This is a genomic window from Mangrovivirga cuniculi, from assembly GCF_005166025.1.
In the GTDB taxonomy this organism is placed as follows: Bacteria; Bacteroidota; Bacteroidia; order Cytophagales; family Cyclobacteriaceae; genus Mangrovivirga; species Mangrovivirga cuniculi.
In genome coordinates, this window is sequence record NZ_CP028923.1 from 57672 (window position 1) to 115342 (window position 57671).

At 37.1% G+C, this 57671-nt stretch carries 55 protein-coding genes, 1 tRNA gene and 1 pseudogene (1 of these 57 only partly in view); 16 read left to right on the plus strand and 41 right to left on the minus strand.

Annotation, left to right across the window (positions count from 1 at the left end; all coding sequences use genetic code 11):
• Window positions 1-180 precede the first annotated feature (180 nt).
• From DCC35_RS00235 to kduI, 9 genes are all read right to left on the minus strand, one after another.
• Window positions 181-2094, minus strand: coding sequence for a pectinesterase family protein (locus tag DCC35_RS00235; RefSeq protein WP_137088884.1), 1914 nt, complete (start codon window positions 2092-2094; stop codon window positions 181-183).
• On the minus strand, window positions 2091-2903 hold the full coding sequence (locus DCC35_RS00240; protein WP_137088885.1) for a rhamnogalacturonan acetylesterase: 813 nt from the start codon (window positions 2901-2903) through the stop codon (window positions 2091-2093). Before DCC35_RS00240 ends, DCC35_RS00235 begins: the two co-directional genes overlap by 4 nt.
• Before the next feature lies 1 nt (window position 2904).
• Window positions 2905-3492, minus strand: coding sequence for a rhamnogalacturonan acetylesterase (locus DCC35_RS00245; protein WP_246070110.1), 588 nt, complete (start codon window positions 3490-3492; stop codon window positions 2905-2907).
• A 159-nt stretch (window positions 3493-3651) separates the two neighbouring features.
• Window positions 3652-5376, minus strand: coding sequence for a glycoside hydrolase family 28 protein (locus DCC35_RS00250; protein WP_137088886.1), 1725 nt, complete (start codon window positions 5374-5376; stop codon window positions 3652-3654).
• 10 nt (window positions 5377-5386) lie between these two features.
• Complete coding sequence (locus tag DCC35_RS00255) at window positions 5387-7033, minus strand: glycoside hydrolase family 43 protein (protein WP_137088887.1); 1647 nt, start codon at window positions 7031-7033, stop codon at window positions 5387-5389.
• Window positions 7034-7037: 4 nt separating this feature from the next.
• Window positions 7038-7994, minus strand: coding sequence for a pectinesterase family protein (locus DCC35_RS20515; protein ID WP_246070268.1), 957 nt, complete (start codon window positions 7992-7994; stop codon window positions 7038-7040).
• A gap of 740 nt (window positions 7995-8734) precedes the next feature.
• Entirely contained in the window at window positions 8735-9274 is a 540-nt protein-coding gene (locus DCC35_RS20520; protein ID WP_175402666.1) for a hypothetical protein, read from the minus strand.
• Window positions 9274-10062: a gluconate 5-dehydrogenase gene (locus DCC35_RS00265; protein ID WP_137088888.1), complete on the minus strand. Its 789-nt coding sequence runs from the start codon at window positions 10060-10062 to the stop codon at window positions 9274-9276. Before DCC35_RS00265 ends, DCC35_RS20520 begins: the two co-directional genes overlap by 1 nt.
• Before the next feature lies 1 nt (window position 10063).
• Complete coding sequence (kduI, locus tag DCC35_RS00270) at window positions 10064-10906, minus strand: 5-dehydro-4-deoxy-D-glucuronate isomerase (RefSeq protein WP_137088889.1); 843 nt, start codon at window positions 10904-10906, stop codon at window positions 10064-10066.
• 303 nt (window positions 10907-11209) lie between these two features.
• Here kduI and DCC35_RS00275 point away from each other — a divergent pair, with 303 nt between their 5' ends.
• The 3 genes from DCC35_RS00275 (at window position 11210) to DCC35_RS00285 (ending at window position 15795) form a co-directional block, all read left to right on the plus strand.
• Window positions 11210-11752: a hypothetical protein gene (locus DCC35_RS00275; protein ID WP_137088890.1), complete on the plus strand. Its 543-nt coding sequence runs from the start codon at window positions 11210-11212 to the stop codon at window positions 11750-11752.
• 767 nt (window positions 11753-12519) lie between these two features.
• Window positions 12520-12933 (plus strand): hypothetical protein, encoded by a 414-nt coding sequence (locus DCC35_RS00280; RefSeq protein ID WP_137088891.1) that lies wholly within the window; start codon window positions 12520-12522, stop codon window positions 12931-12933.
• 3 nt (window positions 12934-12936) lie between these two features.
• A complete protein-coding gene (locus DCC35_RS00285; RefSeq protein WP_137088892.1) occupies window positions 12937-15795 on the plus strand; it encodes a T9SS type A sorting domain-containing protein in 2859 nt (952 codons plus the stop codon).
• Window positions 15796-16138: 343 nt separating this feature from the next.
• Here DCC35_RS00285 and DCC35_RS00290 read toward each other — a convergent pair whose 3' ends face one another.
• Entirely contained in the window at window positions 16139-16390 is a 252-nt protein-coding gene (locus DCC35_RS00290) for a GIY-YIG nuclease family protein (protein WP_137088893.1), read from the minus strand.
• Between the two features lie 387 nt (window positions 16391-16777).
• Window positions 16778-16850: transfer RNA gene (locus tag DCC35_RS00295), tRNA-Met, on the minus strand.
• A gap of 106 nt (window positions 16851-16956) precedes the next feature.
• Between DCC35_RS00295 and era the strand changes: the two genes are divergently transcribed.
• From era to DCC35_RS00315, 4 genes are all read left to right on the plus strand, one after another.
• The gene (era, locus tag DCC35_RS00300; protein ID WP_137088894.1) at window positions 16957-17850 is read left to right on the plus strand and encodes a GTPase Era; all 894 of its coding nucleotides are present in this window, start codon (window positions 16957-16959) and stop codon (window positions 17848-17850) included.
• 9 nt (window positions 17851-17859) lie between these two features.
• Entirely contained in the window at window positions 17860-19173 is a 1314-nt protein-coding gene (gene der / locus DCC35_RS00305) for a ribosome biogenesis GTPase Der (RefSeq protein WP_137088895.1), read from the plus strand.
• 62 nt (window positions 19174-19235) lie between these two features.
• Complete coding sequence (locus DCC35_RS00310) at window positions 19236-19514, plus strand: hypothetical protein (protein WP_137088896.1); 279 nt, start codon at window positions 19236-19238, stop codon at window positions 19512-19514.
• A 72-nt stretch (window positions 19515-19586) separates the two neighbouring features.
• Window positions 19587-20219, plus strand: a complete 633-nt coding sequence (locus DCC35_RS00315; RefSeq protein ID WP_137088897.1) for a SprT-like domain-containing protein — start codon at window positions 19587-19589, stop codon at window positions 20217-20219.
• On the opposite strand, the gene DCC35_RS00320 is transcribed toward DCC35_RS00315, so the two are convergent.
• The 9 genes from DCC35_RS00320 to DCC35_RS00360 form a co-directional block, all read right to left on the minus strand.
• Window positions 20216-20785: a hypothetical protein gene (locus DCC35_RS00320; RefSeq protein ID WP_137088898.1), complete on the minus strand. Its 570-nt coding sequence runs from the start codon at window positions 20783-20785 to the stop codon at window positions 20216-20218. The genes DCC35_RS00315 and DCC35_RS00320 overlap by 4 nt on opposite strands.
• Before the next feature lie 5 nt (window positions 20786-20790).
• Window positions 20791-21600 (minus strand): N-acetylmuramic acid 6-phosphate etherase, encoded by an 810-nt coding sequence (murQ, locus tag DCC35_RS00325; RefSeq protein WP_137088899.1) that lies wholly within the window; start codon window positions 21598-21600, stop codon window positions 20791-20793.
• Between the two features lie 190 nt (window positions 21601-21790).
• Window positions 21791-22012 (minus strand): hypothetical protein, encoded by a 222-nt coding sequence (locus DCC35_RS00330; protein ID WP_137088900.1) that lies wholly within the window; start codon window positions 22010-22012, stop codon window positions 21791-21793.
• A 65-nt stretch (window positions 22013-22077) separates the two neighbouring features.
• On the minus strand, window positions 22078-22455 hold the full coding sequence (locus DCC35_RS00335; RefSeq protein ID WP_137088901.1) for a hypothetical protein: 378 nt from the start codon (window positions 22453-22455) through the stop codon (window positions 22078-22080).
• Complete coding sequence (locus DCC35_RS00340) at window positions 22452-22682, minus strand: cytochrome b5 domain-containing protein (protein ID WP_137088902.1); 231 nt, start codon at window positions 22680-22682, stop codon at window positions 22452-22454. The genes DCC35_RS00335 and DCC35_RS00340 overlap by 4 nt, the downstream gene beginning before the upstream one ends.
• Window positions 22679-23914, minus strand: a complete 1236-nt coding sequence (locus DCC35_RS00345) for a 4-hydroxy-3-methylbut-2-enyl diphosphate reductase (RefSeq protein ID WP_137088903.1) — start codon at window positions 23912-23914, stop codon at window positions 22679-22681. Before DCC35_RS00345 ends, DCC35_RS00340 begins: the two co-directional genes overlap by 4 nt.
• 45 nt (window positions 23915-23959) lie before the next feature.
• Window positions 23960-25102, minus strand: coding sequence for a flavin-containing monooxygenase (locus tag DCC35_RS00350; protein WP_175402667.1), 1143 nt, complete (start codon window positions 25100-25102; stop codon window positions 23960-23962).
• Complete coding sequence (locus DCC35_RS00355; protein WP_137088905.1) at window positions 25099-26304, minus strand: J domain-containing protein; 1206 nt, start codon at window positions 26302-26304, stop codon at window positions 25099-25101. Before DCC35_RS00355 ends, DCC35_RS00350 begins: the two co-directional genes overlap by 4 nt.
• Window positions 26305-26406: 102 nt before the next feature.
• Window positions 26407-27768: an OmpA family protein gene (locus tag DCC35_RS00360; RefSeq protein WP_137088906.1), complete on the minus strand. Its 1362-nt coding sequence runs from the start codon at window positions 27766-27768 to the stop codon at window positions 26407-26409.
• A gap of 214 nt (window positions 27769-27982) precedes the next feature.
• Between DCC35_RS00360 and DCC35_RS00365 the strand changes: the two genes are divergently transcribed.
• Window positions 27983-28393: a tellurite resistance TerB family protein gene (locus DCC35_RS00365; RefSeq protein ID WP_137088907.1), complete on the plus strand. Its 411-nt coding sequence runs from the start codon at window positions 27983-27985 to the stop codon at window positions 28391-28393.
• Here DCC35_RS00365 and DCC35_RS00370 read toward each other — a convergent pair.
• The 4 genes from DCC35_RS00370 to DCC35_RS00385 all read right to left on the minus strand — a co-directional run bounded on the left by DCC35_RS00370 (window position 28390) and on the right by DCC35_RS00385 (window position 30934).
• Complete coding sequence (locus DCC35_RS00370) at window positions 28390-29307, minus strand: aldo/keto reductase (protein WP_137088908.1); 918 nt, start codon at window positions 29305-29307, stop codon at window positions 28390-28392. The genes DCC35_RS00365 and DCC35_RS00370 overlap by 4 nt on opposite strands.
• 3 nt (window positions 29308-29310) lie before the next feature.
• Complete coding sequence (locus tag DCC35_RS00375) at window positions 29311-29685, minus strand: co-chaperone GroES (protein WP_137088909.1); 375 nt, start codon at window positions 29683-29685, stop codon at window positions 29311-29313.
• 72 nt (window positions 29686-29757) lie between these two features.
• Window positions 29758-30327, minus strand: a complete 570-nt coding sequence (locus tag DCC35_RS00380; RefSeq protein ID WP_137088910.1) for a hypothetical protein — start codon at window positions 30325-30327, stop codon at window positions 29758-29760.
• Window positions 30328-30334: 7 nt separating this feature from the next.
• Complete coding sequence (locus DCC35_RS00385) at window positions 30335-30934, minus strand: DnaJ-like cysteine-rich domain-containing protein (RefSeq protein ID WP_137088911.1); 600 nt, start codon at window positions 30932-30934, stop codon at window positions 30335-30337.
• 109 nt (window positions 30935-31043) lie between these two features.
• Between DCC35_RS00385 and DCC35_RS00390 the strand changes: the two genes are divergently transcribed.
• The 4 genes from DCC35_RS00390 to DCC35_RS00405 all read left to right on the plus strand — a co-directional run bounded on the left by DCC35_RS00390 (window position 31044) and on the right by DCC35_RS00405 (window position 33268).
• Complete coding sequence (locus tag DCC35_RS00390; protein ID WP_137088912.1) at window positions 31044-31448, plus strand: hypothetical protein; 405 nt, start codon at window positions 31044-31046, stop codon at window positions 31446-31448.
• Complete coding sequence (locus tag DCC35_RS00395; protein ID WP_137088913.1) at window positions 31430-32260, plus strand: hypothetical protein; 831 nt, start codon at window positions 31430-31432, stop codon at window positions 32258-32260. The genes DCC35_RS00390 and DCC35_RS00395 overlap by 19 nt, the downstream gene beginning before the upstream one ends.
• Window positions 32261-32324: 64 nt before the next feature.
• Window positions 32325-32999, plus strand: coding sequence for a deoxyribose-phosphate aldolase (deoC, locus tag DCC35_RS00400; protein WP_137088914.1), 675 nt, complete (start codon window positions 32325-32327; stop codon window positions 32997-32999).
• Window positions 32996-33268, plus strand: coding sequence for an acylphosphatase (locus DCC35_RS00405; protein WP_137088915.1), 273 nt, complete (start codon window positions 32996-32998; stop codon window positions 33266-33268). Before deoC ends, DCC35_RS00405 begins: the two co-directional genes overlap by 4 nt.
• Window position 33269: 1 nt before the next feature.
• Here DCC35_RS00405 and DCC35_RS00410 read toward each other — a convergent pair whose 3' ends face one another.
• Both DCC35_RS00410 and DCC35_RS00415 read right to left on the minus strand, forming a co-directional pair.
• The gene (locus tag DCC35_RS00410; protein ID WP_137088916.1) at window positions 33270-33776 is read right to left on the minus strand and encodes a hypothetical protein; all 507 of its coding nucleotides are present in this window, start codon (window positions 33774-33776) and stop codon (window positions 33270-33272) included.
• Window positions 33777-33848: 72 nt separating this feature from the next.
• Complete coding sequence (locus DCC35_RS00415; protein WP_137088917.1) at window positions 33849-36389, minus strand: M14 family metallopeptidase; 2541 nt, start codon at window positions 36387-36389, stop codon at window positions 33849-33851.
• Between the two features lie 105 nt (window positions 36390-36494).
• Here DCC35_RS00415 and DCC35_RS00420 point away from each other — a divergent pair, with 105 nt between their 5' ends.
• Window positions 36495-37832 (plus strand): alkaline phosphatase D family protein, encoded by a 1338-nt coding sequence (locus DCC35_RS00420; RefSeq protein ID WP_137088918.1) that lies wholly within the window; start codon window positions 36495-36497, stop codon window positions 37830-37832.
• Between the two features lie 24 nt (window positions 37833-37856).
• Here DCC35_RS00420 and fabF read toward each other — a convergent pair whose 3' ends face one another.
• The 9 genes and pseudogenes from fabF to ruvB all read right to left on the minus strand — a co-directional run bounded on the left by fabF (window position 37857) and on the right by ruvB (window position 47602).
• The gene (gene fabF / locus DCC35_RS00425; protein ID WP_137088919.1) at window positions 37857-39107 is read right to left on the minus strand and encodes a beta-ketoacyl-ACP synthase II; all 1251 of its coding nucleotides are present in this window, start codon (window positions 39105-39107) and stop codon (window positions 37857-37859) included.
• 9 nt (window positions 39108-39116) lie between these two features.
• Window positions 39117-39689, minus strand: a complete 573-nt coding sequence (locus tag DCC35_RS00430; protein ID WP_137088920.1) for a TetR/AcrR family transcriptional regulator — start codon at window positions 39687-39689, stop codon at window positions 39117-39119.
• Between the two features lie 26 nt (window positions 39690-39715).
• Window positions 39716-40516, minus strand: coding sequence for a TerC family protein (locus tag DCC35_RS00435; RefSeq protein WP_137088921.1), 801 nt, complete (start codon window positions 40514-40516; stop codon window positions 39716-39718).
• A gap of 81 nt (window positions 40517-40597) precedes the next feature.
• On the minus strand, window positions 40598-41170 hold the full coding sequence (locus tag DCC35_RS00440; protein WP_137088922.1) for a NifU family protein: 573 nt from the start codon (window positions 41168-41170) through the stop codon (window positions 40598-40600).
• Between the two features lie 48 nt (window positions 41171-41218).
• Window positions 41219-42658: a dicarboxylate/amino acid:cation symporter gene (locus DCC35_RS00445; RefSeq protein WP_137088923.1), complete on the minus strand. Its 1440-nt coding sequence runs from the start codon at window positions 42656-42658 to the stop codon at window positions 41219-41221.
• A 25-nt stretch (window positions 42659-42683) separates the two neighbouring features.
• Window positions 42684-43762, minus strand: a pseudogene (gene aroC, locus DCC35_RS00450) (chorismate synthase).
• Between the two features lie 75 nt (window positions 43763-43837).
• On the minus strand, window positions 43838-45289 hold the full coding sequence (locus tag DCC35_RS00455) for a BatD family protein (RefSeq protein ID WP_137088924.1): 1452 nt from the start codon (window positions 45287-45289) through the stop codon (window positions 43838-43840).
• Window positions 45290-45630: 341 nt separating this feature from the next.
• The gene (gene queG / locus DCC35_RS00465) at window positions 45631-46572 is read right to left on the minus strand and encodes a tRNA epoxyqueuosine(34) reductase QueG (protein ID WP_137088925.1); all 942 of its coding nucleotides are present in this window, start codon (window positions 46570-46572) and stop codon (window positions 45631-45633) included.
• On the minus strand, window positions 46565-47602 hold the full coding sequence (gene ruvB, locus DCC35_RS00470; protein ID WP_137088926.1) for a Holliday junction branch migration DNA helicase RuvB: 1038 nt from the start codon (window positions 47600-47602) through the stop codon (window positions 46565-46567). The genes queG and ruvB overlap by 8 nt, the downstream gene beginning before the upstream one ends.
• 92 nt (window positions 47603-47694) lie before the next feature.
• Here ruvB and DCC35_RS00475 point away from each other — a divergent pair, with 92 nt between their 5' ends.
• The 3 genes from DCC35_RS00475 to DCC35_RS00485 are packed head-to-tail and all read left to right on the plus strand — an operon-like array spanning window position 47695 to window position 50236.
• The gene (locus DCC35_RS00475; protein ID WP_137088927.1) at window positions 47695-48735 is read left to right on the plus strand and encodes an FAD:protein FMN transferase; all 1041 of its coding nucleotides are present in this window, start codon (window positions 47695-47697) and stop codon (window positions 48733-48735) included.
• A 3-nt stretch (window positions 48736-48738) separates the two neighbouring features.
• Window positions 48739-49479 carry an SAM-dependent methyltransferase gene (locus tag DCC35_RS00480; RefSeq protein WP_137088928.1) on the plus strand — a complete coding sequence of 247 codons (741 nt, stop codon included), beginning with the start codon at window positions 48739-48741 and terminating at the stop codon, window positions 49477-49479.
• 4 nt (window positions 49480-49483) lie between these two features.
• Entirely contained in the window at window positions 49484-50236 is a 753-nt protein-coding gene (locus tag DCC35_RS00485) for a ZIP family metal transporter (RefSeq protein WP_137088929.1), read from the plus strand.
• A gap of 79 nt (window positions 50237-50315) precedes the next feature.
• Here the strand turns inward: DCC35_RS00485 and DCC35_RS00490 are convergent, their stop codons facing one another.
• The 6 genes from DCC35_RS00490 to DCC35_RS00515 all read right to left on the minus strand — a co-directional run.
• Entirely contained in the window at window positions 50316-52706 is a 2391-nt protein-coding gene (locus DCC35_RS00490; protein WP_137088930.1) for a ribonucleoside-diphosphate reductase subunit alpha, read from the minus strand.
• A gap of 81 nt (window positions 52707-52787) precedes the next feature.
• Window positions 52788-53783, minus strand: a complete 996-nt coding sequence (locus DCC35_RS00495) for a ribonucleoside-diphosphate reductase small subunit (protein WP_137088931.1) — start codon at window positions 53781-53783, stop codon at window positions 52788-52790.
• 1087 nt (window positions 53784-54870) lie between these two features.
• A complete protein-coding gene (locus DCC35_RS00500) occupies window positions 54871-55131 on the minus strand; it encodes a hypothetical protein (protein ID WP_137088932.1) in 261 nt (86 codons plus the stop codon).
• A 632-nt stretch (window positions 55132-55763) separates the two neighbouring features.
• The gene (locus DCC35_RS00505) at window positions 55764-56120 is read right to left on the minus strand and encodes a hypothetical protein (RefSeq protein WP_137088933.1); all 357 of its coding nucleotides are present in this window, start codon (window positions 56118-56120) and stop codon (window positions 55764-55766) included.
• 294 nt (window positions 56121-56414) lie between these two features.
• The gene (locus DCC35_RS00510; protein WP_137088934.1) at window positions 56415-56597 is read right to left on the minus strand and encodes a hypothetical protein; all 183 of its coding nucleotides are present in this window, start codon (window positions 56595-56597) and stop codon (window positions 56415-56417) included.
• Between the two features lie 686 nt (window positions 56598-57283).
• On the minus strand, window positions 57284-57671 hold the 3' portion of the coding sequence (locus DCC35_RS00515) for a hypothetical protein (protein WP_137088935.1). The gene runs 41 nt beyond the window's last position; only the last 388 of its 429 coding nucleotides appear in the window; its start codon lies off the right edge, out of view — the gene reads right to left on this strand; it ends in the stop codon at window positions 57284-57286.

The window sequence follows — 57671 nt, forward strand, 5'->3', positions numbered from 1 at the left end:
TACACTTATCATTTTTTTTAAATAGCTGATTTACAGCTTTTTAAATAGCCAATCGACTTGTTTTATTAGATATATCTGTTAAAAAAGTAACTGAATTATGAACTTAACAACCTATGTTAGTAAGGACCTGCTCCAAAACTTTTACTTTCTATTAAAATAGGGATTTTTGTGGACTAATTTTTAAAAAATTTCCCTAAGAAAATTGATTACTAGTTCAACAGTAGGAGTAAACCAGGGATTGACATGCCAGAATGAATGAGGTGAATTTTTAAAAGTGTGAACCTTATAATAAATCCCGGACTGATTTAAGATTTTGATCATATCATCACGCCCGGCATGAAACCTGGGCCTAGAACTATTGATAAAAAGTATCGGTGGAGAGTTTCTATCTACGTGGGTCAATGGTGATGCTAATTCCCAGTTGTCAATTGCATTTGATTGATCACCTCCTAACCATTCAGCAGCTACTTTTCCTTCTTTGGATTCAGGGTGAATAAATGCAACAATTCCATCGATATTAATTATAGCATTTACTTTTGTCGAAGGGTCTCCAGCGGTTAAGTTTTCATCCAATTCTGAATTATCTGCAATCACTCCTAATAAAGTAGCCAGCTGCGCCCCGGCGGAACACCCTAAAACAGCAATTTTATTTGTGTCTATTTTTAAATATTCAGCTTCCTTTTTAATCCAGCGAATTGCATTTTTCAAATCATAAACAGCAGCCGGAAACTTAGCTTCAGGACTGAGTCTGTAATCTGCAACTATTGATACAAAGCCTGCCTCAGCCAATTTTTGCGCCATGGGTTCGAGATTTTCTTTTTGCCCGGATTTCCATCCCCCTCCAAATATCATCAAAATTGCCGGTGCATAATTATCATTCAGATCAATTGGTGAATACAAGTCGAGAGATATTGGTCGTGGATCAGAAGTATAAATAAGATCTTTTTTAACAATGATTGTTTTCGGGTTTGATGCGGTAACTTTCGTAACCTCAGGATAGTCCTTTTTAATCTTTTTAAATGCTGAATTAATTGTATAAGAAGTATCTCTTTGAAAATTATATTGTTGCGAATGAATTGAAAAACATGATAGGTAAAGAAGAATTTGAAAGACAAATAGCTTAATTATTCTTTCCATACCATTTGGGACCCTGTCCTTCTTCAAGAAAAATGTTTTCGATAGTATATTTTTCAACTTCTTTTTTGTCAATTTATAAACCCAGCCCACTCTTTTTTCCATATTTGAACCCGGCCCGGTATTTCCATGTTCCGCATAAAATGTAGTTTGTCGAGCTTTTGATTTTGACCAATCATGCCATCCTTTAGGATTGATAAATGAACCAAGATCACAATTTATAAAAACTGTTTTTGCATAAGGACGCCAGGGTCTGCCAAGAAAAACATTTGATACTTCTTCAATTGCAGTTATATCACAATTTAAAAAAACGAATCCAAATTTCTGATCTTCAGGAGTAGAAGCAGCAGTAATATAAGAATTTGCAAGGCACCTTATTGTAGACCTTTCAAATACAGCGGTGGCCTCACCAAAAATAAAATCCGTCGTTCCTTCTATTGTACAATTATAAAAATATTGTCTAAAACCTTCACCCGCACAATAAAGTGTATCCTGATGTCCTTTGATTACACAATTTTTTATTACTACTCGATCAGCAGTTACAGCTAAAGCAATAGCTTGTCCAACCAGGCCGGCTTCATTAATTATTGTCAGATTTTCTAAACGACAATCATTTGCTTCAACTGATAATGTCGGGGTATGAAATGTACTGTTTCTTCCTTTATCGATTTTATCAAAATGATCTTCAAAAATGATAATTGTATTTTCTTTATCCTCACCCTTAATCGTTAAGTGTGTATTCCAGGAATAAACCTTGATTTTTTCATGGTAAACACCTTTCTTTAAAAAAATTGTGATTCGATCATCGGGAAATGCTTTGGTATGATCGATTGCAGATTGTAAACTCAGGTAATCACCTGTTCCATCTGCTGAAACTGTAATAAAATAATCAATCTGCGCTACGGATGTATTGCTCACCAGGCAAAAAATAAATATCACGAAGAACAAATTATTTTTCATTTTGGTGATATTGAATTGTTCAGTTTTTTTAATTCCCTGAATACTAATTGGGCAACTGCTCTAGCTCCCTCGGGTTGAAAATGCGTGTTATCTGATAATCCTTCAGGATATGCTTCATACTTCCCTTCGGGTATATTCATAAAATAATTTTCAGTAACATAGTCTCTTCCCTTTTTACTGAAATATTCCATCGAAACCTTATTTAGATCGATCAACGGAACATCAAATTCAGCGGCAACTTCTTTAGCTGCATCGGGATAATCATCATGTACGTTTTGGAGATGTCCGTTTTCCCATGGATAGTTCCTGCAAACAGGAGTCAAAACAATTGGAAGTGCTCCTTTTTGAAGCGTTTGAGAAATATAAAGTCTTAAAAACTCTTTGTAACCTTCGATATTTACATATCTCTCAGTCTTTTTTACTGCCGCATCATTATGACCAAATTGCATAATGACGATATCATCTTCTTTTAAATCTTCATAAACTTTCCTCCACCTTGCTTCCTGGAAAAAAGTCCGGGTGCTTCGACCACCCCTGGCTCGATTTTCTATTTCTACCCTATTTCCATTTATTAAATTTGATATCAACTCAATACTATCTTCAACCATAAACTCATCAAAAGCCTGACCCCAACCGGTCATCGGGTATCTCGATTCCTTATAAGTTTTACCGGAGTCATAATTATCGCTATAGTCAGTCATGGTAGAATCACCAATCAAAAAAATTGTTGTCACCTCTTCTTGTAGTGCAAAAGAAGCTAATATCAATCCCAGAAAAATCAGGCTAATCTGTTTCTTCAAAAATCCCATGTCAGTCTTTTAAATATTTAGTCAATTCAGGAACCTTTTTTCTTATTTCTGCAACCGCAAGATCTGCAACACGAAAGGCTCCATAAGGAGATAAATGTGTATTATCGATTTGGCCTTCCGGTATAGATTCATATTCACCCTTTTCTATATGCAAAAACAACCTTTTTGAATTTTCAGGACCGTAATCTTTCAACAGTTTTCTGGTTTCCACATTCAGGTCAAGCAGGGTTACTTTTAAATCTTTTGCTACCTCTCTCATAGCTTCAGGATATTCACCATGTGTTTCTATTAGTTTTCCATTTTCATCAAACTTTCTTCTAACTATTGAAGTAGCTAAAATGGGTATTCCTCCTTTTTCTCTGGTCTCGTTGACAAACTTTTTAAGGTTTGCTTTATAGGATGAATTGGGCTCCGTATATCTTGAAGGATCCTTTATTTTTTCATCATTGTGACCAAATTGGATAAACACATAATCTCCCTCCTCAAGCTTTCCCAAAACTGTATCCCACCTGCCCTGATCGATAAAGCTTTTAGTGCTTCTTCCATTAACAGCATGATTTTCTATACTTACCCGTTGATCAAAATACAACGGAAAAACCTGCCCCAGCCTTTTTCAGGATTTCCTGTACCAAAAGGCTTATCCGACATGGTCGAATCTCCAACCATATAGATCATAACATTATCTTCACCCTGTTTAAAAATGCTGCCATAAAAAAGAATAAAACCAACACTCCTTTCATGCCAATGATTAATTTAATTGAATCGCTTCTTCACTTACATTGCTGCCTTTTGCTAATTGATCAGCAGATAGCCCACTATCTTTTAAATTGATATTGGAAGAACCAGACCCTAAAATTCTAACTACTTTATTATCGTCAGGATTTCCTGAAAATTGATCTAAAGCCACATTCGAACTATTGAAAATTGTCAAAGCCTTTCCTTTTTCCTGAATCACTTTAACATTTTTAAGCTTGATATTATCGGCATCGATCATTGTCACACCGTTTTCAGCTTCAAGAATAGCATTTTCAAGAGATACATTCTCAAGCTTCATTTCCGGTAAGCCTTGAAAAAAAGCACCGGTCTCCGAGCTGGTCACCCAAATATTTTTCATATGAATATTTCTGAATGAAGGAGTTTCCTCAGTAACAGGTTCTAAATCTGAATCACTTTCTACAGGATCCTGATCTTCTTCAAGTATTGGCGACTGACCTTCATAGAACATATTAAATCGAATCGCTTCAGTAGGAATATCTATCATATGAATATCCGATATATAGATATTTTCAACTACTCCACCTCTACCACGTGTACTCTTAAATCTCAGTCCTACATCTGTTCCAATGAATGTGCAATTTGACACTTTAACATTTTTGACTCCTCCAGACATTTCACTTCCGACAACAAATCCACCGTGTCCGTGATACACCACGTTATTTGTTACAATTACGTTTTCTGTAGGCATTCCTCGTTTTCTTCCGTCCTCGTTTTTACCTGACTTAAAACAGATCGCGTCATCCCCTACATCAAATGAATTATTATGAATGACAACATTTTTACATGATTCCAGATCAAGGCCATCACCATTTTGAGAATACCAGGGGTTTCTAACAGTTAAATTCCTGATAGTAACATCCTCACACATCAGAGGATGAAGATTCCAGGCTGGTGAATTTTGAAAGGTGGGGCCATCCAGTAAAACTTTTTTACAGTTAACAAAACTTACCATTACCGGACGCAAAAAATCTTTTACCGCAAGAAATTCCTCTTTTGTCTCAAAAGGAGGTACATTAAAATTGTCAGTTAATTTATTAGCCTGCTCATATTCTTTAGAAGGATACCAGGTTCTACCATCTTCACTTAATACACCTCCACTTTTAACGAGCCTTTTCCATGCTGAAGAGGCCATTTTACTTTTCTTTACCGGTCTCCAGGCATCTCCTGATCCATCAATTATTCCTTTCCCTGTAATAGCAATGTTTTCAAGGTTCTTACCATATATTGGTGATAAACATCTATAAGTTTCTAATCCTTCAAAACTTGTTTCAATTAAAGGATATTTAGATTTATCCTCACTAAACCTGATCAATGCACCCTCATTAACATGCAAGTTCACATTACTCTGAAATCTAATCGGTCCGGTCATCCAGATACCTCTCGGAACAATTACTTTCCCTCCTCCTTTTTCGACAACTGCATCAATTGCTTTTTTAAAGGCTTCAGAATTATCAAAGATCCCATCACCTTTCGCACCAAAATCAACTACGCTAACAGAATTATCTGGAAATTCGGGCTCATTAACTTTTGGCATATCAAATTCAACACCAGAATAAATGTCAGAATTATTTTCTGTTTTATTAGCCATGTTTCCTTCTGCAACCTGCTCAGAGGATCTTCCTCCACAACCATAAAATACGAGACCTAAAATGGTCAGAATTAGAAAATAGTAATTTTTTACGTTTATCTTTTTCATGTTATTGGAATTAATATTCTTGTTCTTTATCTACCGGCTCAAACCTAAACCACTCAAAATCAGCATATCCCGAATCATTTATTCGTTGATTTCGGATTGCAAAAAGGCCAACTTTAGCCCCGATCCATCTTCCGGGTCTTGCTGTAAAAACTTCATCGATATCTATGAATTTTTTACCGTTTTTGCTATAGCTAAATTGACATTTACCACCATCTATCACCGTTACTCGTAAGTAAATTTCATCAGTATTTAACTTGGTGATGTTTTTAGTTATTTCTTCACCCCCGGTTCGAGCATTTTGTCTTTCACCATAAGAAAGATAAACACCATCTGACTTACTGGTTAAATTCAAATGAGCATAATCTTCACCCATAATTACCAAACCGATTTTTTCATTGGTTATCTCGTCATTAAAGGAGAATGATAATTTAGTCGTCACAGTAAATTCTTCGGCTGGAAACTTCTGGAGCAACAGGTTCGGTACATTCCATAGATTATCACTTTTGTCTGGTGACTGAACGGTATATAACCTTAACTTACCCGCTGCTGCATTTGTAAATGCCCACGAAGCTTTCGGGTTGGCATGCCATTGCCATTGATTGGCTAACGAAATACTGTTGAATTCATCTGAATCTTCGGGAGTAACTATTTTATGATCACCTTTGACATCTGGCTTTTTATGAATCATTACCGGCCATCCTTTGCCATCACCATCTTTATCAATACCTATTACCGGCCAGTCATTTTTCCATTTCATTGGTTGTAAGTGAACGATTCTTCCGTAAGCTTCCTTATCCTGAAAATGCACAAACCATGATTCACCTGATTCAAGTTCAACCCAACCTCCCTGGTGTGGGCCATTAATTTCAGTTTCTCCCTGTTCTAAAACTATTTTATCCTCATAGGGACCAAAGACATTTTTCGATCTCAAGATTGTTTGCCAGCCTGTTGGCACTCCGCCTGCAGGTGCAAAAATGTAGTAATACCCGTTTCGCTTATAAAATTTAGGGCCTTCTATAGTTGGATGATCGCCATGGCCGTCGAATACAATACTTCCTTCATCTAATAAATGTGTTCCATCCGGACTCATTCTTCTTACAACCAGCACACTTTTAATACCGGCACGACTCCCGGCAAAAGCATGTACTAAATATGCCTTACCATCTTTATCCCATAATGGACAAGGATCAATCAGTCCTTTACCTTTTTGAACTAATACCGGATCTTCCCACGAACCCGCAGGATCTTTTGTTTTTACCATGTAGATACCAAAATCCGGATCTCCATAATAAATATAAAACTCTCCATTATGATATCTTATAGACGGTGCCCACACGCCATTGCCATGTTGAGGTTTTGAAAAATGATCCTCAGGAGTTAATTCATCCAAAGCATATCCAATCAATTTCCAGTTTACCAGATCTTTGGAATGTAAAATCGGTAAACCCGGTACTGCATTAAAACTTGATGAGGTCATATAAAAATCATCGCCGACTTTACAGATATCAGGATCTGAATAATCTGCATGAAGAATGGGGTTTTTATATTTACCGTTTCCCAGGTCAGCAACCCAAACGTCGGATACATTTTGAGCTGACAAGGAATAACCCAGGCAAAAAACAGCAAGTAATAATATGTAGAAAGGAATCGATCTCATAAAATCATCTTGGTAATTTTTCTAATCTCTCATTTGGGCCCCACCCGTCAAATACTTCTGTTAATGAGTATTGAGATGCCTCTTTGCTACTTAATTGATGAGACCACTTAACTCGTTCTGATTTGTTAGCCCCGGGACCTGATGAATTGTATTCTGCATAAAAAGCTGTTTTTTCAGCTTCAGGCTTACTCCAGTTATGCCATCCTTCGGGTTTGATGTGCCTGCCCAATTCGCAGTTTATAAATACCGTCTGAGCATAATCTCTCCAGGGACGCCCCAGGTAAACCGAATTTTCCGGAGCATTACCGGTGAGTTTACAGTTTAAAAACACAAAGCCATAGTCCGTTTCTTCTTTAGTTGAAGCAGCGGTTATATAATGCCCTCCTTCCTTGGAGAAAATTTCACAATTTTCGAAAACAGCAGTACTCCAGCCAAATATAAAATCAGTAGTACCTTCGATATAACAGTTCTTATAATATTGCCTGCTTCGATCACCATGTGGATAAAGGGTATCCTGAAACCCCAGAAAACGGCAGTTCTCAAAAATAACTTTATCGCCATCGACTCTGACAGCGACTGCCTGACCTACAGGACCAGCAGTATTGGAAAAAGTAATGTTCTGAGCAGTAAAGCCATTTCCGAAAACATAAAACCCGGACGATCCGGAAGTTCCTATCTCTTCTCCAAATTCATTTTTCTTTGAAGCATAGTCATCAAATGTGATTATTGTCTTTTCAGGATTCTCTCCAATAAAAGTAACATTAGTTTTAGAAGCCGGGAGAACTAATTTCTCTTTGTAAACACCATTTTTAATCAAAATACGTGTCGTTTCTTTCCTCATATCCGGAACGGCATCAATTGCAGCCTGTACCGTATTAAAATCTCCTTTTCCATCTTTTGAGACGATATAATCAAACTCATCAGCGGAAGTTACCAGTAATGATTGCAGATACACTTCGATGTTATCATAATGCTCATGCAGGTCATTCCCATTGGCATCATATTGATTCGGATCGAGTTTATTATCTTTTTCCCACTGATCAGGCATACCATCCCCATCAGAATCTGTGGGATAAGGTGCAGCATGCAATTGAGGCCAGCCTCCTACTTCTTCCTGGGAGTCAATAATGCCATTACCAACTGTCGCAGTACCTTCTTTTATATTTTGAATGATTCGTTCATCAACCTGGTCTCGTTGCAAACTTGCTCCGCTTCTACTTAACACCGCTCGATAGGCTTCTTTTGCCGTGTGTTGAGAAGTTAGATTTATTGCTTCAAAAGGATCATTAACCTTTACTGCCTCAGGATCATCGCACTGAACTCCCCCTGCCCAATTATCTGAGGAAACCTTATCATTTCCAAAGACATAATTTTCAGAAACATAAAACTGACCGTAAGGCTTACTGGGATTTACAATTCTGTGTTTTGTAGATTTTTTTGTTGCAGGGCCCGGTTTAAAATAATTTGCCACCATGTTGTACCGCCCTTCTTCACCACCATAAATGCTATTACTTCCCCAGTTATAGATCACATTATTTCTAAAATCCGTTAGCTCATTTTCTTCATTTTTTGTTGAAGAAGAACCACTAAACCTGGGGCTTCTGCTATTATGATGCGCGATTAGATTATGGTGAAAAGTAGCTCCATTTCCACCCCAGATCGCGCCATAACCGTGTGGTCCTTTTTCATGCTTGGAATTATTCAGGCTTTCTGAAATAATACACCATTGCATGGTAAAATCTGAGTTAGAATAAAAGAAGCACATTCGTCAATCGACCAGCTCATAGAGCAATGATCTATAATGACATTGTTAAGAAAACGACCGTTGATCGCATCTTCCTGAACATCACCTTTATCACCTAGCCTGAATCGCATATAGCGAACAATTACATTGCTTGCACGAATCTGCAATGGATAATTTTTTATGCAAATACCATCACCGGGAGCTGAATGGCCGGCAATAGTCACATTGCCATTTTTAATGGTCAGATTTGATTTAAGATCGATGTTTCCCGATGTTGAAAACACAATAATCCGGGGTTCTTCCTGCTCAATCGCTTCTCGAAGACTACCCGGACCTGAGTCATTCAAATTTGAGACTACATATACTTTTCCTCCTCTACCTCCTGTAGTGAATTTCCCGAAACCCTCTGCATCCGGAAATGCTAATTGTTGAGCCTTTCCCGTGAAACAAAAAAGTAGCAGAAGAATAAAAGGCAAAATGTATCTATTCAGTTTCATTAGTTTTCATTCGCTGGTTTTCCTATGGTAGCCAATATTCCACCATCGACATAAATAATCTGTCCATTGACGAAATCACTTGCCTTAGATGACAGGAAGACAGCTGTACCCTCAAGATCTGCAGGGTCACCCCACTTACCAGCAGGAGTACGATTAACAATAAAATCATTGAATGGATGACCATCTTCCCTGATCGGGGCAGTCTGACTCGTAGCAAAATATCCCGGGCCGATACCATTGACCTGAATATTATGTTTTGCCCATTCAGTGGCCATATTTTTTGTAAGCATTTTTAATCCACCTTTCGCGGCTGCATAGGCACCAACCGTATTTCGACCTAATTCAGTCATCATGGAGCAGATATTAATGATCTTACCAGAACCCCTTGAGATCATGCCCTTAATAACTGCTTTGGATACAATAAACGGACTGACAAGGTCAACCTTGATCACATCTTCAAATTCGGAAACTTCCATTTCTGCAAGCGGCGTTCTTTTAATAATACCCGCATTATTTACCAGAATATCGATTGGACCTACTTCCTTTTCAATCTTCCCGATATATTCAATAACCTGATTTTCTTTGGTGACATCAAAAAGATAGCCTTTGGCATCTATGCCTTCCTTTTTATATTCTTCTATTGCCTTATCGATTTTCTCCTGTGAGGAATGGCCATTGATAACTACAGTGGCACCAGCTTTCCCGAGCCCCATTGCCATCGCCATACCTAAACCGTGAGTTGCCCCGGTAACCAGCGCTGTTTTTCCTTTGAGATCAAATAAATTCATATTATTTCATTTCATTTATTGGACAAACATCCATATCACCATAATCAAGGTTTTCACCGGCCATTCCCCAGATGAACGTATAATTTGAGGTTCCGGCACCCGCGTGAATTGACCAGGGTGGAGATATTACAGCCTGCTCATTGTGCATCCAGATATGACGCGTCTCATCAGTCTGTCCCATAAAATGACTCACTGCCTGATCTTCAGGAAGGTCAAAATAGAAGTAAACCTCCATACGACGATCGTGAACGTGAGAAGGGACAGTATTCCAGATACTTCCTGTCTTCAACTCAGTCATGCCCATTTGCAGCTGACACGTATCAACGATACCTGAAACCAGCATTTGATTTACCGTTCTGGCATTAGACGATTCCAGCGAACCAAGTTCAAGTTTGTTCGCATCATCTTTAGTTACTTTTTTATTTGGATATGATTGGTGAGCCGGAGCTGAGTTGATATAAAACTTAGCGGGTTTATTAGAATCCGCGCTAGAGAATTTTACATCTTTAGCCCCTTTACCTATATATAGTGCTTCTTTAAAACCTAATTCGAAATCTTCACCATCAACAGAGACAGTTCCACTACCCCCGACATTGATCACGCCCATTTCTCTTCTGTCGAGAAAATGTTCAGCTTTAAGTGGATCGATAGTTTCTAATGTTAAATCTTTTTTGACCGGAACAGCAGATCCTGCGATATATCTATCATAGTGAGTGTAAACCAGGCAAATCTTATCTGGCTGCATGATGGAGTCTACTAAAAACTCCTTTCTGATCTGTTCAGTATCATATTTTTTTACCGCCTCCGGACCGGAAGCATATCGTACTTCATATTCTGTAGCCATAACTTTTAAGTGTATTTTATTCCAAACTTCACTTAAATATATAAAATATTTTTTAAAACCGTTAACGTTAACGGAAATTTACCGGAAAAATAATTGATGTGTGAATTATTGGTGAAGGGAGAGGGGTAATTATGAGCTGGAGGGCTGATTGGGCAGGGTGGTCAGATGTATAATGATTAATATTTGAAATAATGGGATGAGATTATTTAGTGAAATATTTTTAACCCTTATTATAACCCAGGGTGACACCTGTCACAGCAAAAGGTTCAAGTACTTAGTAACTTAAATTACAATTCAAGAACAATGAAAGTCCTGGTATTTATAATAGGGTTTTTATTATCGTTTATAAGTTATTCTCAACTTAACCAGGATTCAATTAATCAATCAAAAACTCATTATAACAACATAATAGTACCAGACAGTATATTTCAGAAAGCTCCACGACATGCTATATATGGTGAATTTAATGTCCTCTATTTATATGGCGTGTATGAAAGGCTATACAGACTGAATAAAACTGTTCAATTTTCTGCTGGCGCCGGTATTGGCTTAGGCCTGGGTTATAGTGGCTATGGAGAATATCCGCTCATTATATTCCTGAAACCATCATTTCTTGTTGGTGGCCCTAAACACAACCTTGAGTTTGGAACATTTTTTACACCTCAAAGAAGATCCTGGGGTAAATTCAGTCCTCACCTGGGATACAGACTTGTTAAGCCAGGTGGTTTTATATTCAGAGCCGAAATAGTTTTAATTATGCAGTTTGAAAAAGATGAAATTTACCCTCACGATGAATGGGTAGATATATTTCCCTTACCAGGAATTGCAATCGGAAAAACCTTTTGATTACCTCTAATCTACTCAGTTTACATTGATGGCTTTTTATAAATCCCTTTAAACCAGATAATCACTTAATCAAAATCAACCATTTTTTCTGCTAATAAAAAAGCATGGACAGAACGTGTTTGCTAAAAAAGCAACGCGCACCAGAGGAGGACTGTATCGTCCTAAAATAAGTTGACAGTTTAAAAGGATAGTCCTATTATAAATTTACAATTTTACTTTAATCCTTCAACCCCGGGATAAATAATCAAAAAAATCAATTATTATTTAATATTCAATCCATTATTTTACTTAATATAAATTCATTAATTCTTGAAAAATTGCTAAATTTGCATAGATATAGTTTATCAAAAATAAAGAAATCGATACCCGAGATTTTCAACTATATCAATATTATAAGGGAACTGTCCTTTATAATTTCTTTCCTTGCTAAACGACAACTTTCCAATTATCAGGGATAAAAATTATAAGACAGATGAGCTACTTACAACAACCCATTCTGGGTTAAATCTTTCTGAGAGAACGATTAGGGGGGGAAACTACGAAAGTTTAATTCATCAAGATTTAATTTAGTTTAAGCACTTCTTTCATTTCAATATCTGGTAAATACAGTCAGATAATATCTTACCATGAATATCCGGATTGTAAAACTACAATTCTGTATTTATCAGTCATTGATCAACTTAAACTTCCTTTGTCCAGCCAATAATAATGAACAGGAAGTAAGATTATCGGGACACAGGATACAATTAACCATAAAAAATACTATCATGACAAATTTATGGAACCAAATTTACCTTATAATAATCCTATTATCTGGTATTTCGATACATCTGGAAGCCCAGGAAACTATCAACTGGCAAATTCTGGAAGATAATGATTCGATATCAGTTTACTTTGCTCCGCTTTCTTGCGGAGATGAAGTTATCTTGGGGGAAAACATCAATTCATCAGTAGCATTAAAACTAATAAGAAGATTACCGGAAATCACAATGGTAACAGTATTCATCGATGTCAGTGATGGTATTGAAAGTCACGAAGGAAATTTCAATTTTACATTTGAATCCGGTGATGAATCAGTCTATGATTGTACAAGAATGCCACATTACTCACCCATGGGACCACTACCCTATGTTCCCGGGACCACGGTTACATTAGTTGATAGTTATATCGAAAACCATTAAGCTATGAAAAATTTAATGATGATAATTATAATTTTTCTCCCTCTTTTTGGAGTTGCACAACAACCAACCATCAACTGGGAGAAAGTAGATGGAGCCAGTAGAAATGAAATTCCCTACCAGGTAATTCAATTAGCCGATTCATCCTATTTAATAGTTGGCTGGGTTAATAATTTCATTTTAAATGGAGGGAATAAAACAAGTAAAAAATATGATAAAACATATACTGATGGATGGGTTGTTAAACGTGATAAAAACGGCAATAAACTATGGGATAAAAGCTATGGCGGCAACAGGCAAGATCAATTAACAGATGCAATAGCAATTCCATCAGGAGGTGCACTATTGTTTGGATACAGTATATCAAAAAGCAATACCGGAAATAAAACAGCTCCAAATCAAGGCTCATATGATTATTGGCTAATTCGAATTGACAATGATGGAAATATTATCTGGCAAAAATCTTATGGTGGAAGAAAAGCTGATTTCGGAACATCAATAGTGGAATCTGCAGATGGCAACTATTTTCTTGCCGGTTATTCCCAATCAAGCATAGAGGGTGATAAATCTGAAAAACCAAAAGGAGGTTATGATTACTGGATTATTAAAATAGACCCTTATGGGAAAAAAATATGGGATCGGACAATAGGCGGAAATGATCACGATTATGTCTCTAAAATCATTGGAAATGCAACCGGAGGGTGTACGATTACTGGTAGTTCATTCTCCTCAGCTAGTAGCGATAAAAGTGAACCTGCCATTAATGGTTACGATGACTGGGTAGTCCGTTTAGATTTTAAAGGAAATGTTTTATGGGAAAACACTATTCAATCACTTAATAATTTCAATTATAATTCCTCTATTGCAGAATTAAATGGAGATATATACTTGCTTAGCGCTGGAATTGGTACAATTGGTTATGATAAGACCGTCGAAAATGCTCGAAAATGGGATCTTTGGATGATCCAACTTGATGGCTCGAATGGTAATTCCAAAATGCAAAAACTCTATGGTGGGATAACTGAAGAATTTGCTTCAGATATTATAGTTTCATCGGACAACAACTTATTAATTAAAGGATATTCAAGTTCTGGTATATCCGGCGACAAAACAGAGTCCTTAAGAGGTGGTATTGATTTATGGTTACTAAAAATTGATCAATCTGGAAATATCATTTGGGATAAAACCGTTGGAGGACCAAGCAAAGAAACCCCTACAAATTTTGATAAAGGAATTACTTCAGACCAATATGGTAATATCGTAGTTTCAACAAGGTCATTTGCTTTTAAAAATAGTGGAGGAGATAAATCATTTCAGGGATATAACCAAGATGACTATTGGACTATACAACTTAAAGAAAATATAGTTGATAATACCCCTCCTTTTGTCAAGACCAAGGACATTACGGTCGAGCTTGATGTGGAAGGCAATGCTTCAATAACAGCTCAAGATATTGATGATGGCACATCAGACCCAGGAGGTATTGCTGTACTTGAAATTGATATTAGCAATTTCGATTGTAGTAATATTGGACCAAATACGGTAATTCTAACAGCAACTGACAACAGTGGAAACACTGCCTCAGCTCCTGCTATTGTGACCGTAGTTGATAATATTCCTCCCACTGTAATCACTAAAAACATCACCCTTAATCTTGATGCAACAGGAAATGCTTATTTGGAAGCTATTCATCTAGATAATGGTACAACAGATGCTTGTGGCATTGCTTTATTTCAAAGCAAGGAGAATTTCACCTGTGCTGATATTGGAGAGAATATTATTAATCTCGCAGTGACAGATGTTAATGGAAATACAGCTAAAGGTCAGGCTATTGTTACAATAATTAATGATAATCCGGTAATAAATAGTTTATCACTTCCAATTAATCCCAACCCATTAGAAACCCAAATGAATGCATCAGCTACCTTTACTGATGACAACTTATCAGCTGCTGAATTTTCATGGGGTGATGGATCGAGTTCAATTGGTAGTATATTAGATAATAACATAACTGCCAGTCATATTTATTCTACTCCAGGCGTTTATGAAGTTTCTCTTACAATTACAGACGCCTGTGGATTGGAAGCTACAAAAATGTTCCAGTATGTAGTTATTTATGATGCCTATGGAGGTTTTGTAACCGGAGGAGGTTATATCTGGTCACATCCGGGTTATTACACACCTGACCCACTTGCTGAAGGAAAAGCTAATTTTGGTTTTGTGGCCAAATACCAAAAAGGAGCAACTACTCCAACCGGTAATACTCAATTCAGATTCACTGCAGGAAACATGAATTTCCACAGTGCTGAATATGATTGGTTAGTAATTGCAGGTCAAAAAGCGATGTATAAAGGTACGGGTACCATTAACGGAGCCGGAAGCTACAAATTCATGCTTTCAGCAATTGATGGAACCACTAAAGCAGATGGTGATCGTTTCCGAATGCAGATTTGGGATATGTCAGATAACTTAATCTACGACAACCAACTTGGTAAAGATGAAAATGCTGATGCCTCAACCTATCTCGGTGGCGGATCAATTACTATTCACGATGGAAAAACAAAAGGAGGAACTTCAACTGCTGAGGTCATTGCGGGGGATTTCATTACTGAATCCATCAAATTCTATCCAAATCCGGTAAAATCAACTTTGAATATCCAACTAACTGAAAGATTCAAGGAAGGTAACAATCCAATGAAAATAGAAATATTTGAGACAAACGGTAGATCAGTTGGGTTCCGTAAGTATAGCGAAGTTTCTTCAGGGAAAATCCAAGTTCAGTTAGAAAGTTTAAACAATGGTATTTATATCTTAACCTTGAAAAAAGGAAATTATCTGGAATATTTGAGATTTATAAAAGAATAATAATCATATGACTGTTTAAATGGGCGTACTGTATTTCAGTGCGCTTTTTTTATCTTTTCACTGCCCAGCTCAGGTTGATTGACTTTTCCTGGCTGATATTTTGTAGTGGAAATCATTAATTACCTTTAGGCTATAGGGTAAAATTCTATCTTCTAAATCACTAGTAAAACCGATATAAAGTTTATCATATTGCTCAGAATACAATACATAAACGGTGAACATAATGTATCTTGGTTTGGTTGAAACAAAAAAAGCCGAACTTTATGACCGGCTTTAGTAGTAGCGGGAGCGGGAGCAGGACTCGAACCTGCGTCCGTCAGCTGACGGATATGAGCCCGACGAGCTACCTGAGTAAATTATATGTCTTTCGGATGAAATTTCTTCCTCTACTTGATTTGAGCTGTTTTTCTCTTTTTAAGGCTAAACCTTTGTCATCAAATTCTTCAGTGTGAATTACTTTCCAGGGTCGATATCTAACAGTATAACCTTTGGTGGCCTTCTGGTTATGGGAAAGGATCCTATCTTCCAAATCACTGGTATAGCCAATGTATAGTTTATCATATTGCTCTGAATACAATACATAAACGGTGAACATAAATTATTCTGGTTTGGTTGAAACAAAAAAGCCGATCTTTATGACCGGCTTTAGTAGTAGCGGGAGCAGGACTCGAACCTGCGTCCGTCAGCTGACGGATATGAGCCCGACTAATACTTTCCGGTATTTTAAACAAAAAAGCCGATCTTTATGACCGGCTTTAGTAGTAGCGGGAGCAGGACTCGAACCTGCGTCCGTCAGCTGACGGATATGAGCCCGACTAATACTTTCCGGTATTTTAAACAAAAAAGCCGATCTTTATGACCGGCTTTAGTAGTAGCGGGAGCAGGACTCGAACCTGCGTCCGTCAGCTGACGGATATGAGCCCGACTAATACTTTCCGGTATTTTAAACAAAAAAGCCGATCTTTATGACCGGCTTTAGTAGTAGCGGGAGCAGGACTCGAACCTGCGACCTTCGGGTTATGAGCCCGACGAGCTACCAACTGCTCCATCCCGCGATGTATCTTTGTTGGAACTAAATTTGTTCCTTCGTTTCTCAATTGGAGTACAAAGGTAGGTATAATTCTGATAAAATCAAGTACCTTTGCAAAGAAATTTTTAATTATGTCAAAAACTAATCACAAAGCCGGCTTTGTAAATATAATTGGGAAACCCAACGTAGGTAAATCAACCCTTATGAATGCGTTGATCGGAGAAAAATTATCGATCATCACTTCTAAGGCTCAAACAACCCGACATCGAATCATGGGTCTTCTCAATGGAGATGACTTCCAGGTGGTCTTCTCAGATACACCAGGAATCCTAAAACCTCAATACGAATTACATAAAAGCATGATGGGCTTTGTGCATACTGCCCTGGAAGATGCTGATATTCTATTATTTGTTACTGACCCATTTGAAACCCTCGATGACGCAGACCAGATAATAGAAAAGATCAATAATAGTGATGTTCCTACTTTTGCAGTGGTTAATAAGACTGACCTGAAAAAGGATGACCAGGTAGCAAAACAAATCGAACATCTCCAAAAACATCTTAAGGCAGATAAGTTTTTCACTGTTTCTGCATTAAATAGCGAAAATGTCGCATTATTATTTGATGCTATTTTAGAACAGCTTCCCGAACACCCTGCATATTATCCTAAGGATGAAATGTCAGACAGGCCTGAGCGTTTTTTCGTAGAAGAAATAGTCAGGGAAAAAATCTTCTTAAATTATAAGAAGGAAGTTCCTTACAGTTCTGAAGTCGTATGTACTGATTTTGAAGAAGATGATGATATCATCAGAATTTATGTGGAAATATACGTTGAGCGAAAAACACAACGTGCTATTATAATTGGCCACAATGGTGAATCAATCAAAAAAGTAGGAATGCAGTCAAGAGAAGATCTTGAAAGATTTTTTGGAAAGAAAGTATATTTAGAATCTTATGTCCGTGTAGAGCCAGACTGGCGTAAGAAGCAAAATAAATTGAATAAATTCGGATATAACAATCAATAAAGAATACTTATGGCAAATATAGTTGCAATAGTAGGACGACCTAATGTAGGTAAGTCGACTCTGTTCAATCGACTTATCGAAAAAAAGCAGGCCATTATGGATGATCAACCGGGTGTTACGCGTGATCGTCATTACGGTTTTGGGCACTGGACAGATAAATATTTTACAGTTATAGATACAGGCGGATATGTTACCGGTTCTGCAGATCAGTTTGAAGGCGAGATCCGGAAACAGGTAAAAACTGCGATGGAAGAAGCTTCTGTTATTGTTTTCATGGTTGACAGCCATGTCGGCATGACTGATCTTGATAAAGAGTTTGCTAATGTAGTCAGGGAAACTAACAAACCAGTAGTTGTTGTTGCAAATAAAGCCGATAACCTGGAATACCAGATGATGGCCAATGAGTTTTATGCTCTTGGAATAACTGATGAGATCTTTCCGATTTCTGCTAATAGTGGTTCTGGTACTGGAGATCTTCTTGATCATATTATCAGCCATTTTGAAGAGCAGGGGGATGAAAATCCGCATGAAGGTATTCCACGAATAGCAATATTAGGACGTCCCAACGCTGGTAAATCTTCTTTTCTTAATACTATCACAGGAAATGTAAGGAGTATTGTTAATGAAGAAGCAGGCACCACTCGTGATGCTGTTGACACTCACTATAAAATGTATGGGCAGAATTTCATTCTTACAGATACTGCCGGAATTAGAAGAAAATCACGTGTCAAAGAGAATATCGAGTTCTATTCTGTTATGAGATCAATACAAGCATTACAAGACAGTGATGTTTGCGTTGTAATGGTAGATGCAACTCGTGGATTAGAATCTCAGGATGTTAACATTATTTCTTTAGCAGTGAAATATGGAAAAGGGGTAATGATCATGATAAACAAATGGGATCTGGTTCAGGATAAGTCAAGTAATACGGCAAAAGAATATGCCGATAGAATTTATGAACGAATCGGAGATTTGAGATATATCCCAATAATATTTACTTCGGTAACTGAAAAACAACGTATTTTTCAGGCAATGGAGCTTGCCGTCAAAATATTTGAGAACAAAAACAGGAAAATTCCTACATCAAAAATTAACGATATTTTACTAAAAGAAATAGAAAAAACACCACCGCCGGCTACTAAAGGAAAGTATATAAAAATCAAATATATCACACAATTACCGTCTAAAACGCCATCTTTCGCGTTTTTCTGTAACTTACCGCAATACATCAAAGCTCCTTATCAAAGGTTCTTAGAAAATAGAATTCGTGAAAAGTTTGAATTTACTGGTGTTCCTTTAAAAATCTTTTTTAGGAAAAAATAATTTTATCACTATCTTTGTTGCCATCAATATATTTTTGTTCAATTACCAAATTTATTTGCACGATGAAAAAATTATTTGCCTTATTATTAGTAGCAGGATTTATGACTGCAATGGTTTCATGTGGTGGAAATGCATCTTCAGAAGGTGAAGAAGCAGCTACTGAAGTTTCTGCAGAAGAGTCTGCAGTTGAAGAAAACGTAGAAGAAGCTACTGAAGACGTAGAAGAAGCAGCTGAAGAAGCTACTGAAGAAGTAGAAGAAGCTGGCGAAGAAGCTGGTGAAGAAGTTGAAGAAGCTACTGAAGAAGTAGAAGAAGAAGTGACTGAAGAGTCTGCTGAGTAATTTATACTCACTTCTATAAAAACTTTAGAGCCTTGATTTAATCAGGGCTCTTTTTTTTATCTTTGCTCCCGTATGATTGAAGCCCTGAAAAAGAAATATGCTTCCGGTAGAAAAACTTTTGAAAAATATTTACCGGAGCCCGCTGTAGAATATTGCTTTGAACTCTGGCTTACTTATTCCTTTCGATTTAAGATCACTAAAGACAGACAAAGCAAACTGGGTGATTACAGGTATGACCCCGGCACCAAAATCCATTCGGTTTCAGTAAATCATAACCTAAACAAATATCAATTTCTGATCACTTACATTCACGAAGTTGCCCATCTGGCTGTGCATAAGAAGCATGGTAACAGTGTTTCTCCTCATGGTCAAACATGGAAAAAGCAATTTAGAGAACTTTTTTTACCGGTCTTGAATGACACAGTTTTTCCGGATGATATTGTAAGATTATTGGCAAGACATATGAAGAACCCTAAGGCATCTACTCATGCTGATGCAAATTTATCAATGGCTCTTGCTGCCTATGATGATAATAATGAGGGAATAACTTTTCTTGATGCCGTACCGTTAGGGATGAATTTTATATTCAGAAGTAAAAAATACCGCAAATTAGAAACCCGCAGAACTCGTGTGGTCTGTCTGGAGGTATCGAGTGGAAAAAAATACCTGATCAACAAAGTCGCAAGGGTAACAACAGACTCCTAAAGGCCAAGTCTTTTTGAAAACTCTCTACTGATTCTTTCCATCAACATTGCCGGCTTAAAAGTCCTCCAGTTGATCAATTCAAGTGACCCACCAAAATCTATATAGGAATCAATCCCATAATTTTTCCATTCCTGGTAAACGTGTTCATGAAACCCCACAGCACAGATCCAGCCATCATCAATATCGTCAAACCACTCCTCGTAATAACTATCATCATCACCATGAAAATTAAATACATTTTCTCCTATAAGAAGAAACTTATTTATTCCTTCATCAATTAAAGGGTCAATAACATTTCGCTTTAAATGCATGGAGTCGTTTGTAATCGCATCATTCCATTCGCCAATAAATTCAATGATGCAGGTACTTCTTTCGTAATCTACATAAAGCAACTTGGCATACAGGGTGTCGCTACCTATGTAATCCCAGGCAGGATCGATATAATAGCCATAGATATTATCTGTATAAAGATCAAAATTATAAGTCTTTCCATAAAATGGAGACCGCTCATCATCTTCCGGCTTATAATATTTCAACCAGTTCTCATATGGAATGAGATCATGCATGAAAATTATTTCTTATAGTGCTCAATTACTTTTCTCACTGAACCATAACTTGAAAGGAGTTCCTGGGCCTCTACTCTGGAAATATTCAATGAATTCATTAACATCCTACACCCTCGCTCGACAAGCTTATCATTACTTAGTTGCATATCAACCATCTTGTTTCCTTTAACACGACCAAGGCTGATCATCACGCCTGTAGAGATCATATTAAGAATAAGCTTCTGGGCAGTACCTGCTTTCATGCGGGTACTTCCGGTGACAAATTCAGGCCCGACAACAGCTTCCACAGGTACCTCAACTGCCTGGGCAAGTGGACTGCCATCGTTACAGGTAATACAACCTGTGAACAAACCATTTTCCCTGGCGTCTTTCACTCCACCAATCACATAGGGTGTAGTTCCTGATGCTGCAATACCGATTACTGAATCATTCGGGCCGATATTATATTCACTTAAGTCCTTCCAGGCCTGTTCTGTATCATCTTCCGCAAATTCTACCGCTTTACGAATTGCGCTATCTCCACCTGCTATAAGTCCAATGACCATATCATGTGATACCCCGAAGGTTGGAGGGCACTCAGATGCATCAACAATTCCAAGCCTTCCACTGGTACCGGCTCCGATGTAAAACAATCGGCCTCCGGCCTTCATCCTCTTTGAAACCTCAAGAACAATTTTTTCAATCTGGGGAATACATCCTTCAACTACCTCAGGAACTTTCTTATCTTCCCTATTTATAGAATGCAGAAGTTCACCAATCGGCATATTCTCCAGGTTATCATATAATGAGTCTGATTCTGTCGTTCTGTCTTTCATTTTTAAGATGTACTTCTTTCAATTAAACTTTTGTGGTAAAGGGTTAATCCCGCGATCGGTGTTTCGGTAATATTTCTAACAGCGATGCCATTATCATTGGCAACCTGTCTTAGTAAGTTACTAAAATAGAATGCTATTCCTCCCGTAAAATGAACAGGAAGTGAATCAACTTGCTCAGGAAAATACTTTTTTAACTGCTTAAAAATAAATCAAACCTTGAATAGATCATTCGTGCCACCCATGGTTTCGCCATGTGCTGAATCATGAATTTTGAAAACCCTGCCAGATACCGTTGTTTATTTTCAGCGTTGTAAAGATCTGACAATACTTTATCTGGTTCACCAAAGCGCTTATCAAAAAATGATGCAAGGTCATCCGGCATATCACCTTCCTGCCTGCCTTTGATCAGCATTTTTCCAAGGTCTGCTCCGCTCCCTTCATCTCCTAAAATATATCCTACTGATGGTGATATCTTAACTATTTCCTCTCCATCGAAATATACTGCAGATGCACCGGTTCCCAGGATACAAGAAATACCTGGATAATTCCCACATGCACTTCTGGCCGCGGCAAGAACATCACCATGAACATAAATATCAGTATCTTTCCAAAAAACCTGATGTTACTTTCAACGAATGCAGCCGGTTCTTTTCTCTGGCAACCTGCACCATAAAAATAAATTTCAGACGGAACCTCCTGAGCGTGTTCTTTTACTTGGCTGAAGACCTTTTTAAAATCGTCTTCTGAAGATAGATTTGCTTGTAATCCTTCTGTGCGAAGTTGGCTGATCTCTCCTTTTTCAGAAATAAACCGCCAATCTGCTCCTGTCCCACCGGAGTCTACGATGTAGATCATTTTTTTACTTTACCAATTTTCTGAAATCGTTCAAATACCTTCTCAGTATGTGGTGCCTCGGGTAGCTCATCTGTAAGATCCTGCCCCGCCCAATGTTCATAGTGTTTGCCATTTTTCCACAACCTGGAACTGGAAACATCGTAAATATCTCCTTTATAAGCAACATACACTTCCTCTTTATCCTGTCCGTTGTAAAGAGCCAGCTGTGACTTTGTTAATTCTTTCAATTTGAATATTGGTTCGCCAGAGATTTGATCACTTCTTCTACAGACAACGTATCATCGTAATATCCAACTATCTTTCTGATAATATCATCGACCATCGCATCAGGACATGAAGCTCCACTGGTTATCAAAATTCTTGCAGGTTTGTCTTCTGGAAGGTATCCTTCAGTGACTTTTTCTTCTTTGCTCTTATGCAAATAATGAGATATTAATTTATCTGATAGAATTTTATCAGCGGACGAAATATGATAGGTAGGAAGCTTTTCTTTGCATAGATCCACCAAATGCGAAGTATTACTGCTATTGTAACCTCCAACTACAATCGCCAGATCCGCATCAGCTTCTAAAAGACCTTTTACAGCACGTTGATTATCGGAAGTTGCATAACATAATGTATCCCTGGTATTAGCGAAGTGGTCATTAATATTTTCAGTACCAACCCTGGATTCCATTATATCTTTCAGGTGATCGGTAATCTCCTGGGTATCCTCTGCTAGCATAGTAGTTTGATTTACCACTCCTATGCGGTCAAAATGAACCTCCGGGTCGAATCCTTCACTATAACGGTCGGCAAATTCCTCGTAAAACTCTTCTTTAGATTTTTGTTTTAATATATAAGGTTCTAGCTTCCTGGCCTCTTCCATGTTTTGTACTACAACTGCCGGCGCACTTTCCTTAGCATGAGAAAATGTTGCCCTGGTCTCTTCATGATATCTTTTACCATGGATAACCACTGTATAATCATCATTACCAAGGCTTCCTGCTCTTTTCCATACTTTCACCACAAAGGGGCAGGTAGTATCAAATCTTTTAACATCGATATTTTTCTCTTTCAGCAGCTCTTCAATTTCAATTGTCGTACCAAAAGCCGGTATAACCACTATATCATCATCTTTGATCTCATCCCATGGAACAAACTGATTGCCCTGTGTATCCATTATAAACCTGACTCCCATTTCATGAAGGTCCTGATTTACCTTTGGATTATGGATCATTTCACTTAACAGAAAGATCCTCCTGCCGGGATTTTCATTAACAGTCTTGTATATTATCTCAATAGCGTTTTCTACACCATAGCAAAAGCCAAAATGTCTGGCTACATTAATTTGCACAGGCCCAAAATCCAGGGTCGACGGAGTAAAATCTTTTTTGGTTCTATCACTTAGCTTACGCAGGTCCTTGATTTTAGAAATTATCGGACTCCTATAAAAGCTTGGTATATCAAATTTTTTCATACTTCTTTTTCTTAACGAGAATGAACCTTCAAAGTTAATAGCTCTTTAGAACTGTCTAAGATATTCTTTCAAATGATTTACAATTTTAGGACTTTCTTTTTGAATGCTATATAAAATCCCACTCTTATATGCATTAAAACCCAGAAAATACATTCCGGACCATTGGCCTCCGGGGATAGCAGAATAAGGGTTTCCATACGGATTGAGAAGTTCTTCACCTCCCTCTACAAATTCCTCCACTGCCGATTTAAAGCCGGTAGCAAATATAATGGCATCGATATCTATCATGCTTTCATCACAAAACCAGGCCCAGTGTTCTCTTACTTTAGTGAGCTCAGGCTTGACCTCGATTTTACCCTGACGGATATAATCCATAGTACCCTGATCTATCACCGGGGTTTTTCCTTCTTTTCTAAGCATTTTACCAGGAGACTTTTTATCAATATTCAACCCATACTTAGTCATATCATGATAATGACAATTTTTAATAATATTCCCTATCATATCGGTTATAAAAGAAGGGAGATACTTATTAAGGATTATATTGGTATGCTGTGTTGGTCGCCCTCTAAATTCAAGAGGAACTACATTTATCGGGTTGCGGACTGAGACAAAAGTTTTTGCCCCATGATCGGATAAATCCATTGCTATCTCTGCGCCCGTATTACCCATGCCTACAACCATCACATTTTGATCACTAAAAACATTTCCATTTTCATAATCAGAACTATGAATTTGTGGGCCCTTAAAAATATCATATCCATCAGGCTTAGGCATTACCGGCTTCCTGTTAAATCCTGTGCATATAATCACTGATTTTGAAACCCATAAGTTGCCATTATCTGTCTCAACGATAAATACGTTATTATTTTGCTCTTTGGCCACACGAATTACCTCCTCACCGAAAATCGGTTCAATTCCATATCTGGTTGCATATATATCCAGGTAATCAGCAAAATCTTGTTTAGGAACGAAATCGGGGTAGGACTCAGGAAAGGGAAGACCCGGCAAATGTGAATATTTCTTGGATGTATGTAGACGCAATCTGTCGTAATGGCCTTTCCAGCTACTACCTACAGAATCATTTTTTTCGATGATAACAAATGAAATGCCAGCCTGTCTCAATAATGCTCCAACTGCCAGACCGGCAGGACCTGCACCAATAATTACTACGTCAGTTTCAGTCACAAGCAAAAGTTTTTATATTCTTCATATGCCTCCTGATTTCCCAGGGTTGCAGCTTTTCGAAAATCTCTGCAGGCAGACTCCATATTATTCTGTTCGAGATGACAGTATCCCCGATAAAGAAATCCATATGGATTTAAGTTTCGAATATAAATAAGCCAACTAAACACTTTCCTGGCTCTTAAAAAATAGCCCTTCTGTAATAATAATAGACCATAATTCAAATACACTTCTGCATGTAAATCAGGTACATTTCTGGGAGGCATTATTACAAACCAGGCCTTTCCATATATTTGTTCGTAACTCCTTTCAATTCGTTTACGCGCGAGCCTGAAATATGAAAGAGCTTTAGTTGTATCATTTAAATCTTCTAAATAAATTCTGGCTGTCTTAAAAGCTACTGTCACTCCTGTAGAATCAGCCTTGGCAACTCTCTCAAGTGCCTTTATCAAATCTTTTTTATTACCTATTGCCTGCATGCACTGGATCATGTTTTTTCCAATTCTGATGAGGAATACTCCTCCCTGATCCAGATATAAATTATATAACTGATAAGCCCGTGAATAGTTTTGTTCTTCAAAATGGAAATCTGCTCGCTGATTTAAGTAATTTAATGCTTCAATCCTTCTCCATTCCCAGTTTATCGCAAGACGATCTTTTTCAGGTATGCTTGCAAAAGCTGAAAAAACTTCGTTAAAGGCTTCTGGAGTATCTTTTTTTCCTACATCATCCATTGCCTGAGTAATTGGCTCAAGCTTTTTTTCGAAAATGTATTCATTATACCAATCATAACTGGTCTTAGTAATAAATACTAAAACAAAAATCACCATCACAATACTAAATGCATAAATGGTCGCCCTTTTATTTTCTTCAGGAGATAAATGTTTGCCTCCTTTTGAAAAAGGATTAGGTGGTCTGAAAGTGTTTTTTGACCTTCTTCTATAGTTTCTGGTTACATTGGTTCGATAAGTCCTGACCTGCTCTTCATACCGCTGATATTTCAGCTTGTCATCATATATCTTTTTTGATTGCGGGTCGGATAATATTTGATAGGCATTCAGAATATCTTTAAATAGCGCTTCGGCACGAGGGTTATTTGGATTTACATCAGGGTGGTATTTTTTGGCCAGTCGTTTATAAGCAGACTTTATCTCATGCATGTCTGCGCTCTCAGAAATTGATAGTATGGAGTATAAAGTCTGCATTGTCAATAAAACGCTAAATCCCCCTGTCTCCTTATATAAAAATATAAAAACCCGGTCAAAGAGCCGGGTTTATTTTCGGTTAAATTAAAGAACCTTTAAAAATTACAAATCAATGATCTTAAACTCTACGCGGCGGTTTTCCTGCTTTCCTTCCTCTGTAAAGTTATCCGCAACAGGCTTTGATTCACCATATCCTACTGCCTCAATTCTATCTTCAGAGATACCTTTTCCAATCAAATATGTTCGTACAGAATTGGCTCTTCTATCACTCAGTTTCTTATTATAAGCATCTGATCCATCGCCATCGGTATGTCCTCCAAGCTCAACTCTCATCCCCGGATTTTCTTCAAATATTTCAATCAATCTATCCAGTTCAAATCTGGACTCGTCTCTTAAAGTCGCCTTATCGTAGTCAAAAAAGATATTATTCAGTCTCAAGATACTTCCCACCTGTATTGGAACAAGATATATATCCTGAACTATCTCTTCATTAGGTCGATACTCCTTTGTATCAATATTAAATGAAGCAGGTAAATATCCTTTAGCTTTTGCATAAAATGCATACTTACCGCCTATATCTACTTGCTTTTCATAATCACCCAGACCTTCTTCAGTTATCATCGAACCTATCGATCTTCCTGTTTTAAGATCCTCAAAAGTGACTTCAGCTGATATTGGTGTTAAAGTATTTTCATCTATCGTTTTACCGACAATCATCATCTTATTACAAAATGACTTTTCTTCTGCCCAAAGAGCATCAATTTCAGCAAAACTCAGACTACGCCTCCATATTTTTATTTCATCGATATATCCTTCGTAAGGCCTGTCCTGACCAACTATTTGCCTTCCTAATTTGAAAGTCACATCAGAAACTCCGTTGTATCCATCGCCATGTTGTCGATCGATCCGATCCATCTCCCCGTCGACAAAGACTCCCATTTTTCCTGATTTATTCCATACCAATATTACATGACGCCAGTCTTCAATACCATATCTCGTTCTTCCGTACACCCCTGTTTCGTAGTTAACTCCGTCAGCAACGGTAAAGGAAATTAGATTTTCAATATTAAAAAATGCAGCAAACTGATCACGGTGCTTATCAAAAGCCCATTTACCAAGAATAAGACCAAAGTCTTCACTATAAAGCCTTGTTGGCCTGAACCAAAAAGAAATTGTCATACCACTGCGGCTTCCATTCAATACCTGGTATTTATCATCATACTCAATGTAATCGTCAATACCGTCGAAAAAATATGCATTACTGCCACATCGGCATGATTCTTCTAATTTTGCTCCATTAACTGTACCGGTTATTTCATTTCCGGTTACATCATCGGGCCCTTCATTCAATGGAAAATGAGCAATCAGTCCCCTTTCAAGATTGATTTGCTGAGTTTCCTGGGCGAAAATTGATTGAGCAACACATAAAAAGCATAGTAAAAAAAAGAATACTGTCCTTGCCATAGCACTTCAAAAGCTAAATATTCTAAAAAAATGAAATCAAATATAGTACAAATTATTAGCCCGGAATATTTAAAATAACCCAAAACCATACTTGCATCGACATTTTCACCTCATTGATCGAATATTTTCATCAACTGGTAATAGTGGAGAAATCACCGGTATATTAAAAATCAATTTAATTCTATATATTAGTTGACATAAAAAAGGAGGAATAATGATATTTAGCAATGAAAAGCAACTTCGTATTTTAATCGAAATTGCAAAATCTGATGGGGAATTACACCCGGATGAATTATCCTTGATTCTAAGGATAGCTGAAGGAAATGGAATCGATCATGATACAGTGAAAAACTATATTGCTGAGCCTAAACCATCGGGAAAGCTTGAAGCCCTTACTTTTGATCAAAAGTTCGAATATCTATATAACATTATCCTGCTGATGAAAGCAGATAGACGGATTACCTTCAAGGAAATAAAACATTGTCAGAATATCGCTAAAAAGCTAGGGTTTAATCCAACTGTCGTTAGTGAATTATCAGCGCACGTATATAGTGATCCATCAATCTCTGCTGATATCAATATGCTCCATAATAAAGCGAAAAAATACCTGGTAAATAAGGCTTAAGGAATATCCTGACCAAGTGACGCTGAATAAACATCAAACCATTCCTCATTCGATAAATCGATTTGAAATGCTTTCAAGGCATTTCTAAGTCTTGAACCTTTACCTGTACCAAGTACCGGAAGAATACCTGAAGGATGCTTCAAATGCCAGGCTAAAATTATTACATCTATCCCCACTTTATACTTCTCAGCGATCTTTGTAATTCTATCTTTAACTCTGGCAGTCCTTGGATCTGATAAATCCTCACTGAACATACCACTACTACCTAGTGGCGACCAGGCCATAGGCTTAATCTTTTTTTCAATGCATTGATCAAGCGTACCATCTGTAAGGCAATCTAAATGAAGTGGAGAAATTTGAACCTGGTTTGTTACTAAGGGGAAAACTGAATTTAACATCGAAAATTGAGAAGGGGTGAAATTCGAAACACCAAAATTGATCACTTTTCCTTCGTGTTTCAATTTATTAAATGCGCCGGCAATTATATGTGGATCCATTAAAGGACTTGGTCTGTGCAAAAGCAATAGATCGAGATAATCAGTTTTCAAATTTTGCAAACTCCGCTCGACTGATTTTACAATATGACCTTCAGAATAATCATAACTTTTTATACTATGGTCTGGCCTGTTAGGCGAAACCATTTTAATTCCACATTTGGAAACCAACTCAATATCATCACGATTAAACCCCGTTAACTCAAACGCTTTACCAAAAAGCGCTTCATCGGTATAATCACCATAAATATCCGCATGATCAAAGGTTGTGATTCCTGCTTCAACAGAATCTTTAATAAGCTCTGAAACCTGTACCGGGCTGAAATTATGTCCCCATTCACCCCATTTCCACACTCCGGCTACAAGTCTTGAAAATTCAGGCCCGTTCTCTGATAATTCTATCCTTGGACACTTTTCCATATTCTAAAGGTCTTCTTCTCGTTCCAGCATTAAAATTGAAGCCTGTGGTACAATAAAATATTTTTCATTATCGTATTCCAACTCAACTGCTCCTTTTTGAAGAAAAATAGCAAGATCACCTTCCCGGGCCTGTAAAGGAATGTATTTAATTGATTCTTTCTCGCCCTTCCATAGCTCTTCTTCCTCGCCGGGCATAGGAATAGGATATCCGGGCCCGGTCTTCATTACATATCCTGTTTGAATTTTTTCTTTTTCCCTGACTCCGGGTGGTAGAAATAAACCACTGGCAGTCTTTTCTTCAGCTTTAACCGGCTTAATCAATACCCGGTCTCCAACGACGATGAGTCTTTTAAATTTATTATCTGGTGTTATATGCATTTCTTTATCAAATTATTGCACCTGGAGGCAAATTTATAATTCAATAAAATAACATTGTAGTTAAAGAAAAAACTATTTTATTTTCTCTGGCTCTACATCGTCGATTTTTTTAGAATTATTCCTGATAAACTCTTTGGCAGTTTGTTTAATGACCGGGCCGCTTAATGAGTTTAATAAATTATTCTCTTCAAGGGTGGCGACAATTTTTCTGATCTTATCTGTTGTAAAAACAGCATCATAATAAGGTTTAAACTTCTTCGTTTCCTCTTCACCAAGAGAAACATTCTCCATCCCTATATCCCAGGCCTCTTCAGTAGTATTAAATTCAGATTCACTAAGTGCCCTGACTGCCGCTTTCATCTCACTTACTTTAACCTTATCGATAAACTTAATCAGTTCATCTGAGGAAACTTTTTCAACTTCTTCAGGCATCGAATCTTTAACTTCCTCAAACTTATCAATGGTAACATTAAACTCTTTCTGGGCAACCCGAACATCCTTTTGAACTTTCTCAGGCAATAGTGAAATATCTGCCCCCTGGGTGTCATTAAGCTGATTAGCCAGCCACATAGGGATTACATATTGGTATACCACAACACCAAGGCACATCATAAAAACAGCCAGATAGATAAATTTTTTCACATTATATTTATTTAGTGATCAGGTTTCCATTCAACAATCGATTATAATCCTCACATTTCATATATCCTGTTTCATCACAGTAATTACAGGGGTTATATGTTTTATGCAATGGCCCCTGACGAATTATGACACCTTCTCCATTGCATACAGGACAGGTTATTGTCGCATTCGGATCTGCACAATCAATACTATTTACTCTTACAACTTCTATACTTTCAGGAGAAAGTATCGGTTCATCAGAATCCATTCCCTCTTTATAAGCCTTTTCTGCCTTTTCCAGAAATTGGGCAGCATCATAATAATCTTTTCCTGACGTACCTTTCAATTCAATATACTTACTCAGCCAGTTAATACTTTGCTTATACTTCCCAAGGTAATAACTGTTTTTACCAAACAAATAGGTTAGTTCAGCCGGAAGAACCGCCAGGCCTTTAATAACCTCCTTTAAATTTTTATCAGCCTCGATATAATGACCTTCACTCATCGCTACCTTAGCATCATCCATTTTTTGCAGTAAAATCAGTTCATTTCTAGACCTGACATCCTGGCTAAAAGCGGTTAAAAACGCAAAATTAAATAGTAAAATAAAAAATGTTATTCGCTGCACTTTTATCTTTTTAATCACTCTAAACTCCAATATAATTTAATTAAAGATATACGAAATGTATCGTTTCTAACGTACTACTAGAAGAATAATATGTTAAAAATTCAAAATCATGCAATTTAGAGCTCTTTTTTATACGATAATTATAACGCTAGTTTCAGTCCCTTTATTCTCACAAAATCAGGATAACTCGAGAGGCCCTTCAGTTGAAAAACTCACAGATGAAGAAGCAATAGAGATTTTTATGGCTGTAAGAAGTTCCAAGCTTCCTGTTTTTGCTACTGCGGCCGAAAAAGAAACTGTATCCGGATCAGAAACGATCAATGATTATTATGATAGATTGATTAACGAACACTATATTCGCATGCAAACTAATGCAGATAAGCTAAGAGAAAATCAAAAGCTTCGAAAATTACCTAAATACAGTGATCCTTCTTTTTTCGGCCATGATAAAAAGCCAAAAAAAAGAAAAAAGGGCAAGCGTAAATATTGTGAAGAATGCGGAATCGTTCATTAAAAAAGAAAAGAAAGCATAAAAATTCGAAAAACCATTTTTGGTCTTTATTTCACCTGATATTTTTTTTACTTCTCACTATTATCAGCCAGGTTGGTGGAGTATTATATCTTTTTTCAGTTTTAGTTTACCGACTAACATCTAGTTATAAAAAGAGTCTATTAGCTTTTATCACTATTTATGCGCTGGTTTCCGGTGTTTTACTACCCTGGTTTTCATCGTATGGCGGAAGAGTCCCCTTACCTGTAAATCATCCTTACCTGAAACCAGCAAATTGGTTTACTGTAATAACAAACAGGCACTATGTATCTCCTTTAGTAAAACAGGAATTAATTAGCGCTGCCCAGGATATTGCAATTGAGAATAAAGGTTATCAAATGATTTATCTGGACGCAAACTTTCCATTTATAAACGGATTCCCACTTATTCCACATTTAAGTCATGATGATGGCAAGAAAGTAGATATCGCATTTACTTATTCAAAAGACAATCAAATATCAACAAAGTTACCTTCTATTTGGGGCTATGGTAATTATGTAAACCCAGACTATACTCCGAAACAGGTATGCCCCAATGCCGGAACAGTCTATGGAATAACTGAAAAACTTCCTTTTACAAATTATTACAATGAGCTAAACATCAACGATAAATTAAATGCAGCAGTAGCCAGGAGATTATTGAAAGCACAAAGGCTTGAAAAAATCTTTGTCGAACCCTATTTAAGAAAGAAATGGTCACTCGACCATCCGCTGGTTAGATTTCAAGGTTGTCATTCTGTAAGACATGATGATCATTTCCATATACAATTCAGATAAATAGACATACAAAAACTCCACCTTCCAGTGATCTTTTCATAAATTAGATGAGAAACATTTGAAAATGGACGACATAAAAATTAATAGGTTTATAGAACATACCAAACTATCACCCACCTTTACCGATAACGATGTATACAGCCTCGTAGAGGAAGCTGCAGAAAATGAATTTTTAGGTATTTGCCTTCCTCCTTTTTGGGTTAAAAAAGCAAAAAGAGAAATCGGCGATCAGGACATTCAACTGGTAAGTGTTGTAGGGTTTCCGCTTGGTTACCAGATGACTGAAACTAAGATTGAAGAAATGAAAAAAATGATCGATGACGGTGTGGACGAAATTGATCTCGTTTTTAATATTTCTTCCTTTAAAGCAGGAATGATCTGGCCTAAGATCGAAATAGCTAAATGCGCTTCTCTCGCTCACGACAATTTTAAAATACTCAAAGTAATCATTGAAACAGCCTATCTTAATGAAGACGAAATAAGAACTGTCTCAAAAATCTGTGCTGATGCCGGGGTTGATTTTGTTAAGACGTCAACAGGGTTTGCACCAAGTGGAGCACAAACAAATGATATTATTACTATGCGTGACTGTCTGCCTTCAAATGTAGGCATCAAAGCTTCAGGGGGAATTTCCTCATACGAAGAGGCTATTAAAATGATTAAAGCAGGCGCAGATAGAATAGGTACAAGTAAGGGAATCAAAATAATGGAAGAATATAAAAAAGGGACCAAAGCATGAAAACTGTTTGCATTACAATAACCGGAAAAGTTCAGGGGGTATTTTTTAGAGCTTCCACAAGAGATAAAGCCAGAAGTCTTGGATTAAAAGGGTATGTCAAAAACCAAAAAGACGGATCTGTTTATATTGAAGTTTCAGGAGAAGAAATGAAAATTCAGCAATTAATTGAATGGTGCAAAACAGGACCTGAAGAAGCCAACGTAGAAAATGTGAGTGTAATTGAATTAAACCAGCCTGCTCACGAAATGTCTTTTGATATCGTGCATTAAATCAGGCTATTTTATAAGCCTGTGCACCTCTTTTCTTTCTGATCTGTACATCAAAATTTTCTTTGAGAAGATTATTTAGCCTGTAAGTCAGTAATTCATGATTTTTGTTTCCATCATTAAAAACTGTTAACTCAAGCATGATCTTTAAAAACACAGGTTGTTTCAGAGCAAGGTCATCAATCATGAAATCAAGCCCATCTGCCCATTCCTGCAAATAGATTTCATAATGAGAACGCCCATCAAAATTTAAAAAAAGCTGATTATCTGTAGCAAACTTATACCGGTAAACACCTGCTATGGCAAGATAAAATGATTTTAGATGTGAAAGGTCTTCAGGTTGATATGATTGTATCTTTTCAATCGTATTGTCGATCAATCCTAAAGGATTGTGCAGCCTGCAATAAGTTTCCTTCACTTTATTGACCATTCTTAAAAGAAGCTCATCAGTAGAATCTGACTGAGCTTCTTTTAAAATATAATTTTTATCAAGTGGAAAATATCTCAACATAATCGGTTCACTTTCGAAAACAAAAATATGATTTTTTCATTAAAAACCGGAAAATATTCCCTTTAATAACTGTTACCTGCCGATATTTTTTCCAAAAAATACAGCATTAAGAAACATTTTATTTGTACCATACCAGAAAGCCCTGAAATTCAGGTTGTCAGAAAAAACAATAACCTTCCCGCCACCATAACGTGAAACGTGAACCGCCGCTGTTTCTGAAAGTCTTTCCAGGTTTTCTGTTGAAATATAACCGCTCATCAACGGATCAGATGTATAGGTAACCGGATTTACATATGGATTCTTTTTTGACACCTCCATTACCGTTGTATTTCTACGGAACATGGGAAGTTCTGAATCAGAATAGCCATATGCCAGTGGATGAGTCAAATCCAGGTTTGCTTTAAAAATATTTCCCCCAATATATTGAGCCCCCCGGTACCTGTGTCTCAATGCATACGGAATTTGAACCTGGGTTGTGTCATCTTCTTCTTTTGTATATTCAGCATTATTTAAACCCAGCTTTTTTAAGTATCCTCCTGCATCTCTCATTGCTACAATCATTCCTCCACTTTGCACCCATTGCTTAAGAGATTTACCTCCTCCGTCTACAGTTCTGTAAGACCCGTCAGGCATCACGATCACAGAATACTTACTAAGATTTATATTATCCAATCGATCAGGAGCCACTATGGTAACAGGCATTTCCATTCTGACATCAAACAGATGCCAGATTTCACCGGCATCGTAAGAGTTTACACCATCTCCTGCAACCAGTAATACGTTTGGTTTACTCAAATTGTCCATGTTTGGACTTCCCAGGTTTATTCCTTGAGTATACCCTGTATTCACCCCATGAACCTTTATCTGATAATTCTTTTGATACTCATTTACCAGGGTAAAAATCTGATCAGAACTTAACTGCTGGTTTTCCACCGGTACTATTAATGTTCCTTCAGGCATAACTGACCCATCAGGTAAGGTAAACTTCTTGGCACTATATTTTATCCTGACACCCTTATTTAGCAACTGATATGCCATCGCTGGAGAGTAATAATCTCTCCAATCTATTATATAAGCATAATCTGAGGGTGAAATATCAGGTCTTGATTCCTCTTCTAATGTAAATTCATTTCCAATCAGGTTGCTATCGATATTTCGTTCAAAATAATTATGATCGAGATTAAAGGATAATAAATAACTCCATGCCGAAATATCATAAAATAAGCTGTCAGTAAATTCTGTCCGGGTTTCAGTCATTGCTTTGATCAACCTGTATTTAGGCTGGTCGAAGGGAACCACATAAGCCTCTCCTTTTTTATATTTTTTACCATTAGCAGAATAATCCTTAGCTGTTTCGTAGATTTTAACATTATGTCTTTTAAAAATCTCAGCCAGATTCCTTGCTCTGACCGGATCGTGTTCAGCACCAAATATCAATCCTGTTTTGGAATCATCAGAAGCATCTTCCAGACTATTATCATAAAATTCAGATTGATATCTTAAAAGCTCTTCTTTTAATTCTTTTGCTGCACGAAAAGTGCTCAAAGAGGTAGTAAATTGATTTCTTATACCGAAAGGAAATCTCAATATCCCATTAACAGTCTTTTGTGCATGCCCTCTTGCTGAAGCTTGTTCGAATAATATACCAATACTTCCCTGGATATCAGGATAGGTACTTCCTTTTCCATAATAAAAATCATCAAAGCTTTCCTTTGTATAATATAAGCTTCCGATTTTATCGAGTGCTTCCGCATGAAATTCACCAATGCGTTCAGTAAGATCCTGATTCATTCCCGGAGTTAGAGGGTGTGTTCTTTGCGGGATACCCGGCTGGAAGAAAAAGGTACTATTAGATCCCATCTCGTGGTGATCGGTTAAAACATTAGGCATCCATTGTTGGAAATATGCAATTCGGGCTTTTGAAGAAGGTAATTGAACTGGCAACCAGTCTCTGTTTAAGTCAAACCAGTAGTGGTTGGTTCTTCCTCGTGGATAACTTTCGTCAAACTCCCTGTGATTAGGGTCTGCAGTTTCTGTTAGATTTCTATTTGAATTCACCCAGGTGGAAAATCGCTGTATTCCATCAGGGTTTATGGCGGGATCAATCAATATTACGACATCTTTTAGGTCTTCCAGAACTTCTCCCTGACCTGCGGCAAAGTGATAAGCAGATAATAAGCCCGCATTTGCCCCACTAGCCTCATTACCATGAACAGAATATCCCATCCATACTACTAAAGGAATATCAGACAAGTTGGGATCATTAGAAGGGTCTCCATCTGTAATCAGAGCTCGCTTCTGTTTAATTTCATCAAGCCGAGCTATATTATCAGGGTGAGAAATAACCATCAATAAGGTTGGCCTTTTTTCGTATGTCTCCCCGGTTTTGAATAACTTAACACGTGGGCTGGATTCTGATAATTCATAAGCATAACTCACTATTTTGTCATGTGATGCATGCCATTCTCCCACCTCAAAACCAAGAACTTCTGAAGGCTTAACAACGGACTCATCGTAAGATTGCCCTTCAGGAAGATAATATGAAAGCTCAACCTGGCTAAACACATTTTGGCAACAGAGAAAAAATAAGACTAATATTGAAATACGATTCATTAATAAATGTTTTATGTTATTTAATTATTAAAATATCACTTATTCACATCTTCACGCTTAAATATAACCGACTAAATGTTAAATTTGGATCAAACGATCAACATAATGAAAAAAAGAAACAGCGCTTATTGTTTTCTGATATTACTATTTTCTTGTTTAAACATCAATGCACAAAAGGTCCAGTCCGGTCCAATGGTCGGATATTCTACAATGAAGGAGGTCCTTCTCTGGATTCAGACTGAAGAACAAGCAGAGGTGTATTTTAAATATAGTGAAAAAGGAAGTTCTAAAAACTTTCAGACTGCAACTGTAGAAACAAGTGAGGAAAACGCTTTTGTTGCTAAAATCATAGTCAAAAACCTGGAAGAGGGCAAAGAATACGAATACACTCCATATATAAATGGTAAAGCGTTCAAGCCGGGTTATGAAATGTCTTTTCAGACACAGACTCTCTGGCAATGGAGAAAAGATCCTCCTGAATTATCATTTGCTGCAGGTAGTTGCTTTTATGTAAATGAAAAGGAAGTTGACAGGCCGGGTAAACCCTATGGAAGTGATTTCGAAATTCTGACTTCAATTCATAAAGATGATCCGGATTTCATGGTCTGGATGGGAGACAATACTTATTTAAGGGAGGTAGACTGGAATAGCCGATCGGGAATTTACCACAGATATACTCATACAAGGTCTCTGCCTGAGTTACAGCCATTATTAGCTAACACCCATCATTATGCTATTTGGGATGACCACGATTATGGCCCTAATGATGCTGACAGAAGCTATTGGGGTAAACATATGACAGAAGAAGCTTTCAATCTTTTCTGGGGTAATTTGAATACCGGACTAATCGAGGGAGAGGGTGTTACTAATGTTTTTCCATGGCAGGATGTCGAATTTTTTATGCTTGACAACAGGTGGTTCAGGTCAGCAAATGATGACTGGGATTATGAAGACAGACAAATATTTGGAGAAAAACAACTACTATGGCTAAGGGAAGCCCTGGTAGGAAGCCATGCATCTTTCAAGTTCATCGTTATGGGTGGACAGGCCCTCCCTGAGAATCCAAGATTTGAAAGGTTTTCTACTTTTGAGGAAGAAAGACAGAAGTTCCTTAAGATGTTAAGAGAAATAAACGTCCCGGGCATCGTCATATTAAGCGGTGATATCCATCACACAGAAATGAATAAAATGGAAAGAGATGGGTATTATCCTCTATACGAAATAACGGTTAGCAGCCTTACTGCGGGAACTTATGCTTTAAAACCTCCATATAACAATAAATATCTACTCGAAGAAACGATAGTTAATGAACATAACTACGGAATTTTTACAGTTTCAGGACCTCGAACAGAAAGAGTTTTGAACATTAAGGTCAAAGGAGTTAATGGGGAATTGAAATGGGAAAAAGAAATTACTGCAGAAGAACTTTCCACTAAAAGATAAATTCAGATGCCTGAGCAATTAAGCTCAGGCATTCCATTTTTTCATTACGATACTGGCATTGTGTCCACCAAAACCAAATGTATTGCTTAGCGCATAGGTCATTCTATGACTTTGAGTTTCTTTTACAATTAACGCTCCTTCAGGTAGGTTTTCATCAATATTTTCAAGATTGATCGTTCCCGGAATTGTTTGTTCTTCTAAAGTTTTGACAAGGGCTACACCTTCAATTGCCCCGGCTGCACCTAATAAATGCCCCGTAATTGACTTAGTAGCCGTTACAGGAATTTCTTTAAACCGATTGCCAGTCAGTGATTTTACCGCTTTCAATTCAGAAATATCACCTACAGGGGTAGATGTAGCATGCGCATTAATATGATCAAGATCATCAACTGTAATGCCTGACTCATCAAGAGCTTGCTGCATACTCCACACAGCTCCTTCACCATCTGGATGAGTAGCTGTCATATGGTAGGCATCGGCACTCATACCGCCTCCGGTTATTTCAGCTAATATATTTGCACCTCTTGCTTGTGCATGATCTAATGACTCCAGTATTAAGGCTCCTGATCCTTCTGACATTACGAAACCATCACGATCGCGATCAAAAGGCCTGGAAGCTTTCGCAGGATCATCATTTCTTGTCGATAAAGCCTTTAAAGCACTAAAACCTCCAAGAGCTGCATGGGTGATGGGTGCCTCTGAACCACCAGCAACCATAACATCAGCTCTGCCTTCCTTGATATTTCTGAATGCTTCAATAATTGAAGCCGTAGATGAAGCACAAGCTGAAACAGGGCAATAATTAACACCCATCAAACCGAACTCCATAGCGATCAAACCTGATGCTGTATCAACAAGAATTTTTGGAATAAAGAAAGGACTATACCTCGGGGTTTCCGGGTTTTCGAAATATTCTTTCGTGCCTTGTTCGAAAGTAGTAATCCCACCATTCGCAGATGACCAAATCACACCGGCTCTCCTTGGGTCTTTTACATCATCTTTGGTGATCCCGGCATTATTCATTGCTTCTCTGGCTGCTACCAAAGCATAATGACAATAAGGATCATATTTTCTGGCTTCCTTTCTGTCAAAATGATCAGAAACAGAAAAGTTTTTCAGTTCACCCGCGAAATTAGTTTTGAAATATTGTGGGTCAAACTTGGTAATTTTTGCAGCCCCCGCCTTACCATTTATCAATGAATCCCAAAATTCTGATACTGACTCACCCACCGGGCTCAGGGCCCCCATTCCGGTAATTACTACTCGTTGGCTCATAAAATAATATTAGTTCATTAAACTTTGCTTGACACCATTGACAATTTTTGAAAACTGATCCTCGCCAAACATCCTTGCTAATAATAGTCCACCAGACATATTTGCTAAAATCATTAATGCCCTGGCATCTGGTTCACCATTAAACTGGAAAATACCTTTGTTTTTACCTAGTTCAAGCAGCTCGGTCAGCCAGCCAACTGCACTGGCAATAAACTGTTTGGCATTATCCTGCATAGTATCCGGCAGAGTGTGAAATTCAGCACCAACGGATCCGATCAGGCAAATGTGTTCTTCCTCTAAATATTTAGCATAAAATTCCAGAAAATCCGAAAGCTTCTGCCATTCGTTTTTTTCAGTCCCATCAACACTAATGATAAAAGACTTCAAACGCTCCTTTGCTTTGTTGATGATTTCATTCCCAAGGTCTTCTTTAGTCGGATAGTGATAATGCACCGCCGCCTTTTTTAATCCCAGTTCATCCGAAATATCTTTAAAACTAAAAGAGTTAAATCCTCTTGAACGAAGAAAGTCATCTCCAAGCTCAAGGATCTTTATTTTCGTATTATTCGCTTCCTCACTCATATAAATTACATTAACCGCTAATACCTTTAATTTGATTCCTCATAATGGCTGTCAACCAAGTGAACCGGCTTTCCTCTTTTCTTTTTCATTCTTAGATTCAAGACTTCTACAAAAAGAGAAAAGAAGATAGCAAAGTAAACATATCCTTTCGGAACATGCACATGAAAACTTTCAACAAATAACAAAAGACCGATCATTAACAAGAATGACAGGGCAAGCATCTTGACAGTAGGATGTTTCTCTATAAAGTCTGAAATAGACTTCGCGGCTGCCAGCATTACTATCATTGAAATAACAATTGCAGACACCATAATTATAAAATTAGCTTTTGAATTGGGATCGTCTACCAGGCCAATTGCAGTTAATATTGAGTCAAAAGAAAAAACTACATCCAGTAATATAATCTGTGTTATCGCTTTCCCCATCGACATTGCGACCGCAGTTTTAGCATCTTCTGCAATTCCTTCAAGTTTATGATGTATTTCGGTGGTACTCTTATAAATTAAAAATAAACCACCTAACAACAAGATCAAATCCCTGCCTGTAAACTCGAAGTGATCAATAATTTCTCCTCCAAAAAGTGAAAAATCATCTATTATAAACATTGGCTTCTGAAAACCAACTAAAACACTGATCCCAAATAAAAGAATGATCCTTACCAATAAAGCGGCACTGATTCCTATTATACGACCTTTTTTTTGATCCTCCGGCTTCATTTTACCGGTCAGGATCGAAATAAAAATAATGTTATCAATACCTAAAACGATCTCCATCAGTGCCAGGGACAAAAAACTGATAAGAGCACCGACTGTAAATAATTCTTCCATGTTAATAATAGTGTTTTATACTAAAAAAACCCTTAAGCTATCTCACTCAAGGGTTTATTATATTCTAATTGATATTTTCAATTACATATTTATGGCCTCAACTTCTTTTACCTCCGGCATCATACGCTGAAGTAAATTTTCGATTCCTGCTTTTAAAGTAACTGTGCTGGAAGGACATCCTGAACAAGCACCTTGTAAAATCACTTTAACTACTCCATCTTTAAAAGAATGGAATGTGATTGCACCCCCGTCTCCTTCAACTGCAGGCTTAATATATTCATCAAGAATCATCATGATCTTTTCATCATAAGGAGATTTCTCTACCTCTTCTTCATCTTGCAATGCTTCAGGTGTAAGAATAGGTTCTCCGCTTTCAAGATGACCTTTAATCAAGGATTTGATCTCATTCTGAATCTCTACCCAATCTTTATCTTCAGGTTTTGTTATAGTCACAAAATTTGACATATAAAAAACTCTGTCTACATAAGGTAATTCAAAAAGTTTTTTTGCCAACGGTGCATGCTTTGCTGACTCTGCATCAGGGAAATCCAAACTTTCACCTGCAGGTAATAGCATAATGTTAGCTACGAATTTCATGGAGTTGGGATTAGGATTAGCCTCCATGTATATATTGATCACTTCTTGAGTTTGCATATTTTAATACTTATCTATTAATTCCTTTTATTGCCACTAACGAAAATATCAATCATGGGTTTCCGAATTTTCCAATGGCCCTTCGCTACTGGCTACCAACGTAGCCACTGTTGCATCACCTGTCACGTTGACTACAGTTCTGAACATGTCCAGAATACGGTCAACCGGGAAAATAATTGCAACCCAGGCAGGATTTAACCCGACAGAATTTAATACAATGATCATCATAACTAATCCTGCACTAGGAACAGCTGCTGATCCGATAGAAGCTAAAGTGGCAGTCAGTACAATGGTTAACTGTTGCCCGAGGGACAAATCAACCATATGTAACTGAGCCAGAAAAACCACAGCTATTGCCTGGTACATACTCGTACCATCCATATTTACAGTTGCTCCAATTGGAAGCACAAAACTTGATATCTTTTTTGGGACCCCCACATTGTCTTCTACACATTCCATCGTTACCGGCAGGGTAGCTGCACTACTCGACGTTGAAAAAGCTAAGAACTGGGCAGGGCTTATTCTTCTTAAAAAGCTCTTAAAACTTAGTTTTTTAACCAAAGCAGAAACTACCAGAGGATAAAGGAAGATTAAAAACAGCAATCCGAATAACAATGTAAGTGAATAGGATCCGAGTCCCTTAAATATTTGAAATACTTCAGCCGGTGTATCTGCCATTTTAGATATAACTCCAGCTAAAAGTGCGAAAACGAAGAAAGGTGCAGCTTTCATGGTTAAATCAACCATTTTAAGTATTACCTCATTGGCTCCATTTACAAAATCAGTTACTCCTTTAACTTTTTCGTTGGGCAATAGCGCCAGGGTTATCCCAAAAAATAAGGCAAAAAAGATCACCTGTAACATACCACTATTGGTGCCAAATGCAGCAAAAATATTTTCAGGCACCATATCCACGAAAAATTGTAAGGGCCCCTGGTCAGCAGTTTGATCAGCAGACTGAGATAATTCCTGTACTCGTTCATCAGAACTTTCAGTTGCCTGTTGTAAGGAATCAATCTCTCCTTCACCCATGGCTTCCGAAACCAGGTTTGCATATTTTTGCTCTTCAAGGAAAGATCGGCCATCTTTTGGACGGGGAACATCAGGATTATCCTTCACCCACAATTCGTATTTTATTCTGTTTTTAACCCGCTGATCTTCATCGACAAAATCACCTGGCTTTACAAGGTTTACCAAAATCAACCCAAGACCTACAGCAACCACCGTGGTGGTTAAGTAAAAACCAATAGTTTTAGCCCCTAACCTTCCCAGATTAGAAATATCATTTAAGCTCGACACTCCACTGATAATGGATAACAACACCAATGGAACTGCAATAGCTTTTAATATTCTAATAAAAATTTTACCGAAGGGATCGATCCAGTCAATGGTAAATTGATTCCATCCAAAATGACTGGAAACAAATGCCCAGATAATACCTAGTACAAGGCCAATGATAATTTTAATATGTAAAGGGAGCTTCTTCATTTTAAAAAATTTAAGATCTTCTTAACTATATTTTTCGGGTTCTGTTTATCAATATATTATCTGCAATAACAAGAGCTGCCATTGCTTCTACGATTGGCACAGCACGTGGCAATACACATGGATCATGCCTTCCTTTTCCACTAACTGTCGTTTCATTTCCGGATTGATCAATACTCTTTTGATCTTTCATTATAGTAGCCACAGGCTTAAACGCAACATTGAAGTAAACATCTTCACCATTACTTATTCCCCCTGAATTCCACCTGAGTGATTAGTATGTGTTCGGATCTTTCCGTCTTCATCTTTATAGAATTCATCATTATGTTCTGATCCCAGCATTGACACCCCATCAAAACCACTACCATATTCAAATCCTTTCACTGCATTGATACTTAACATTGCATGTCCAAGATTAGCATGCAATCGGTCAAATACTGGTTCACCAAGGCCAACAGGCACATTTCGAATCACACCAGTCACAACACCACCGATGGTATCCCTGCTTTTTCTAACTTCATCTATCCTGTCAATCATTTTAACAGCCATATTCTCGTCAGGGCATCGAACGATGTTATCATCGATTTTAGAAAGATCCAGTTCTTTGTAGCTCTTGTCTAATTTTAAATCTCCAACGCAGGACACATAAGCTTTAATATCAATCCCATATTGTTTTAATAACAACTGGGCCACTGCCCCTGCCGCTACTCTTGCAGCGGTTTCACGTGCACTACTACGACCACCTCCGCGGTAATCGCGGACACCAAACTTTTCCTGGTAGGTGTAATCTGCATGGGAAGGCCTGAACTTTTCAGCTATGTGACTATAATCTTTACTACGCTGATTACTATTAGGAATGAAAAGAGCAATTGGCATTCCGGTTGTCACACCATCAAACACTCCACTTTTAACTTCGAAAAGATCTTCTTCACGACGTTGAGTAGTTATTTTGGATTGTCCGGGTTTTCTTCGTTGTAATTGCAATTGAATGAATTCCTCATCAAAAGTAACACCAGCAGGACAGCCGTCAATGACTACTCCTACTCCCGATCCATGTGACTCACCATAAGTTGTTATCTTAAACAACTTGCCAAAACTATTACCCATTTTGATTGATTATGATAAAATGAGTTGCAAAATAAAGACAAAAAGCTAAAAAATCGAAAAAGGAGGCCGTTAATGTCAGGATTTAAACATAAACCAGCCTGCAAAAGCCAATAGCAAGATAGCCAGTCCATTAAAAATATATGGAATCACGTCATCAAATCCATCTCGCGATTTCAGGTCGTTTTGAGATTGACCAATAAGATCATAAAATGAATCTAATGCTTTAGAAGAAATCTCCCTGTCTACCAGACTTTCACCTGTAACAATAATACTGATATCAGATTTTAGAGTGTCATATTTTTCTTTTACCGGATCGAAATAAACCCATGAAAAGTAATCACTCATATCGTACTCACCAGGAACTTGTGGAATACCAAAGTAACTGTAAGAAGCATTTCCAATTACAGAGTTACCTCTTCTTATAATATTTCTTGATTCTTCCGGATCAAAAAGATCCAGTTTTTTATCCATCTCAGGATTTAACTTTATACCGGCAATGTTACCTTCACCTTCAATAGTAATGTTATACTTAAAGCTTTCACCGGTCTCTAATGTCTTTTTATTAATGGATTCTTCCAGTCTGAAAACCCCAACACTTACTTCATTTTTTAAAGGATGGTCAGGTAACGGTTTAACTTTGATGGTTTTTGGCTTACTTTTATAGGTCTTTATCTCAGCTTTTCTGCTTGGGCCGAAACTAAAAAAGCTCCGGTTTTTGGCAATTTTAGATTTTTGCATGTCAAATTCGACCGCAGGTATCTCAATATTTTCCTCCGTCAAAGGATAAAAAGTTGCCTCAAAAAGATCATATCGATAATACGGCTTTCCATTTATAGAAACCCTGTCCTCCTGGATTTGCCTAATATCAAAGTTTTCTTCCCAGCTATTTTCTGGTTTGATCACTTTTTGGATTTCTGACAATTGCTGATCCATCTCATGCCAGCTTAACGGTGCTTTATTAGCCAGTGCTACATAAAATGAAAATCGCATATGAAACCCTTCCCCTACATAGACTTCGTCTTTATCTGTAGTCACAGCAACGAAAGCATCATCCTCCAACTCGATAAATTCAGGTTCCTGACGATTTGGAGACCTATCTCCAAAAATATCACTGAAGGGGTCATAATATTGCTGTTGCTTTTTCGGTCCAACTTTAACAGTCTTTCCCGAAACAGGGATATTTTCTCCGTTGGCTTTTATGGTAAAATCAGGAACCCTGAAAGTCCCTTCTTTTTGAGGAAGATAGTTTTGAGTTATGCTAAAAGTACGTGTAACCTGGGAGTTGACAATCGTTGTAGATGAGCTTCTTGATGTGCCTCGTTTGATAAATCCCGGAATTTCCGGAAATCCGCTTAAATTTCTTACCTGTCCATCCTGAACAGATACTGTTATTGTGAACATTTCATTTAATGCCACCTCACTCTTCCCTAGCTCCACTTTTATATCCTGAGCGACTATTTCAGGCCCAAAACACAAAAAAATAAGAACAAATAAATACTTTAATATTTTTCCCGACGTTCTTAGCATGTATAATGATCGATCAATTTATTACTTCTCAAAGTTATCCTAAAGTTTTAAAATGATTAAAAAAATCGTAAATTATACTGATTGACTTAACAAAAATTAACCCCTAAAACGATATTTGCCCATGAAAATGCTAGAGTACGTTAAAACGATCTTGTCAAAAGTAAGTTTTAACCGCGAACTATTTGAAAAGGAGTTAAAAAAAGCATTAAACATGTTATTGCCACGAGAAATACACCAGTTAAAAAAATGGTGTTACCGTAGATTTTACACTAAATACCCTTTAGTACTTCAAAAAGTTTTTGTTAAATAAAGATATAAAAGCTACCTCCGGGTAGCTTTTTTTATTGATCTTTCTTTATAAATTCAATATTTCTTTTCAACCCACTGTACTTAGTTCTCTTAACAGGCGATTTCCTAAAAACTTCATTAAATATTTCTTTGGTCATTTCCTGCCATTCCTGCCTGGTGGCATTTTGAATAAAATCATTTGGGAGAAAATCTTTTTCATTATGTGGAGTAGAAAACCTGTTCCATGGGCAAACTTCCTGACATATATCACAACCAAAGATCCAATCATTCATTTTATTGGAAAATTCGGCGGGGATATCATCTTTGAGCTCAATTGTCAGGTAGGAAATACATTTACTACCGTCTACAACTCCTGATTCGGGAATTGCATCAGTCGGGCAAGCATCCATACACGCAGTACAAGTACCACAATAATCTTTTGTAGGGGCATCAGGAATTAACTCAAGATCAATGATCAGCTCTGCAAGAAAAAAATAACTTCCCATCGAACGGTTTAGCAATAGACTGTTTTTTCCAACCCAGCCGATGCCACTTTTCTCAGCCCAGGAACGTTCCATCACAGGAGCAGAATCGACAAATACCCGACCGTCCACATCACCTACTTCTTTTTTAAGGTCGTGAACTAACTCCCGAAGCTTATCTTTAACTACATAATGATAATCTTTGCCATAGGCATAGCGAGCTATTTTATAAGAATCAGTTCGTTGGTGATTATCTTCAGGAGGAAAATAATTATAAATCAGACTTACCACACTCTTGGCTCCGGGAACTAATAAAGTCGGGTCAAGCCGTTTATCAAAGTGGTTTTCAAGATAAGACATTTTTCCCTGGTAGCCTCTTTTCAGCCATTCTTCAAGCCGGCCAGCTTCAGATTCCAGAAACTCAGCTTTTGATACACCACAAAATGAAAAGCCATGATCCGAAGCAAGCTTTTTAAGTATTTCAGTATTTTTTACTGTTTTATTGCTACTCATCTGAATCGAATAAACTTCCTAGTCTACCCGGCATAGTAATATTGAGGTGCTTGTATGCAAGTGGAGTTGCTTGCCTTCCTCTTGCTGTTCTTTTAATATATCCTTCCTGGATCAGGAATGGTTCGTATACTTCCTCTATGGTCTCTCCATCTTCACCGCAAGCTGTTGCGATTGTAGTAATACCAACCGGCCCGCCGTTAAATTTCTCTATGATGGTCAGTAGTATCCGGTTGTCCATCAGGTCAAGGCCATTTTTATCTACCTCCAGGGCATTAAGAGCCATTTCCGCAATTCCTTTGGTGATTGTTCCATCACCTTTCACCTGTGCAAAATCCCTCGTTCTTCTTAACAGGTTATTAGCAATTCTCGGTGTACCTCTGCTTCTTCCGGCAATTTCGACGGCTGCATTATCTTCTATCGGTGTAGAGAGAATACCTGCAGAACGCTGAACTATAGTTTTCAGCATTTCAGCATCGTAATATTCAAGCCTGGCATTAATACCAAACCTGGCTCTTAGTGGTGAGGTTAATAAACCCGACCTTGTAGTCGCCCCAATTAATGTAAATGGATTAAGAGTGATCTGTACTGTACGGGCGGATGGCCCACTATCCAGCATGATATCTATTTTGTAATCCTCCATAGCTGAGTACAGATACTCCTCTACAATTGGATTTAACCTATGGATCTCATCAATAAATAAAACGTCATTGGGCTCCAGGTTGGTTAATAATCCTGCAAGGTCACTGGGCTTATCTAACACAGGACCGGAACTGATCTTTATATTCGCCCCAAGTTCATTTGAAATAATATGTGAAAGAGTCGTCTTTCCCAGACCGGGAGGGCCATGTAGTAAAACATGATCCAGTGCTTCTTCTCTCTTCCTCGCAGCCTCAACAAAAATCTTAATGTTTTCAACTACTTTCCGTTGCCCGGTAAAATCCTCAAAAGACAATGGTCTCAATGCCTTTTCAATTTCCTTATCTCCGGGGCTTAAAAAATTCTTATCTGGCTGTAAATATTCCTCTCTCATTCCTAACAGGATTCTCTATTATACAAAAGTAAGCAACTAAGCAGGATTTTCATAAATTGACTTGTAAATTGCAACATAATTGCAAAAAGAAAATGATCAACAACCGAATTAAAAACGCGATATATACTGTTGTATTGCTTGTAGCTATCTTTGCTGTCTATCAATGCCGTAATCAGGAAAAGACTGACACCAAAACAAATTTAGTAGCTGTTACAGGCAAAACCATGGGTACGTATTATAATATAAAGTACCTTGATAGTCTTGAGAGAAACTTCAAACCCATAATTGACTCCACCCTGGAGGTATTTAATGAAAGTTTATCAACGTATATCCAGGATTCAGAGATCAGCGTATTTAACAGGCAGGATTCACTGAATTTTGATCTTCCTTATTTTTATCCTGTTTTAAAAAGATCCGAAATAATTCACCGGAAAACAAATGGAGCTTTTGATCCTACGGTCATGCCTTTAGTAAGCCTCTGGGGTTTTGGACCTGATGAAATGGCAAATGTTGATAGTGCCGATATCGAAAAAGCACTCGATAGGGTGGGTTTCGATATGATCAGATATACTGAAAATTATGTTGTCAAAGAAAAAGAAGGAGTCGAATTAGACTTTAGTGCTATTGCCAAAGGTTATGGAGTGGATGTGATCAGTGAATTACTTATTAATGAAGGAATAAATAATTTCTTAGTTGAAATTGGAGGTGAAGTTCGGTGTAAAGGAATAAACCACGAAGGTGAACCCTGGGCTGTTGGTATTGACAGACCCATGGAAAATGTGGAGCAAGGAAAAAACATGAGTGCAATTGTCAAATTAAAAGATAAGGCCCTTGCAACTTCTGGTAATTACCGAAACTTTTATGTTAAAGATGGAATTAAATATGCCCATACAATCAGTCCGATTACCGGCTACCCTGTCTTTCATCAATTATTAAGTGCTTCAGTTATCGCAGATGAATGTATGACTGCAGATGCTTATGCAACGGCCTTTATGGTTTCAGGACTTGAGAAAAGTAAAGAAATAGCGGAAAGAGAAAATTTACAGGTAATCCTGATTTATAATGATCAGGAAGGAAAATATAAAACTTACGTTAGTCCTTCATTAGAAAAAAACATCAAACTAATAGATTAATTAATGGGAAATAATAAAGAATGGTTTGATGAGTGGTTTGACTCTCCTTATTACCATATTCTATATAAACACAGAGATCACGATGAAGCCCGGTTTTTTATTGATAACCTGGCCAGGGTCCTGAATTTTAGCAATGGCGAAAAGATCTGTGATCTGGCCTGTGGCAAAGGAAGACATTCTATTTACCTCAATAACCTGGGCCTGGATGTGACCGGACTTGATCTATCTGCTGAAAACATTGCTGAGGCGAATACATTTGCTAATGAAAGTCTAAGATTCAAAGAGCATGATATGCGTGAGACCTTTGCTGAAGAGGAATTTGATTATGTAGTCAATATGTTCACCAGCTTTGGTTACTTTAAAACGGATGACGAGGATCAGGCGGTGATCGATGCAGTGTATAAAGCTTTGAAACCAGGAGGTAAATTCGTTTTAGACTTCCTGAATCCATATACCATAATCAACAGCCTTACACCGCAAGAACATAAAAAACTTGAGGGTGTTGATTTTCATATCACAAAGGAGTTTGATGAACAAAGTTGTACTATCATAAAGGAAATCAGAATCGAAGATGATGGTGAGATACATGAATATGAAGAAAGAGTAAAAGCAATAAGAAGAATTGAATTTCTGGATCACTTCAGAAAAGCAAATTTCAAAGTGAAAGAAATATGGGGAGATCATGATCTTTCACCTTATGAAGCAACATCCAGCAATAGAATGATCTTTTTATTAGAGAAATAAGACAATGATTTTAAACTCTGTCATTTTAATACTTTTCACGGTAGGAGCAGGATTAACTGCCTTCTATTTTGGCAAAAAGAAGCTTACTTTTTATAAACCGGCACTTACTTTTGGCGGCGCTTACCTGTTTTCTATTACCATTACTCATATTCTCCCACAGGTCTATTACATAAATAACAGGGCCTCATTAACCTTGGGAATATTTATTTTAGGTGGGTTCTTCCTTCAACTTTTGCTGGAAAATTTATCCCAGGGAATTGAACATGGTCACAGGCATGCATTTGATATTGAAAGTAAACCTTTCCATCCAACTGCAATTTCCCTTATGATTGGACTGTGTATCCATTCCATATTAGAAGGAACATTGATAGGAAACCCATATACTATCGGCCATCATCATGATCATGGAGATGGCAGTGTACTTATTGGAATCTTACTTCACAAAATGCCGGCAGCTTTTGCTTTGACACTGGTATTATGGGAAAGTGTCAAAAGCAGAAAAACAGCGATTATTTACCTGATCATATTTTCGATAATGTCACCGATCGGTATGGTCTCAGAATATTGGCTCTCCCAAAATAATCTGGTTACTGCTGAAAACATGAGTTACGTATATGCTCTGGTAAGTGGAAGTTTTTTACAGATATCGACCACTATTTTCTATGAGACCTCTCCTGAACACAAAATTAATCCTACGAGATTTATTGTTGCTTTAGCCGGTGCGGCTTTAGCGATTTTTACGGAGTTTATATTTTAATAAAAATTACTTATTATATAATAAAAAAAGCCATTTCGATTGAAATGGCTTTTCTATTTAAAGATGTTAATCTGCTAAATTAACCGCTGCAAGACTCGCAATTTTCAGGATCGTCCAGAGAACAAGCCATATCATTGCGTTTTTGTAGTGCTTCAGCTTCTCTTTCTTCCAATGATTTAGCTGTTGGTCCCTCTTCCTGAGCCTTCGATTTCTCAACAGTAAACTGGATTGCTGAAGTTGCAGCTTTAGATCTTAAGTAGTACATACCTGTTTTCAGACCTTTTTTCCATGCATGGAAATGCATTGAAGTCATCTTACCAAAGTTTGGATTATCCATGTGGATGTTCAAACTCTGACTCTGACAGATGTATGGTCCACGATCCGCAGCCATTTCAAGGATCTGCTTCTGAGAGATCTCCCAGACAGTTTTATAAAGATCTTTGATACGCTGAGGAATTTCAGGCATATTCTGAATAGAACCATTTGCTTCTATCAGTCTGTTTTTCATTTTATCATTCCAAATACCCAATTCGATAAGGTCTCTCATCAGGTGTTTATTCACAACGATGAATTCTCCTGAAAGAGTACGACGAGTATAGATATTTGAAGTATAAGGTTCGAAACACTCATTGTTACCAAGTATCTGTGAAGTACTTGCTGTTGGCATTGGAGCCATCAGTAATGAATTACGAACTCCGTTTTTCTTAACTCTTCTCTTAAGATCTGTCCAATCCCATCTGCCTGACTTAGGGTTAACTCCCCACATATCAAACTGGAAAATACCTTTTGAAACCGGAGAACCTTCATAGGTCTTATATGTACCTTCCTCGATAGCCATCTCCATAGAAGATTCCATAGCGGCATAGTACATGGTTTCAAATATATCTTCGTTGAGGTTTTTAGCTTCTTCAGAATCAAACGGATAACGTAATAACATGAACGTATCTGCAAGACCCTGAACACCCAGACCGATTGGTCTGTGTCTCATATTTGAGTTCTTAGCCTCTTCGACTGGGTAGTAGTTTCTATCAATAACCTTGTTAAGGTTTTTAGTAACTACTTTAGTTATTTCATAAAGTTTTTGGTGATCAAACTTACCATCGACCACGAACTTAGGAAGCGACAATGAAGCCAGGTTACAAACCGCTACTTCATCAGGTGCTGTATACTCTATAATCTCAGTACACAGGTTACTTGATTTGATTGTACCTAAGTTTTTCTGGTTCGATTTATTGTTTGCAGCATCCTTGTAAAGCATGTAAGGAGTACCTGTTTCGATTTGAGACTCAAGGATCTCAAACCAAAGTTCCTGTGCTTTTACAGTCTTTCTGCCTTTACCTTCTTTTTCATATTTGGCATAGAGTTTAGCAAACTCATCACCATATGCCTCGTGCAGTCCCGGAGCTTCATCAGGACTGAAAAGTGTCCAGTCTCCATTCTCTTCTACGCGTTGCATGAATAAATCGGGAATCCATAGCGCATAGAAAAGATCTCGGGCTCTGAGTTCTTCTTTACCATGATTTTTCTTCAGATCAAGGAAAGAGAAGATATCAGCATGCCAGGGCTCCAGATAGATGGCAAAACTACCTTTACGTTTCCCGCCACCCTGGTCTACATATCTTGCAGTCATATCGAAGTTTCTCAGCATCGGAACGATACCGTTTGACACTCCGTTAGTTCCTTTAATATAAGCGCCGGTTGCACGAACATTATGGATGCTTAAACCGATACCACCAGCAGACTGTGAAATTTTAGCACACTGCTTAAGGGTATCATAAATACCGTCAATACTGTCATCTTTCATAGTTAACAGGAAGCAGCTCGACATTTGTGGCTTCGGTGTAGCCGCATTAAATAATGTCGGAGTTGCATGTGTGAACCACTTTTCTGATAACAGATTATATGTTTCAATTACTGAATCCAGATCGTCCATGTGAATACCAACTGCAACACGCATTAACATGTGCTGTGGGCGCTCAACAATTTGACCATCAAGTTTCAGTAAATATGATTTTTCCAGAGTCTTGAACCCAAAGTAATCATAGTTGAAGTCCCTGTCATAAATGATCGCTGAATCTAACAGAGCTGCATTTTTTCTGATTACTTCATACGCTTCTTTAGAAATCAAAGGAGCGTGGTCTCCTGTATTTTTATCTTCATATGTATACAAGCGTTTCATTGTATTTGAGAATGATTTGCTCGTAACCTTATGAAGGTTTGAAATCGCTATTCTGGCAGCCAGAATCGCAAAATCAGGATGCTTAACAGTTAAACTTGCAGCTGTTTCAGCAGCCAGGTTGTCCAATTGGACAGTGGTAACACCATCATAGATACCAGAAATTACTTTTTTAGCAATGTCAACCGGCTCTATGTAGTTACGGTCCAATCCGTAACATAAACGTTCGATACGCGCAGTAACTTTGTCAAATTTTACTGATTCACGCCTTCCGTCTCTTTTAACTACATACATTTGGGCTCAGATTTTAATTTTTTAGCAGATAAATTAATCTTTAACAAGATATTAACTTAAAATAAATTTTATAAGATTTTTTTAAAAATCTTCATCAAGACTGAAGCGAGGTTTGTCTCCTCCTGATTTGTCTTGCATTACACCAGCTTTTTGGTAATCGCCAACTCTTTTTTCAAAGAAGTTTGTTTTACCCTGAAGAGATATCATCTCCATGAAATCGAATGGATTCGTTGCATTGTAAACTTTGTCGCATTCCAGCTCACTCAATAACCTGTCAGCTACAAACTCGATGTATTGACACATTAGATCAGCATTCATACCGATTAGTTTAACTGGTAATGCATCAGTAACGAATTCTTTCTCGATCTCTACTGCATCAGTAATGATCTCTCTTATTTTATCTTTGGATAATTTGTTCTTAACGTGATTGTTATAAATGAGACAAGCAAAATCACAGTGTAGACCTTCGTCTCTTGAAATTAATTCGTTTGAGAAACTTAGTCCCGGCATTAATCCTCTTTTCTTCAACCAGAAAATAGAACAGAAGCTACCACTGAAGAAGATTCCTTCCACTGCAGCAAATGCAATTAGTCTTTCCTGGAAACTACCATTATCAATCCACCTCAATGCCCAGTCTGCTTTCTTCTTAACGCAATCCATAGTCTCAATTGCGTTGAACAAGTAATCCTTTTCTTTACCGTCTTTTACATACGTATCGATCAGTAATGAATAGGTTTCTGAGTGAATATTTTCAATTGCAATCTGGAAACCATAGAAGAATTTCGCCTCAGTATACTGTACTTCAGCAACAAAATGTTCAGCAAGGTTTTCATTTACAATTCCATCGCTGGCAGCAAAGAATGCCAATACATGTTTAATAAAATGTCTTTCCCCGTCATTCAGGTTTTCCCAGTCTTTCAGGTCCTGGCTCAGATCGATCTCCTCTGCAGTCCAAAAACTTGCTTCCGCTTTCTTATAAAATTCCCAAATATCATTGTGCTGAATTGGAAACAACACAAATCGGTCCGGATTGTCTTGTAAGATTGGCTCGTCAACGTTCTTATTTACTTCACTCATAATAATTAGTCAGGTTTTTTAGATACAAACAGTCTTAACACGCAACTGTTGTGCGATTATCATACTTATCTAAATAAAATCAATATCGTAGTGATTTTGATGGCTGTCGATTAATCTCTCAGGGTCCAAACCTCCCTCGCGTTTTTCCCTGTAGCCACCATCTGATACTGTTACAAAATTGTAAAATGAATGCATAAAATCAAAGTAAGATTTCAACAAAAAAATATTCGATTAATGGTCTTGATTTTATAATTTATTTTTAATATCATCTATAACTAAAACATTGATTTTCAACAACTTAATTTAATTTTTTGTTTTTGCTCATCATGACGAGTATCTATCATTTTGAGGCTGTTTTTCGGGTTTGTTTTATTAAGAATTCTTAAATAAAAAAGTCTTTATTGGTGTTTTCAAAACAGAAGAATTTTCACTCAATTTTTTTTAATTTTTTCCTTAAAAAAAATTTTTTTGATCAATTTTTAGAAAAAATCCCGGTCTTTTTCGGAGTATTTTTATTCTTTTTACTCCAAATTCTGTCTCTGATTTTTCCAAAGAGAGAAAATCAACCCTTCTTAAACGTTTAACAAACAACGACCCTCTTAAATTAGTATTTATATTAAGAAAACCCAATAAATGAAACGATAAAAAATTAAGTATGTTGTCAAAATAGGTTAGGATATAGTTTTTCTCAATTGTAGAAAAGTGTCAGGGTTTTATACCTTAATATATATACAGAAACTTTCCACCCCCGCTGTTTGAAGTGTTCCACAGGACAACTTCAAACTTTTATATAAATGCAGAGCCTGCGACTCGGACATGCTAAAACTAGATAACATTATTTAAACCGTGTTCAAGATTATAAAGAAACAAACTTTTTTAATTGACCGGGATGCAATCCCTGCTTTTCATTTTTAAAATCTGAAGTTATGCTGTCGCTAAACTTCAGACAGCAGCGGGTGGTAAAATGAGGAAAATCACTAACCAGAAAAAAAACAAACTTTTATGAATATCATTGATAAAGTAAAGAATAATTAATCTAGCAGCCGCATAAACTAAACTATAATATTCCTATTCTTACTTTGTATTATTAGAAAAAATTAATCAATAAAACTATTAATAATGATGTCCCTCCTAAAGCTCCCCAAAGCTTGAGGCTTTTATTTACATTTTTCCCTTCTTTTTTAGAGATATTTAATGCAGTATGTAAAATGACAGAAATAATGCATACTGCTGCTGGAAACATAAACAATATCCCATTACCCGGCATATATAATATATATCGCATATATATGAATGCAATAAATCCCAGTATTAATGAAATGTAAAACATCCCTTTTAATACATTCATAGTTAGTTGATTTTATGCTTTATCATGAATACTAATGTCTGGTTAGGATTGATAATAATTCCTAAAAATTGAAAGCATCCCCGCGGTTTGGAGTGTTCCGCAGGACAACTTCAAACCTTTGTATGAAATGCAGAGTCTGTGACTCGGACATGCTAAAACTAAATAACATTTTTTAAACCGTGTTCAAGATTATAGACAAATACACTTTTTTAATTGACCGGGATGCAATCCCTGCTTTTCATTTTTAAGTCTGAAGTTTCGCTATTGCTAAACTGCAGACAGCTTGGGTAAAATGTATATCCTCCAGAACCATTCGGTTTTAAACCAAACAACAGGTTTCCACTTACAGGAAGAGTCCATTTTTTTCAATCCACGGAATCACAAAAATATCTTCATAGCTATTATTACGCCCGTAAGAATAAATAAAAATGACCATCCATATATTCTGTATAACTTTTTCTCAACATTATTTTTATTATGTTTAAGCAAGGCAAGCCATATTAAACTCATACATATCCATCCAGTTATAATGTAAATATGAGCCATGTAAATGTAGCCTCTAATTATATAATATAAATTGAAGCCAAAAGTCAGCCAAATGATTGTAATTGCTAAAGTCAAAAATACTCTCATTAGATACATGGTATTATGTTAGTGATTTCTTCCAAACTTTTTGTCCCGTTGAGAAAATCTTCTATATCATCAAAATTCGGTCTTCTGTTAAAGTCCACTCCAATACTTGATTGCCCTTCCTGCTCTTGTATATATTGATGGATTTTTGCTTGTAAAGCTCGCCAAGGCTTACTGCCTTGGTCTAATAAATCAATATCTATAGCCCATTCTAAGATGTCTCTAGCCCCACCCGATAATTCATCTGCCGTACGATCTGTACCCCGGATATAAAATATATACCCTCCAGAACCATTCGGCTCTAAATCAAACTGACGATTCCCACTTCCAGGATGAGACAGATTGTAGGGATCACTCAAGGAGGCAAAATCTCAGGAAGTTTCATGATTCAAAAAGCGTTAGGGTTAAGATTTAACTGGAATAATAAGGCAATAGAACTATTGATAACAATGAAATTAATAAAACTCCGAGGCATATTTTCGATAGAATCTTATTGCGAATTTTTTTTTCTTTACGCAAGAGAGCCAACCAAATTATCATAGTTGATACCCAAAAAAACAAATGAAAGATACCAATTTCAAAACCTGGATCATTGATTAGTAAATAAGTACTTATGGATATAATTATACTTGTCGCTACGTAGAATAAATTGATTAATCGCATGGTACGGTTATTTCTTTTAGTGATAAATCTCCATTAAAACATGATTCTATATCTTCGAATTCTGGCTTTTTATGATTAATAGATCCCACTGTGGCAGCCCCTCCGCTGTTTGGAGTGTTCCACAGGAAAACTCCGAACTTTTTTATGAAATGCAGAGTCTGTGACTCGGACATGCTAATACTAAATAATATTATTTAAACTATGTTCAAGATTATAAAGAAACAAACTTTTTTGATTGACCAGGATGCAATCTCTGCTTTTCATTTTTAAAGTCTGAAGTTATGCTGTCGCCAAACTCCGTACAGCTTGGTGAATTATAAATAATGCAGGATAATAGCATTTGCAATTCTCCTGCCATATTAATCATTAAATATTATTTGATTTAAACTGCTGAGCTTCGTTTTTATTTAAAACCATGTACCACCGTGATAATAAATATCCAATAGGAACAGAATAAATCAGAGTGAATGGAGAAATTCTTAACCAATCAATGGGCTCTTCATAAATATCCCATTTGAATTGAATTAAATAAACGACTACCATAAAAATGATTATGAAGATTGAGTAGATACTGGATTTTTTTAAGTATTTGGCATAGAGCCAACAAACTGAAACCACAATCAAATAGGCAATCCAGTGTACAAATAATACTCTTAGAAAAAAACAAAAAAAGAAACCAAAAGTCACCAAAACCTTTCGACAGAGTATGTACATATCCTAAATTACTTATTCCGGATAACCCTATTAATTCCTTAATTATCAACTCTAAAAAAATAATTAAGGGAATTATCCATAAATAAATTATATACTTCATGTTAAGTATTCATCAATTCGAATGGCTCTACTGTATAGTTGAAACTCAATGTTCATTCTGACTTTTATCCTGGTATGGGAACTTCCTGGTTAACATGTCCAATGCCACTCCTACCACAAGAATTGACACTATTACCTGAACTTCTCCAAACCCTATTTTACCTTCATATTGAATAAACCCAATGGTTACAATAAGAGCTATAATGAAAGAAATTATAGCTCCAATAAATTTATTTGAGTTTCCTTTAATTTTAATATAAATAAAAGATAAAATGAGACTAAGAAAATATCCACCATAAAGGAATAGAAATACCATTATACCTAAAAAATAGCTGATGATTTTCAAAGTCCCTTTACCTTCTAATTGTGCGCCTCCAAGAAACAAGTAATCAACTACTACAATAAGAATGAATGCGAAACTAAATACTATAAAT

Excerpts from the sequence above, each read along its gene's own strand:
- DCC35_RS00235 (WP_137088884.1), bottom strand. The coding sequence starts at position 2,094 with ATGAAAAATAATTTGTTCTTCGTGATATTTATTTTTTGCCTGGTGAGC.
- DCC35_RS00240 (WP_137088885.1), bottom strand. The coding sequence starts at position 2,903 with ATGGGATTTTTGAAGAAACAGATTAGCCTGATTTTTCTGGGATTGATA.
- DCC35_RS00250 (WP_137088886.1), bottom strand. The coding sequence starts at position 5,376 with ATGAAAAAGATAAACGTAAAAAATTACTATTTTCTAATTCTGACCATT.
- DCC35_RS00255 (WP_137088887.1), bottom strand. The coding sequence starts at position 7,033 with ATGAGATCGATTCCTTTCTACATATTATTACTTGCTGTTTTTTGCCTG.
- DCC35_RS20520 (WP_175402666.1), bottom strand. The coding sequence starts at position 9,274 with ATGAAACTGAATAGATACATTTTGCCTTTTATTCTTCTGCTACTTTTT.
- DCC35_RS00265 (WP_137088888.1), bottom strand. The coding sequence starts at position 10,062 with ATGAATTTATTTGATCTCAAAGGAAAAACAGCGCTGGTTACCGGGGCA.
- kduI (WP_137088889.1), bottom strand. The coding sequence starts at position 10,906 with ATGGCTACAGAATATGAAGTACGATATGCTTCCGGTCCGGAGGCGGTA.
- DCC35_RS00275 (WP_137088890.1), top strand. The coding sequence starts at position 11,210 with ATGAAAGTCCTGGTATTTATAATAGGGTTTTTATTATCGTTTATAAGT.
- DCC35_RS00280 (WP_137088891.1), top strand. The coding sequence starts at position 12,520 with ATGACAAATTTATGGAACCAAATTTACCTTATAATAATCCTATTATCT.
- DCC35_RS00285 (WP_137088892.1), top strand. The coding sequence starts at position 12,937 with ATGAAAAATTTAATGATGATAATTATAATTTTTCTCCCTCTTTTTGGA.
- DCC35_RS00290 (WP_137088893.1), bottom strand. The coding sequence starts at position 16,390 with ATGTTCACCGTTTATGTATTGTATTCAGAGCAATATGATAAACTATAC.
- era (WP_137088894.1), top strand. The coding sequence starts at position 16,957 with ATGTCAAAAACTAATCACAAAGCCGGCTTTGTAAATATAATTGGGAAA.
- der (WP_137088895.1), top strand. The coding sequence starts at position 17,860 with ATGGCAAATATAGTTGCAATAGTAGGACGACCTAATGTAGGTAAGTCG.
- DCC35_RS00310 (WP_137088896.1), top strand. The coding sequence starts at position 19,236 with ATGAAAAAATTATTTGCCTTATTATTAGTAGCAGGATTTATGACTGCA.
- DCC35_RS00315 (WP_137088897.1), top strand. The coding sequence starts at position 19,587 with ATGATTGAAGCCCTGAAAAAGAAATATGCTTCCGGTAGAAAAACTTTT.
- DCC35_RS00320 (WP_137088898.1), bottom strand. The coding sequence starts at position 20,785 with ATGCATGATCTCATTCCATATGAGAACTGGTTGAAATATTATAAGCCG.
- murQ (WP_137088899.1), bottom strand. The coding sequence starts at position 21,600 with ATGAAAGACAGAACGACAGAATCAGACTCATTATATGATAACCTGGAG.
- DCC35_RS00330 (WP_137088900.1), bottom strand. The coding sequence starts at position 22,012 with ATGCTGATCAAAGGCAGGCAGGAAGGTGATATGCCGGATGACCTTGCA.
- DCC35_RS00335 (WP_137088901.1), bottom strand. The coding sequence starts at position 22,455 with ATGATCTACATCGTAGACTCCGGTGGGACAGGAGCAGATTGGCGGTTT.
- DCC35_RS00345 (WP_137088903.1), bottom strand. The coding sequence starts at position 23,914 with ATGAAAAAATTTGATATACCAAGCTTTTATAGGAGTCCGATAATTTCT.
- DCC35_RS00355 (WP_137088905.1), bottom strand. The coding sequence starts at position 26,304 with ATGCAGACTTTATACTCCATACTATCAATTTCTGAGAGCGCAGACATG.
- DCC35_RS00360 (WP_137088906.1), bottom strand. The coding sequence starts at position 27,768 with ATGGCAAGGACAGTATTCTTTTTTTTACTATGCTTTTTATGTGTTGCT.
- DCC35_RS00365 (WP_137088907.1), top strand. The coding sequence starts at position 27,983 with ATGATATTTAGCAATGAAAAGCAACTTCGTATTTTAATCGAAATTGCA.
- DCC35_RS00370 (WP_137088908.1), bottom strand. The coding sequence starts at position 29,307 with ATGGAAAAGTGTCCAAGGATAGAATTATCAGAGAACGGGCCTGAATTT.
- DCC35_RS00375 (WP_137088909.1), bottom strand. The coding sequence starts at position 29,685 with ATGCATATAACACCAGATAATAAATTTAAAAGACTCATCGTCGTTGGA.
- DCC35_RS00390 (WP_137088912.1), top strand. The coding sequence starts at position 31,044 with ATGCAATTTAGAGCTCTTTTTTATACGATAATTATAACGCTAGTTTCA.
- DCC35_RS00395 (WP_137088913.1), top strand. The coding sequence starts at position 31,430 with ATGCGGAATCGTTCATTAAAAAAGAAAAGAAAGCATAAAAATTCGAAA.
- deoC (WP_137088914.1), top strand. The coding sequence starts at position 32,325 with ATGGACGACATAAAAATTAATAGGTTTATAGAACATACCAAACTATCA.
- DCC35_RS00405 (WP_137088915.1), top strand. The coding sequence starts at position 32,996 with ATGAAAACTGTTTGCATTACAATAACCGGAAAAGTTCAGGGGGTATTT.
- DCC35_RS00410 (WP_137088916.1), bottom strand. The coding sequence starts at position 33,776 with ATGTTGAGATATTTTCCACTTGATAAAAATTATATTTTAAAAGAAGCT.
- DCC35_RS00415 (WP_137088917.1), bottom strand. The coding sequence starts at position 36,389 with ATGAATCGTATTTCAATATTAGTCTTATTTTTTCTCTGTTGCCAAAAT.
- DCC35_RS00420 (WP_137088918.1), top strand. The coding sequence starts at position 36,495 with ATGAAAAAAAGAAACAGCGCTTATTGTTTTCTGATATTACTATTTTCT.
- fabF (WP_137088919.1), bottom strand. The coding sequence starts at position 39,107 with ATGAGCCAACGAGTAGTAATTACCGGAATGGGGGCCCTGAGCCCGGTG.
- DCC35_RS00430 (WP_137088920.1), bottom strand. The coding sequence starts at position 39,689 with ATGAGTGAGGAAGCGAATAATACGAAAATAAAGATCCTTGAGCTTGGA.
- DCC35_RS00435 (WP_137088921.1), bottom strand. The coding sequence starts at position 40,516 with ATGGAAGAATTATTTACAGTCGGTGCTCTTATCAGTTTTTTGTCCCTG.
- DCC35_RS00440 (WP_137088922.1), bottom strand. The coding sequence starts at position 41,170 with ATGCAAACTCAAGAAGTGATCAATATATACATGGAGGCTAATCCTAAT.
- DCC35_RS00445 (WP_137088923.1), bottom strand. The coding sequence starts at position 42,658 with ATGAAGAAGCTCCCTTTACATATTAAAATTATCATTGGCCTTGTACTA.
- DCC35_RS00455 (WP_137088924.1), bottom strand. The coding sequence starts at position 45,289 with ATGCTAAGAACGTCGGGAAAAATATTAAAGTATTTATTTGTTCTTATT.
- queG (WP_137088925.1), bottom strand. The coding sequence starts at position 46,572 with ATGAGTAGCAATAAAACAGTAAAAAATACTGAAATACTTAAAAAGCTT.
- ruvB (WP_137088926.1), bottom strand. The coding sequence starts at position 47,602 with ATGAGAGAGGAATATTTACAGCCAGATAAGAATTTTTTAAGCCCCGGA.
- DCC35_RS00475 (WP_137088927.1), top strand. The coding sequence starts at position 47,695 with ATGATCAACAACCGAATTAAAAACGCGATATATACTGTTGTATTGCTT.
- DCC35_RS00480 (WP_137088928.1), top strand. The coding sequence starts at position 48,739 with ATGGGAAATAATAAAGAATGGTTTGATGAGTGGTTTGACTCTCCTTAT.
- DCC35_RS00485 (WP_137088929.1), top strand. The coding sequence starts at position 49,484 with ATGATTTTAAACTCTGTCATTTTAATACTTTTCACGGTAGGAGCAGGA.
- DCC35_RS00490 (WP_137088930.1), bottom strand. The coding sequence starts at position 52,706 with ATGTATGTAGTTAAAAGAGACGGAAGGCGTGAATCAGTAAAATTTGAC.
- DCC35_RS00495 (WP_137088931.1), bottom strand. The coding sequence starts at position 53,783 with ATGAGTGAAGTAAATAAGAACGTTGACGAGCCAATCTTACAAGACAAT.
- DCC35_RS00500 (WP_137088932.1), bottom strand. The coding sequence starts at position 55,131 with ATGAATGTATTAAAAGGGATGTTTTACATTTCATTAATACTGGGATTT.
- DCC35_RS00510 (WP_137088934.1), bottom strand. The coding sequence starts at position 56,597 with ATGTCCGAGTCACAGACTCTGCATTTCATAAAAAAGTTCGGAGTTTTC.